The 57,283-nt window shown below is 61.5% G+C and carries 54 protein-coding genes, 1 tRNA gene and 2 riboswitches (2 of these 57 only partly in view); of the genes, 31 read left to right on the top strand and 24 right to left on the bottom strand.

Going from position 1 to position 57,283, the window contains the following annotated elements; genetic code table 11:
- Positions 1-1,066 carry the 5' portion of a M20/M25/M40 family metallo-hydrolase gene (locus VFO29_07100; GenBank protein HET9393266.1) on the bottom strand. 269 nt of this gene lie to the left of the window's left edge, so only the first 1,066 of its 1,335 coding nucleotides appear in the window; its start codon is at positions 1,064-1,066; the stop codon falls past the left edge of the window.
- A gap of 20 nt (positions 1,067-1,086) precedes the next feature.
- On the opposite strand from VFO29_07100, the gene VFO29_07095 reads away from it, so the two are divergent.
- Entirely contained in the window at positions 1,087-1,359 is a 273-nt protein-coding gene (locus VFO29_07095; protein HET9393265.1) for a GIY-YIG nuclease family protein, read from the top strand.
- Positions 1,360-1,854 (top strand): peptidylprolyl isomerase, encoded by a 495-nt coding sequence (locus VFO29_07090; GenBank protein ID HET9393264.1) that lies wholly within the window; start codon positions 1,360-1,362, stop codon positions 1,852-1,854. It abuts the gene before it with no gap.
- A 12-nt stretch (positions 1,855-1,866) separates the two neighbouring features.
- Here the strand turns inward: VFO29_07090 and VFO29_07085 are convergent, their stop codons facing one another.
- Together VFO29_07085 and VFO29_07080 are read right to left on the bottom strand one after the other, a co-directional pair.
- A complete protein-coding gene (locus VFO29_07085) occupies positions 1,867-2,742 on the bottom strand; it encodes a serine hydrolase (protein ID HET9393263.1) in 876 nt (291 codons plus the stop codon).
- On the bottom strand, positions 2,739-3,533 hold the full coding sequence (locus tag VFO29_07080; protein HET9393262.1) for an ABC-2 family transporter protein: 795 nt from the start codon (positions 3,531-3,533) through the stop codon (positions 2,739-2,741). Before VFO29_07080 ends, VFO29_07085 begins: the two co-directional genes overlap by 4 nt.
- On the opposite strand from VFO29_07080, the gene VFO29_07075 reads away from it, so the two are divergent.
- From VFO29_07075 to VFO29_07065, 3 genes are read left to right on the top strand one after another with little or no spacing between them, the layout of a single operon-like run.
- Positions 3,521-4,453: a hypothetical protein gene (locus VFO29_07075; protein HET9393261.1), complete on the top strand. Its 933-nt coding sequence runs from the start codon at positions 3,521-3,523 to the stop codon at positions 4,451-4,453. The genes VFO29_07080 and VFO29_07075 overlap by 13 nt on opposite strands.
- A complete protein-coding gene (locus VFO29_07070; GenBank protein ID HET9393260.1) occupies positions 4,450-5,175 on the top strand; it encodes a pirin family protein in 726 nt (241 codons plus the stop codon). The genes VFO29_07075 and VFO29_07070 overlap by 4 nt, the downstream gene beginning before the upstream one ends.
- Positions 5,172-5,435 (top strand): UBP-type zinc finger domain-containing protein, encoded by a 264-nt coding sequence (locus tag VFO29_07065; protein HET9393259.1) that lies wholly within the window; start codon positions 5,172-5,174, stop codon positions 5,433-5,435. The genes VFO29_07070 and VFO29_07065 overlap by 4 nt, the downstream gene beginning before the upstream one ends.
- Before the next feature lies 1 nt (position 5,436).
- Here the strand turns inward: VFO29_07065 and cydB are convergent, their stop codons facing one another.
- Genes cydB through VFO29_07040 form a run of 5 tightly spaced genes read right to left on the bottom strand, consistent with a single transcriptional unit; the run spans position 5,437 to position 10,288 of the window.
- On the bottom strand, positions 5,437-6,408 hold the full coding sequence (cydB, locus tag VFO29_07060) for a cytochrome d ubiquinol oxidase subunit II (GenBank protein ID HET9393258.1): 972 nt from the start codon (positions 6,406-6,408) through the stop codon (positions 5,437-5,439).
- Positions 6,405-7,736, bottom strand: coding sequence for a cytochrome ubiquinol oxidase subunit I (locus tag VFO29_07055; protein ID HET9393257.1), 1,332 nt, complete (start codon positions 7,734-7,736; stop codon positions 6,405-6,407). Before VFO29_07055 ends, cydB begins: the two co-directional genes overlap by 4 nt.
- Positions 7,729-8,520 carry an ABC-2 family transporter protein gene (locus tag VFO29_07050; protein ID HET9393256.1) on the bottom strand — a complete coding sequence of 264 codons (792 nt, stop codon included), beginning with the start codon at positions 8,518-8,520 and terminating at the stop codon, positions 7,729-7,731. The genes VFO29_07055 and VFO29_07050 overlap by 8 nt, the downstream gene beginning before the upstream one ends.
- Positions 8,517-9,287, bottom strand: a complete 771-nt coding sequence (locus VFO29_07045; protein HET9393255.1) for a hypothetical protein — start codon at positions 9,285-9,287, stop codon at positions 8,517-8,519. Before VFO29_07045 ends, VFO29_07050 begins: the two co-directional genes overlap by 4 nt.
- Positions 9,284-10,288: an ATP-binding cassette domain-containing protein gene (locus VFO29_07040; protein ID HET9393254.1), complete on the bottom strand. Its 1,005-nt coding sequence runs from the start codon at positions 10,286-10,288 to the stop codon at positions 9,284-9,286. The genes VFO29_07045 and VFO29_07040 overlap by 4 nt, the downstream gene beginning before the upstream one ends.
- A gap of 53 nt (positions 10,289-10,341) precedes the next feature.
- Here VFO29_07040 and VFO29_07035 point away from each other — a divergent pair, with 53 nt between their 5' ends.
- Both VFO29_07035 and VFO29_07030 read left to right on the top strand, forming a co-directional pair.
- Positions 10,342-10,944, top strand: coding sequence for a cytidylate kinase-like family protein (locus VFO29_07035; GenBank protein HET9393253.1), 603 nt, complete (start codon positions 10,342-10,344; stop codon positions 10,942-10,944).
- Positions 10,941-12,185 (top strand): MFS transporter, encoded by a 1,245-nt coding sequence (locus tag VFO29_07030; GenBank protein HET9393252.1) that lies wholly within the window; start codon positions 10,941-10,943, stop codon positions 12,183-12,185. The genes VFO29_07035 and VFO29_07030 overlap by 4 nt, the downstream gene beginning before the upstream one ends.
- Here the strand turns inward: VFO29_07030 and VFO29_07025 are convergent.
- Positions 12,182-12,589 (bottom strand): hypothetical protein, encoded by a 408-nt coding sequence (locus tag VFO29_07025; protein ID HET9393251.1) that lies wholly within the window; start codon positions 12,587-12,589, stop codon positions 12,182-12,184. The two genes, VFO29_07030 and VFO29_07025, sit on opposite strands and share 4 nt — an antisense overlap.
- 365 nt (positions 12,590-12,954) lie before the next feature.
- Here VFO29_07025 and VFO29_07020 point away from each other — a divergent pair, with 365 nt between their 5' ends.
- On the top strand, positions 12,955-13,767 hold the full coding sequence (locus tag VFO29_07020; GenBank protein HET9393250.1) for an alpha/beta hydrolase: 813 nt from the start codon (positions 12,955-12,957) through the stop codon (positions 13,765-13,767).
- Here the strand turns inward: VFO29_07020 and VFO29_07015 are convergent.
- Complete coding sequence (locus VFO29_07015) at positions 13,764-13,952, bottom strand: hypothetical protein (GenBank protein ID HET9393249.1); 189 nt, start codon at positions 13,950-13,952, stop codon at positions 13,764-13,766. The two genes, VFO29_07020 and VFO29_07015, sit on opposite strands and share 4 nt — an antisense overlap.
- A 63-nt stretch (positions 13,953-14,015) precedes the next feature.
- Between VFO29_07015 and VFO29_07010 the strand changes: the two genes are divergently transcribed.
- Entirely contained in the window at positions 14,016-14,771 is a 756-nt protein-coding gene (locus tag VFO29_07010) for a hypothetical protein (protein ID HET9393248.1), read from the top strand.
- Between the two features lie 40 nt (positions 14,772-14,811).
- Positions 14,812-18,909 (top strand): DEAD/DEAH box helicase, encoded by a 4,098-nt coding sequence (locus VFO29_07005; GenBank protein HET9393247.1) that lies wholly within the window; start codon positions 14,812-14,814, stop codon positions 18,907-18,909.
- Between the two features lie 43 nt (positions 18,910-18,952).
- Here the strand turns inward: VFO29_07005 and VFO29_07000 are convergent, their stop codons facing one another.
- Complete coding sequence (locus tag VFO29_07000) at positions 18,953-19,513, bottom strand: NUDIX hydrolase (protein HET9393246.1); 561 nt, start codon at positions 19,511-19,513, stop codon at positions 18,953-18,955.
- A 33-nt stretch (positions 19,514-19,546) separates the two neighbouring features.
- On the opposite strand from VFO29_07000, the gene VFO29_06995 reads away from it, so the two are divergent.
- The 4 genes from VFO29_06995 to VFO29_06980 are packed head-to-tail and all read left to right on the top strand — an operon-like array spanning position 19,547 to position 24,188.
- Positions 19,547-21,199 (top strand): 3-hydroxyacyl-CoA dehydrogenase NAD-binding domain-containing protein, encoded by a 1,653-nt coding sequence (locus VFO29_06995; protein ID HET9393245.1) that lies wholly within the window; start codon positions 19,547-19,549, stop codon positions 21,197-21,199.
- A gap of 2 nt (positions 21,200-21,201) precedes the next feature.
- Positions 21,202-22,371, top strand: a complete 1,170-nt coding sequence (locus tag VFO29_06990) for an acetyl-CoA C-acyltransferase (protein HET9393244.1) — start codon at positions 21,202-21,204, stop codon at positions 22,369-22,371.
- Positions 22,371-23,864, top strand: a complete 1,494-nt coding sequence (locus tag VFO29_06985) for an aldehyde dehydrogenase family protein (GenBank protein HET9393243.1) — start codon at positions 22,371-22,373, stop codon at positions 23,862-23,864. Before VFO29_06990 ends, VFO29_06985 begins: the two co-directional genes overlap by 1 nt.
- 51 nt (positions 23,865-23,915) lie before the next feature.
- Entirely contained in the window at positions 23,916-24,188 is a 273-nt protein-coding gene (locus tag VFO29_06980; GenBank protein ID HET9393242.1) for a hypothetical protein, read from the top strand.
- A gap of 115 nt (positions 24,189-24,303) precedes the next feature.
- Here VFO29_06980 and VFO29_06975 read toward each other — a convergent pair.
- Positions 24,304-24,375: transfer RNA gene (locus VFO29_06975), tRNA-Gly, on the bottom strand.
- A gap of 116 nt (positions 24,376-24,491) precedes the next feature.
- On the opposite strand from VFO29_06975, the gene VFO29_06970 reads away from it, so the two are divergent.
- From VFO29_06970 to VFO29_06950, 5 genes are read left to right on the top strand one after another with little or no spacing between them, the layout of a single operon-like run.
- Positions 24,492-25,610, top strand: a complete 1,119-nt coding sequence (locus VFO29_06970) for a Phenylacetic acid catabolic protein (protein ID HET9393241.1) — start codon at positions 24,492-24,494, stop codon at positions 25,608-25,610.
- Positions 25,610-26,470: an enoyl-CoA hydratase/isomerase family protein gene (locus VFO29_06965; GenBank protein HET9393240.1), complete on the top strand. Its 861-nt coding sequence runs from the start codon at positions 25,610-25,612 to the stop codon at positions 26,468-26,470. Before VFO29_06970 ends, VFO29_06965 begins: the two co-directional genes overlap by 1 nt.
- A 37-nt stretch (positions 26,471-26,507) precedes the next feature.
- Complete coding sequence (locus VFO29_06960; protein ID HET9393239.1) at positions 26,508-27,644, top strand: FtsX-like permease family protein; 1,137 nt, start codon at positions 26,508-26,510, stop codon at positions 27,642-27,644.
- Positions 27,645-27,647: 3 nt separating this feature from the next.
- On the top strand, positions 27,648-28,319 hold the full coding sequence (locus VFO29_06955) for an ABC transporter ATP-binding protein (protein ID HET9393238.1): 672 nt from the start codon (positions 27,648-27,650) through the stop codon (positions 28,317-28,319).
- A 4-nt stretch (positions 28,320-28,323) separates the two neighbouring features.
- Positions 28,324-28,791, top strand: coding sequence for a hypothetical protein (locus VFO29_06950; GenBank protein ID HET9393237.1), 468 nt, complete (start codon positions 28,324-28,326; stop codon positions 28,789-28,791).
- Here VFO29_06950 and VFO29_06945 read toward each other — a convergent pair.
- From VFO29_06945 to VFO29_06930, 4 genes are all read right to left on the bottom strand, one after another.
- Positions 28,788-29,270 (bottom strand): hypothetical protein, encoded by a 483-nt coding sequence (locus VFO29_06945; GenBank protein ID HET9393236.1) that lies wholly within the window; start codon positions 29,268-29,270, stop codon positions 28,788-28,790. The genes VFO29_06950 and VFO29_06945 overlap by 4 nt on opposite strands.
- A gap of 29 nt (positions 29,271-29,299) precedes the next feature.
- A complete protein-coding gene (locus VFO29_06940) occupies positions 29,300-30,445 on the bottom strand; it encodes a cation:proton antiporter (protein ID HET9393235.1) in 1,146 nt (381 codons plus the stop codon).
- A gap of 23 nt (positions 30,446-30,468) precedes the next feature.
- A riboswitch (Fluoride riboswitch) is annotated at positions 30,469-30,530 on the bottom strand.
- Between the two features lie 35 nt (positions 30,531-30,565).
- Positions 30,566-31,993: an ATP-dependent DNA ligase gene (locus VFO29_06935; GenBank protein HET9393234.1), complete on the bottom strand. Its 1,428-nt coding sequence runs from the start codon at positions 31,991-31,993 to the stop codon at positions 30,566-30,568.
- Complete coding sequence (locus tag VFO29_06930) at positions 31,935-32,288, bottom strand: hypothetical protein (GenBank protein HET9393233.1); 354 nt, start codon at positions 32,286-32,288, stop codon at positions 31,935-31,937. The genes VFO29_06935 and VFO29_06930 overlap by 59 nt, the downstream gene beginning before the upstream one ends.
- 47 nt (positions 32,289-32,335) lie before the next feature.
- Here VFO29_06930 and cysK point away from each other — a divergent pair, with 47 nt between their 5' ends.
- The 8 genes from cysK (at position 32,336) to VFO29_06890 (ending at position 42,628) form a co-directional block, all read left to right on the top strand.
- The gene (gene cysK, locus VFO29_06925; GenBank protein HET9393232.1) at positions 32,336-33,298 is read left to right on the top strand and encodes a cysteine synthase A; all 963 of its coding nucleotides are present in this window, start codon (positions 32,336-32,338) and stop codon (positions 33,296-33,298) included.
- A complete protein-coding gene (locus VFO29_06920) occupies positions 33,276-34,304 on the top strand; it encodes an asparaginase (GenBank protein HET9393231.1) in 1,029 nt (342 codons plus the stop codon). The genes cysK and VFO29_06920 overlap by 23 nt, the downstream gene beginning before the upstream one ends.
- A gap of 2 nt (positions 34,305-34,306) precedes the next feature.
- The gene (gene metH, locus VFO29_06915) at positions 34,307-37,801 is read left to right on the top strand and encodes a methionine synthase (protein HET9393230.1); all 3,495 of its coding nucleotides are present in this window, start codon (positions 34,307-34,309) and stop codon (positions 37,799-37,801) included.
- Between the two features lie 9 nt (positions 37,802-37,810).
- Positions 37,811-39,058, top strand: a complete 1,248-nt coding sequence (locus VFO29_06910; GenBank protein HET9393229.1) for a branched-chain amino acid ABC transporter substrate-binding protein — start codon at positions 37,811-37,813, stop codon at positions 39,056-39,058.
- Positions 39,059-39,203: 145 nt separating this feature from the next.
- Positions 39,204-40,115 carry a branched-chain amino acid ABC transporter permease gene (locus VFO29_06905; GenBank protein HET9393228.1) on the top strand — a complete coding sequence of 304 codons (912 nt, stop codon included), beginning with the start codon at positions 39,204-39,206 and terminating at the stop codon, positions 40,113-40,115.
- Complete coding sequence (locus VFO29_06900) at positions 40,112-41,170, top strand: hypothetical protein (protein HET9393227.1); 1,059 nt, start codon at positions 40,112-40,114, stop codon at positions 41,168-41,170. Before VFO29_06905 ends, VFO29_06900 begins: the two co-directional genes overlap by 4 nt.
- Entirely contained in the window at positions 41,157-41,915 is a 759-nt protein-coding gene (locus tag VFO29_06895; GenBank protein ID HET9393226.1) for an ABC transporter ATP-binding protein, read from the top strand. The genes VFO29_06900 and VFO29_06895 overlap by 14 nt, the downstream gene beginning before the upstream one ends.
- Positions 41,912-42,628 (top strand): ABC transporter ATP-binding protein, encoded by a 717-nt coding sequence (locus VFO29_06890; protein ID HET9393225.1) that lies wholly within the window; start codon positions 41,912-41,914, stop codon positions 42,626-42,628. Before VFO29_06895 ends, VFO29_06890 begins: the two co-directional genes overlap by 4 nt.
- On the opposite strand, the gene VFO29_06885 is transcribed toward VFO29_06890, so the two are convergent.
- The 8 genes from VFO29_06885 to VFO29_06850 all read right to left on the bottom strand — a co-directional run bounded on the left by VFO29_06885 (position 42,625) and on the right by VFO29_06850 (position 53,237).
- Entirely contained in the window at positions 42,625-43,896 is a 1,272-nt protein-coding gene (locus VFO29_06885) for a TCR/Tet family MFS transporter (GenBank protein ID HET9393224.1), read from the bottom strand. The genes VFO29_06890 and VFO29_06885 overlap by 4 nt on opposite strands.
- Positions 43,880-44,482, bottom strand: coding sequence for a TetR/AcrR family transcriptional regulator (locus tag VFO29_06880; GenBank protein HET9393223.1), 603 nt, complete (start codon positions 44,480-44,482; stop codon positions 43,880-43,882). Before VFO29_06880 ends, VFO29_06885 begins: the two co-directional genes overlap by 17 nt.
- Positions 44,483-45,396: 914 nt before the next feature.
- Positions 45,397-46,560, bottom strand: a complete 1,164-nt coding sequence (locus VFO29_06875; GenBank protein ID HET9393222.1) for an amidohydrolase family protein — start codon at positions 46,558-46,560, stop codon at positions 45,397-45,399.
- Entirely contained in the window at positions 46,557-47,909 is a 1,353-nt protein-coding gene (locus VFO29_06870) for a hypothetical protein (protein HET9393221.1), read from the bottom strand. Before VFO29_06870 ends, VFO29_06875 begins: the two co-directional genes overlap by 4 nt.
- A 110-nt stretch (positions 47,910-48,019) precedes the next feature.
- The gene (glnA, locus tag VFO29_06865; GenBank protein HET9393220.1) at positions 48,020-49,513 is read right to left on the bottom strand and encodes a type I glutamate--ammonia ligase; all 1,494 of its coding nucleotides are present in this window, start codon (positions 49,511-49,513) and stop codon (positions 48,020-48,022) included.
- Between the two features lie 136 nt (positions 49,514-49,649).
- Positions 49,650-50,429, bottom strand: coding sequence for an ABC transporter ATP-binding protein (locus tag VFO29_06860; protein HET9393219.1), 780 nt, complete (start codon positions 50,427-50,429; stop codon positions 49,650-49,652).
- The gene (locus VFO29_06855) at positions 50,426-51,412 is read right to left on the bottom strand and encodes an iron ABC transporter permease (GenBank protein HET9393218.1); all 987 of its coding nucleotides are present in this window, start codon (positions 51,410-51,412) and stop codon (positions 50,426-50,428) included. The genes VFO29_06860 and VFO29_06855 overlap by 4 nt, the downstream gene beginning before the upstream one ends.
- A gap of 1 nt (position 51,413) precedes the next feature.
- Positions 51,414-53,237 carry a TonB-dependent receptor gene (locus VFO29_06850; GenBank protein ID HET9393217.1) on the bottom strand — a complete coding sequence of 608 codons (1,824 nt, stop codon included), beginning with the start codon at positions 53,235-53,237 and terminating at the stop codon, positions 51,414-51,416.
- 23 nt (positions 53,238-53,260) lie between these two features.
- A riboswitch (cobalamin riboswitch) is annotated at positions 53,261-53,434 on the bottom strand.
- Positions 53,435-53,471: 37 nt separating this feature from the next.
- On the opposite strand from VFO29_06850, the gene VFO29_06845 reads away from it, so the two are divergent.
- The 4 genes in view from VFO29_06845 to VFO29_06830 are tightly spaced (at most 2 nt apart) and all read left to right on the top strand, a layout consistent with a single transcriptional unit that may run on beyond the window.
- Positions 53,472-54,776 (top strand): cobyrinate a,c-diamide synthase, encoded by a 1,305-nt coding sequence (locus tag VFO29_06845; GenBank protein ID HET9393216.1) that lies wholly within the window; start codon positions 53,472-53,474, stop codon positions 54,774-54,776.
- A gap of 2 nt (positions 54,777-54,778) precedes the next feature.
- The gene (locus VFO29_06840) at positions 54,779-55,609 is read left to right on the top strand and encodes a helical backbone metal receptor (GenBank protein ID HET9393215.1); all 831 of its coding nucleotides are present in this window, start codon (positions 54,779-54,781) and stop codon (positions 55,607-55,609) included.
- Positions 55,573-56,655: a GTPase HflX gene (gene hflX, locus VFO29_06835; GenBank protein HET9393214.1), complete on the top strand. Its 1,083-nt coding sequence runs from the start codon at positions 55,573-55,575 to the stop codon at positions 56,653-56,655. Before VFO29_06840 ends, hflX begins: the two co-directional genes overlap by 37 nt.
- Positions 56,655-57,283, top strand: partial view of a serine protease gene (locus tag VFO29_06830; GenBank protein HET9393213.1) — the 5' portion only. Its footprint extends 61 nt past the window's final position; the window shows 629 of its 690 coding nt (coding positions 1-629); the start codon lies at positions 56,655-56,657; its stop codon lies beyond the right edge, outside the window. Before hflX ends, VFO29_06830 begins: the two co-directional genes overlap by 1 nt.

Below are 57,283 nucleotides of genomic sequence, written 5' to 3'. Positions count from 1 at the left end.
CGAGCGCCAGCGCGGCGAGCGCCGCAACGTTCATGCGCGTGACCGCTGCCAGATAATTCCAATCGTTGTATTGCGGCAGGTCGCCGTATTGCACGCCGTTCTCGACGCGCACGTTTTGGTGCTGGTGCCGGAAATCTTCGTGTATTTCGACGAAGCGGATTGCGGGGAAGCCCTGGGCCGTGAACGACTCTTGGTCGCCGCCCCGGCGGAAACGGTCGGCGCGAAAGATGAGCGTGGCGTGCATTGGCGCGACGTACTGCTCCGAGATGTTCTTGACGAAGCGTGCGATTTCGCGCGAGGGCGAGTCGTTTTCGGAGCCTGCCACGTTGACCGCACTGATTTTTGCATCGTCGGGAATGCCTTGGCTGAAGACGCGAACCAGGCGGCGATCGGACGAGCCGGCCGGAGCATTCGAAGTGCCGATGATGTCGTTGTTGAGATCGGCAACGACGTCGGTGCCCGCCGCTTTCAATTCACGCGCGAAATGATCCGAGCCCCACAAGTTGAGTTCCTCGCCATCGAAGACTGCAAAAATAATGGTGCCGTGAAACTGTTGCGCCGCCATCACCTTAGCGGCTTCTAACACCGCGCTGGTCCCGGACCCGTTGTCGTCCGCGCCGGGCGCGCGGCCGCGTCCGTCGGTGCAGTCGCCGTCGCAGTCGTCATAGTGGCTGGACATAACGTACGTTGGCCCGGGGGCATCGCCGCGCAGTGTCGCGATGATGCTCGATTCCGTTACGGCGCGCGGCGTCCGGGCTGTCTTGTCTTGCAAGAACGTATCCAAAGAAACAGTCATCCGCCCGCCGCTCCGGAGCGCGGCCGCCTCGAACTGCGATTTGATCCAATCGCGAGCCGCAAAGACACCTTGCGTGGGCGAGTTGAGATCGTCTGAAAAATCATTGCGCGTGTAAAAATCCACCAGGCGCGTATCGTACGCACGCAAATCGGCGGCCGAAACGGCTCGCACCAGAGCGGCAATCCGCGGGTCCAGCGCCGGTTTTGCGGAGGCCGAGGTAATCGTCAGGGCGAGCAGCGCAAGCGCTGAAAGAAAGCGGGAAGAGTGCATGTAACTCAGTTCACGACACTATGTTCGTCTACATCCTGGCCTGTGAAGACGGTTCGCTCTATACCGGCTGGACCGACGACCTGGAGCGTCGCGTGGATCTGCACCAAAAGGGCCGAGGATCGAAATACACCCGGTCGCGCCTCCCCGTTCGGCTGCTTGCCTGGATGCAAGCGGACGATTCGTCGCAGGCAAAAAGCGTTGAGGCTCGCTTTAAGCAGCTGAGCCGAGACGAAAAGCTGACGGCATTGGACGCGGGCAAGGCCTTCGGACTCGAAGTGCACAAAGCTTCCTAGATGGCAACACATACGGCTCCCGTCGGCGAGGAGTTGCGCACCCTTCTCGACCGCGCAAAAACCTCGACGGCGCGCATCACGACGCCCAAGGGCGACATGGTCTTTACTTTTTATGCCGACGACGCGCCGCAGCACTCGGCGGCCTTCGTCAAACTGGCGGAAGCCGGGTTTTATGACGGGCTGGCCTTCCATAGAGTGGAGCCGGGCTTCGTCATCCAAGGCGGCGACCCGAAAGGCGACGGCACCGGCGGCCCCGGCTACAATTTGAAGGCCGAATTCAACGATCGTCCGCACGTGCGCGGCACCGTCGCGATGGCACGCGCCTCGTCTCCCGACTCGGCGGGCTCGCAGTTTTACATCTGCTTAGATGACGCGCGCTTCTTGGATAAGCAATATACGGTTTTTGGACAACTCACCGATGGGTTTGAAACACTCGACGCGATCCGGCGCGGCGACGAGATCACAAAAGTAGTGATCGAGTCTCGGTCATCCTGAGGTATCGAAGGGCTAAAGCATAGTTCCGGCGAGCTTGCGGTACACCAACCGCGAGATGTTCGCAATGCCGTGAGCGGCGACGGTCCAGCCGTTGAGTTGCATCGTATACACGGTGAGGACGTACGGCGAGAGTCCGAACGGATCGACGATTCCGACGTCGGCGCGCGTACCGGTCAGCTCGCCGGTTTTATTCGCAACGGGCACGCCGTGCGGCACGCCTGCCGGAATTTTATCGCGATCCGTTTGCCCCAGCATGATTTGAATCATCGCTCGGCAGGTTTCCGGATCGGCGACCGTGCGAATTCCTTCGCGCGTGCCGCGTTCGATCTCGAAGAGCAGATGAGCCATGTCCCGCGGCGTCGTGCGGTTGTCGTGGTGACGCAAGACCGCCGCCGTATCCAGAAAATGACGCCGGAGTTTGGTGTGCGGCATTCCGGCGTGACGCGCAGTCGCATTGAGTTCATCGAATCCGAAGTGCGTGATTAACAGGTTCGCTGCGGTGTTGTCGCTCACTTGGATCATCGGCACGATCAGCTCGTGCACGCTGAAGCGCTCGCCGCTTGATGCGCGCGACATGAAGTCCGAGCCGCCGATGTAATCGTGGCTATGAAATGTGACGGGCTCACTCATTACCGACGGGTCGCTTTCCGCTAACCGGAACGCCGTCAGCATGATCAGCATCTTGATCGTCGAGGCGCTTGGAAACGAGACATCAGCGTTGTAAGCAACGACGGGCGGGCCATCCGCCATGGTGCGCGCATAGACGCCGACGGTCGCCGGAATTCCCTTGATGGCTTCGTGTAAAAGCGCGCCGAACGATTGCGCCAAGGCCGCCTGCGGCCAGCATGCCGCCGCGGTCACCCCGGCGACGAATGCGCTGCGCTTCACGAGCCAGTTCCCTGGTAGTGCTGCAAACCGAATCGCCAGAAAGCGTAGGACAACGCCAGCCACGCGAATCCGACGAGCGGCGTCAGTAATCCGATCTGCGGCGAAAGGGAGAATCCCGTTTCGGCCTTGTGCAGCAGAAACGTCGCCGGGAAATAGTTCATGAACGCAAACGGGAAGACGAAAGCCAACAAAAAGCGCACGCCGCGCGTATAGATGCTGATGGGATACCGCGTAAACTCTTGCTCCAGCGACATCACGACCCACCGCAGCGTATCCACGCGCACGAACCAAAACGAGATAGTCGCCACGGCCAGCGATATTCCCAAATCGATGAGGGCGCCCCCGACCATGACCAGCGGAACGAACAACACAAAGGCCGCGTCGACGTTCACGCCGCTGTAACGCGTCGCCAGCACGAAGTAGATGAGCGCCAAAATAATGCCGTCGGGGAAGAGCTGCGCGGGAACCGTCAGGGTCTGGAAGAGCGTGTCCTGGGGACGCACCAGGAACCTGTCGAAGCGGCCCTCACGGACGTACTCCGGGACGCTGACGACGTTAAAGAAGAACGCGTTGTGAAACTCGTGTCCCAGCATCCAGAGCGCGTAGAGAAAGGCCATCTGCTTGAAATCCCAGCCGTTCATCGACGGGAACATCCGCAGCGTCACCCAAAGCGCCGCGATCGCGGTTGCGTGGTAGATGATCGTGAAAGCGAACCACATGATGAAATTCGCGCGATACTCGAGCATCGTCAGGAAGTTGATGCGCCAATACTGGTAATATGTCGCGAGCATCCTTAACCGAACGTTTTACTCTTGAAACGACCCTTCCCGTTAAGGCGCCGTACCGTTTAGATCTTACGGCCGAAGCGTTGCGGCGGCTGGCCGCCAACGCCGTGGACCTCGTCGCCGAAGACGGGACCTATCGCCGCATGCTGACCGACGCGGACGGTTCGAATTTGATCGAGGTGCAGCAACGCGACGCCGGCACGCTTGCGCTGAAGATCACCGGAGCGCAGCCCGAGCGCTGGGTGCCGGTCGTGACGGCGATGCTGGGAACGCAAGCGGAACTCGACGAGTGGGAATCGCGCGTACAACCTTTTCCGTGGCTCGCCGAGCTCACCGAGCAACTCCGCGGCATGCATCCGCCGCGTTATCCCACGCTGTGGGAGGCGCTCGCGCACGCCATCGTCTTTCAGCAGATCAGCATTCACGCCGCGACCGCCATCATGCGGCGCACGGTCGAGACGATGAGCGAACCAATCGAACATGGCGGCGTCACCTACTATCCATTCTTCGATCCGTCGCAAGTATTGTTCGCGCCGGACGAACCGCTGCGGGCCGCCGGACTGAGCGCCAATAAGGTCGATCACCTCCGCACGGCTGCCGCCGCGGTCGAAGACGGGGCGCTGTCCGAAGAACTTCTCGCCACGATGGACAGCGCGGAGGCCGCCGAACGGTTGCGCACGTTGCGAGGCATCGGTCCGTGGAGTGCCTCGGTCGTGCTCTTGCGGGGCCTCGGGCGCCTCGACGTCTTTCCGCTCAAAGACTCGGGCGTGGCCCAATCGCTGCGCGCCCTCTCCGGCGATCCGGGCCTCGACGCGGACGCGCTGCTTTCCGCTTTGGGCCCGGTCAAGGGAATGCTCTACTTTCATCTGTTGCTCGGGCGAATGCGCAACCTCGCGGCCGCCCCGGCCGATTCTAGCCTTACATGAACACAATTTCCGAGCCGCCCACCACTTTCGCCGTTCAGCGGGCCGGCGAACGGTTTTTCGCCGATCACGGCTGGCTGAAGACGTATCATTCCTTCAGTTTCGCCGAGTACCACGATCCGCAGAACGTACAGTGGGGCGCGCTGCGGGTATTCAACGACGACTACATCGCAGCGGGCGCCGGTTTTCCGACGCACCCGCACCGCGACATGGAGATCCTGACCTACGTTCTCAGCGGTGAATTGGAGCATCAGGACAGCATGGGAAACAAAGGCGTCGTCAAAGCCGGCGGCGTGCAGTTCATGAGCGCCGGCACGGGCGTGCGGCACTCCGAGAACAACGCGCGCAAAGACTTGGACTTGCATCTCGTGCAGATGTGGGTGCTGCCGGGCCGCCTGGGAACCCCGCCGACCTATGGGCAAGTCGATTTTACGGCCGCCGATCGCCACAATCGCTGGTTAACGGTTGCATCGGGCGAGCCAAACGTCGAGACGCCGATTGTGCTCACGCAAAATGCAACGCTCCGCGTGGCGCGTTTGGAGAATCACACTTTGCGGCACACCTTCCAGCCGCAACGCTACGGGTTCTTGTTCGTCGCTGAAGGGCAGATAAAGGTCAACGACGAGACTTTGCGCGCCGGTGACGCGCTGCGCACCTACGATATCGAACGCATCGAGCTGCAGGGTACGGGTGAAACGGTTCTCTGGGACGTGCCGGCAGCATGAGCGAAACCTGCACGCATCTCGACCACATTCACAAAGTTCAACCGCGTACGCCCGAAGGCTGCGAAGAGTGCCTGAAGATCGGCAGCGACTGGGTGCACCTGCGCGAGTGTTTGGAGTGCGGTCATATCGGCTGCTGTGACAATTCGATTAACAAACATGCCACCAAACATTTCCACGCCACGAAACACCCGATCATCCAATCGTTTCAGCCGGGTGAAAACTGGAAGTGGTGTTACGTCGACGAGCTGATGTGGGAGTAATCTAGGCTTTACGGCTTAGCACGCGGCGCGCAGCCAGCGTTGCGTAAATCAGCACGGCAGGCAAACCAATCGCAACGGCGATAAAGGCGCTCGGCAGCGACTGCGGCGTCGAGGCCGCGGCAATGTCCAATCCGCCCGAGCCGATCGGAAACGCGGGCAACAAGTACGGATAGAGTGTGCCGGCCGCCGAGATCATCAGCGCCAGCAGAAAGATCGATGTCGCGGTTAAGCAAAGCGCGGCTGACTTCACGAAACGCGCAGCGACAAGCGAGGCGACGCCGAGGATCGGGACGAGCCAGAGCACGGCGTTATGCACGGGATGGACGGCCATTGTCGCCGCCGTGACGCCGGCGTAGGCCACGAGCGCGATCGGCCATAGGATAACGAACGCTTTTTGGGCGTGCGCTCCGATCTCCGAGCCGGGATCGGAACGCCAGCGCATGAACGCGGCGCCGTGAAGCGCGAGAACGATCACGCTGAAGACGCCGACGCCGAGCGCGTACGGATTCAGCAAAAATGCGAACGTTCCGGAGAAGAATCCGTTTTGCCCCATCGGAAGCCCGCGCAAGAGATTGCCGATTGTTACGCCCATCAGGAGCGCCAAGAGCGAGCTCGCAATTGAGAACCCGACGTCCCAAAACCCGCGCCACAGCGGGTCGGCGAAGTGTCCGCGCAGTTCGATCGACAACCCGCGAACCATCAACAGCCACAGCGCGACCATGAACGGCAGATAGAACCCGCTGAACGATGCGGCATATGCCTGCGGAAAAAATGCAAAGAGCGTGCCGCCGGCGGCAATGAGCATGACTTCGTTGCCGCTCCAGAACGGACCGATGGTCGCGAACGACGCGGTGCGCTCGCGGTCCGTGCGCGCGACGAAGAGGTGCAGCGCGCCCACGCCAAGATCGAAGCCGTCCAAGAGAACATAGGCGCCCAGCATTCCGGCCAGCACGACAAACGCGGCGGTATTCATTTTGCTACCGCCTCGCTCTCGGGTCCGAGCGCGATTTGGCGCAGGACCAACAGCATGAAGAGCAGTCCGATGATGAAGTACATGCCGGCGAATCCGATCGTGGTGAAGATGACTTCGCCAGCAACGACGTTGGGCGAAGTGGCATCCGCGGTTCGCATGAGTCCGTAGACGATCCACGGCTGCCGGCCTACCTCGGTTGCAGTCCAGCCCGCCTCATTCGCAATATACGGAAACGGCATTGCCAGCATGAGAATCCATAGCATCCAGCGCGCGCGCGGCAAACGCCGCAAAAACAACAACACCGCTGCGATCACCATGATCGCAACGAAGATCGTCCCGAGCCCGACCATCACGTGGTAGGCGTAGTACGTCAGTTCGATCGGCGGTCGCTGGTCGCCGGGGTATTCTTCCAGCCCTTTGACGGTCGCCCGGAAATTACCATAAGCGAGAAAACTCAGCGCATCGGGGACGTAGATCGGATCGATGAGCTTCTGATGAGGAACATCCGGCATGCCGAAGATCGCGATCGGCGCACCCTGCTTGGTGTGAAAAAGGCCCTCCATCGCGGAGAGTTTGATCGGCTGATCGCGGGTGACGTCGACGCTGTTCCGGTCGCCGGTCGGGAAAATGACGATCACGGATGCGATCAGGCCCACGATGACGCCGGCCCGGACGAAGCGTTCGCCGAAGCCGGTTTGCCGGTTGCCGAGCAAATAGTATGCTCCCACGCCCGCTACGATGAAGGATCCGGTCAACAGCGCGCCCGTCATGACGTGCGCGAACTGCCACCAGGCAAACGGCTGCAGCAAAAGAGCCGGCAGCGAGGTCAACGCAATCTTTCCGCCCGAAAGCATCGTGTAACCGACGGGATGCTGCATCCACGCATCGGTCGCGACGATGAAAAATCCCGAAACCCAGGCTCCAATCCAAATCGCTACCGCCGAGAACGCATAGAACCCCGCCGAAACTCGAGTGCGTCCCAAAATAAAGATGCCGATGAACACAGACTCGAGGAAAAACGCGTACACGCCTTCCATCGCGAGCGGTTGGCCGACGGCGCTGCCCGCGCGCGCTGAAAAGATAGCCCAGTTCGTTCCGAACTGGAATTCCATCGGAATTCCGGTCACGACGCCGACGGCAAAGTTGATTGTGAAGATTTTCGCCCAGAAACGCGCCGCGCGAATCGCGTTTTCGTCATTTTGCCGGACGCCCTTCACGGTGTACCACGCGATGAACGGCGCCAGTCCCATCGTCCCGATTGGAAACAAGTAATGGAACATGACCGTAAACGCGAATTGAATGCGATCCGCGAAGACGGCGCTAGCCACCTTGAATCACCACGCGCCGCGCGGCGGCGCGCCAAATGACGAACGAAAGCGCGCTAAAAAACATCAGCCACAAAACTTGTATGGTGAAGTACCGTGCATAGTCCTGCGGCTGAACCACACCGACGTAGATGAGCAGCGGCGTCGAATAGATCGCTGCGAACGGCAGCGCGAAAACGATCCGTCCAAAAATGCCCGGAAAGAACGTCAGCGGGATGATTTGGCCGCTGAGCAGATCCGAAACCCATCGGACGATCAGTTGAATCGCGAACGTCTCCAGCGTCCAGAACGCGATCGCGTTCATCACAAAGTTCACGAAAAAATTCAGCAAGTAGCCGATCGCAAACGAGAAGAGAAAGGCGGCGAAAACAGGAGCGGACGGTACGTCGATGTGCACGAGCAGCAGTGCAAACAGTATCGAGGGGATAACCAGCAGCGCGTGCAGCCCCGTCTGCCCGAACCCGTCGCTGAAGAAGTAGAACGGCACGCTGATGGGTTTCAACAGGTCGGTTGCGATCGTGCCTTCACGAATCTTCTCGCGGATCAGCCGCGTTCCGTCAACTTCTAAGATGAGCGACATCAGCAGCGCGACCGTGGCGTAGGTGATCATGCTGTGGAGCGGCAGGTTCATCGGCGCGAGGTTCTGCGCGTAGAGCGCCGTCCAGACCGAGCGCAGCAGATAGACCCGTACGATAAGCGAGCCGATCTCCGTGAAGACCTCGAGCCGGTACGTCGCTTCACGCGCGAACGCTTTTTTAGCGAACTCGACGTACGGCGCCAAGGTCATTTTTTGGCTTTTTTCTCCCGTTCGATCGCGGCTTCGCGCCGCAGCCGCGCTTCCTCGAGCTCGACGAACATCACGTCCACGACTTTCTCGACTTCGGTGGCCTGCGTCGGCGGCGGTTCTTCAGTGCGCCGCGGCGGCGGTTTGGGCGCGGCCTTCTTGGTCGCTTCAGCTATCACCGCATCTTGCGCATGCGTCTTGCGCAGGAACTTCGCGTAGTTCTCCGCGGCTTTGGCGCGTACGTCGTCCGAGTCGGGCAGGTTGAAGACATCCTGGAAGAAGTGCATCTTGGCGTGCACCTCTTCGGCTTGGCGCGGCGAATAGATGGTGGCGGGATCGCCGTGCGCGATATTGAGCATCGGCACGTGCTGGCCGGACTTGACCCGCGTGTTCACGTGAACGATGCCGCCGATCGCGACGCTGACGCCTTCCTCGACCGTCGCGCCGTTAAAGATACGCGCGCCGGAAGCGATAAAGACGCCCGGTTCGATCGTCGCGCCGACGATGTAGGCCGCCGGGCCGATGAGGCAGCTCTCGCCGATGGTGCACGGAAACTGCATGACCTTTCCGCCGCTCGACTTGACGACGGCGTTCTCCATCACCACACTGTTCGCGCCGACCACGACCGGCGCGCCCTCCGCGCTGACGACGGCGCCGAAGAGCACGGCGCAGCCCTCTTCAATCGTGACGTCGCCGCTGATGGTCGCGGTCGGCGCGACGTAGGCGCTCGCGTGGATGTTGGGTTTCTTCGTTCCGCTCGAAATAATCATGAGTTAACGGGCTCCTGGTCGTAGCCTTCGACGTAGATTCTTCGGATAATGGACTCCAAGTCCGGTTCTTCGATGCTGATGTCGCGCAGTTCGTAGCGTTGCGTCGCTTCACGAATGAGTTGATCGGGGCGCACACGCCGCCGATCGAACCGGTAGCGCACCAAGCCGCGATCGTTCGACTCGATCTCCGCTCCCTCGAGCACCGGATCCGGGTGGGGCTCCGAGAGTGTCAGCACGAGCGTGCGGTGCGTTCCGTACTGTTCCTTAATGCGCTCGACGCCGCCGTCGTAGATGATCGTGCCTTTATCGATTAAGATGATGCGCCGGCAGAGCCGCTCGACGTCGGCCAGATCGTGCGTGGTCAGAATGATGGTCGTTCCGCGATCCTGGTTGATGTGGCGGACGAATTCGCGGATGGCTTCCTTCGCGACGACGTCGAGGCCGATGGTCGGCTCGTCCAAGTACACGATGCGCGGGTCGTGCAGCATCGCCGCCGCGAAGTCACCGCGCATTCGCTGTCCGAGCGAGAGCTGCCGCACCGGCGTCCGCAAAAACGGCTCCATCTCGAGCATTTCTTTGAAGCGCTGCACGTTGCGCTCGTACCGATCGCGCGGAATCGAGTAGATCGCGCGCAAGAGTTCGAACGATTCGACCAGCGGCAAATCCCAATAGAGCTGGCTGCGCTGCCCGAAGACGACGCCGATGTTGCGCGCATTGTCGTTGCGCCGCTCGTAAGGGACGAGGCCCGCGACTTCGATCGTGCCCGACGTCGGCACCAAAATGCCGGTGAGCATCTTGATGGTCGTTGACTTGCCGGCGCCGTTGGGGCCGATGTACCCGACCAACTCCCCCGCTTCCAGCTCCATAGTGACGTCGCGGACGGCGATCTTGTCTTCGTACTCGCGCGAAAAGAGCGTGCGCAGCGCGCCGCCCACGCCGGGCCGCCGTTTTGGCGTGCGAAAGGTCTTGCGAAGATCGCGCGTCCGAATGATCGGGGGCATCAGGAGCCTGCTTAGGCCGAGGCTCGCGCGGGCCCTCGGAGAAAGACGCGAAAGTGGTCATCACGATCTCGAATCGCTACGGCTGCGGAGCGCTGCTGGTCGCGCAGCACGTCGCCGAGACGCTCGGCTACGAGTACGTTGACGAGCAGCTGCCGGTCGTCGTCGCGAAGCGCTTGCAAACCTCGCCGGAGGCTGTCGAGTCCGCCGAAGACATCGGACAGACGATGGGCGAGCGGGTGTTGCGCAGCCTCGAGCTCGGAACGCCCGAAGTCCGCGCGGAACCGGGGCCGACGTTCGATGAAGAGTGTCTGCGCGAAGTGCAAGAAGCGGTGCGCGAGTACGCCGCGCACGGCAACGCGGTGCTCATCGGGCGCGGTGCGCACGCGATTTTGGGGCGCAGGCCGGGCGTGCTGCGCGTTTTCATGCTGGCGCCGCGCGAATGGCGCATCCGCCACGTCATGGACAACGCGAACGTAGACGAAAAGACTGCCACGGCCGAACTCGACCGTATCGATCGCGCGCGGGGCGAATACGTTCGCGCCTATTACGGCATCGATTGGACGGACGCCGCGAATTACGACTTGGCGGTCGATACCTCGACCTTCGGCGTGGAAGGCAGCGCGGCCATCATTATCGCGGCAGCACGCGCGCGGTGAGCGTCGAGCGCGCGCTTCCGCGCCGCCGCATATCGATCTTCTCCGCGCTGAGGTTTCGCGATTTCCGGTTGCTGTGGACGGGCCTGCTCATCTCGAACGTCGGCTCGTGGATGCAACTGACCGCGACGGGCTATTACATCGCGCAGCTCGCGGGCAACGCGCACACCGCGGCGCTGTACCTCGGATTCCAAGGGTTGGCTCGCGCGGTGCCCGTGATCGTGCTCTCGCCGGTCGCCGGCCTTGTCGCCGATATCTGGCCGCGCCGCCGGATACTGTTCATAACGAATTCGGCGATGGCGCTGCTGGCGATGATGCTGGCCGTTTTTACGAGCCTCGGCTGGATGAATATCGTCGGCCTGATTCTGATCAACGCCGCCAGCGCGGCGGCGCTTTCGTTCGATTCTCCGGCTCGGCAGAGCTGGGTGCCGCTGATGGTCGATCGTGAGTACGTCGGCAACGCGATCGGTTTGAACTCCATCGCTTTCAACGCGCCGGCCGTGCTGGGACCCGCCATCGCGGGCCTGCTGATCGTTTCGGTCGGCATCGCCGATTCGTTCTACGTCAACGCTATCGCGACGCTGGCCGTGATCGTTGCCCTGATTTTCATGAAGCCCGCTCCGCCGAGCACGGTTCGGCCCGAGAGCTGGCTGGGGTCGATCGCCTACGGCCTGCGCTTTCTCTTCGAACACGCCATTTTAAAATGGATTATCCTGATTTTCGTCGTTACCGCGATCCTAATTCGGCCATACAGCATACTGCTGCCGGCGTTCGTGGTAAACACGCTGCGCGGCAACGCCTTGGATCTGAGCCTGGCGATCTCGGCGACCGGCGCAGGTGGTTTCTTCGGCGCGTTGCTGGCAGCGTACATGGGCACGCGGGAGCGGCGCGGCGCCATTTTGTTGGGGGCTGCGGCAGTAATGTCGCTCGGCGTTTTCAGTTTGGGATTTATTTGGAGTCTGTGGCTCGCGCTGCCGGTGCTATTCATCATCGGCACCGCCACGATGCTATTGCTCGGCGCCTCGAACATGCTCATCCAAACGCTCTCGCCGGACGACGTGCGGGGGCGTGCGATCTCGGTCTACACGATGGTTGCGCTGGGACTGGTACCGGGCGGCGCGCTGATCGTAGGCGCGATCGGGTCGCTCATCGGTCTGCACTATACGTTCTTGCTCGTCGGAGCGGCGACGGCGCTCTTCACGCTCTGGCCGTGGCTGACGCGCCCAATTCTCCGGACGGTCTAGGGCCATTGCATTGGGACTTTTCTCGACCATGTTGAGCCGTCGTCAAAAGTAACATCTTCGATGACGCATTCCACGCCGCGATAGTCGGCTATGAACTCTCTGCCCACGTAGATCCTGAACCGTAGCTTCGCCGAGCGCTTAGGCAGAATGTGAACGGTGTACTCCTGGTGGTCTGCCCCGCTGTAATAGCCGCTTTCATCACGGGTCGCAAACATGAGGCTCAGGTGGCGGGTCGCACGCTCGGTCGTATCCATAGCATCAAATGACCCGACAACGTGATCGCCGCGCGCCTTCGCGCTGCAATGATTTGTTGTAACGGGCTCTTTTTCGGTAGCGGCACATGCCGTCAGCATCAAGACACCAAAAACCGAGCCTGGAATCCAGCGGCGAAGAGTCGGTGCCATTTATGGGTGATTCAGTCCCTCTAGCCACCGTTCATGCGGCCCTCGACTTCGCTCGGGCGTGGTTCGACAGGCTCACCATGACACGCGGGACGGACGGTATGAAAAAAGCGCGCCGGTGAACGGCGCGCTATAAGGAAAACGCCGAAGCGTTTAGTTAGGCGGCCTTTTTCCGGCGGCGGCGCCGCTTCGTGGCCTTTTTACGTCCCGTTGCTTTACGAGCGGCCTTCTTGCGTCCGCCCTTGCGCGCTGCTTTACGGCGCTTACGGGGAGCTGCTTTTGCAGCTGCCTTTTTCCTTCTACGTTTGACTGCCATTTAAGCTCAGTCATCCTTTCTCTGGCTGGGTAAGCAGCCAGGGGTGTTGCCTATGTTATACAGTATTACGAGCGTCGTGACAAGTTTTCGCGTTGACGACGCCGTGCTCGATGTCGTCAGCGATGGTAACGGCGACGCGATCGTTCTGCTTCACGGCTTTCCGCTGACGCGCGAAATCTGGAACGCGCAGACTTCCGCGCTCGCGCAAACGCATCGTGTTATCACTCCGGATCTGCGCGGCATGGGACGATCCAGCGCGCCCGGCGGACCGTACTTGATGGAAACTTTGGCGGGTGATGTGGCGGCGATACTCGATGCGATGTCGATCGATCGCGCGACGATCGCAGGTCATTCGCTCGGCGGTTTTGTGGCGCTGGCGTTCGCGCGGATGTATACGGAGCGCGTATCGCGTCTAGCGCTGATTTGCAGCCGCCTTGCGGCGGATTCGCCTGAAATAGCGGGCTTTCGCAACGATCTGGCGGATCGGTTGGAACGCGAAAATAGTATCGAACCGGCGCTTGAATCGTACTTGCCGCGGCTTTTTTCGGACGCGACGTTGCGCGACAATCCGAGTGTGATCGAACGCGTGCGTGCAATCGTGCAGACGAATTCGCCGCAAGGAGCTGCCGCAATGCTGCGCGGGATGGCGCAGCGCACGGACTCCTACGACATTGCGGAAGAATTGAAGATGCCGGTGCTGATCGTTGCCGGCGCGGGCGACAAGATTGGGTCGCTGGACGAGGCTCGGGAAACGTGCCGCGCCTTTCCGGCGGCGCAGCTGCAGGTCATGCAGAGCAGCGGGCACCTCCCGATGCTCGAGGAGCCCGCGGCGCTGACGGCGGCGCTCGCCGCATTTGCGGCTTAGGGCCGGTAGCGGGTTATCGGAGCGTCTTTTCGCCGGCGCGCGAGGTTAGTCAGGAACAGAATTCCCAAAACCAAAGCGGCGATGACCGCGGCCACGACGACCACCTTCAAAAGGAAGATGGCGACGAAGAAAGCCACGATCGCCAGCGCGACGATCAAGGTAAGGCGGATGAACGCGTTCAGCATGCCCTCTACTACTGAGGTCGAGGGTGACGGGTTTCGTCCGGGCCGGCTCGAACTTTCCAGCCTATGAACCGCTGCCTTCATCTTACCTGTGCATTTGCTTTACTTTCCGGCTTCGCGGGCACAACGGCCGGCGCTCAGCAGGGCAAACCGATGCGCCAGCTCGCCTATAGCTTCGATATAAGCATCACGCAGGATCGCACCGTGCATAGTTCAGGCGTCGGCGAGGCCGGCGGCGGCACGGGCAGCGGAATGACGCACTACGGCGGCGGCAACAGCGACAAAGGCACGATAACGATCGACGTCCTTATGGTTCAGCCGGATACCGGCTTGGTCGTCTCCGTAGCCGAGCAAGGCCGTGGCGACCGGACCGCGGCGCCGGCAACGTGCGTCGTTTATGGGATCGGCAGCGTTGTTTGCGACCCTGACAAGAAAGTGAACGAAGAAGAGATGTCGCTGCTGCGCGTGCTCGGAAGAAATTTCGTGAACCCCTCGCAGCTGGATCTGAAAAAGCACTGGCAGAACGTGAACGCCATGCCCGGCGGCAAGGAAGTCAACGATTACACGATCTCGAGCGACAATAACAACGGTCTGCTGAGCATCGATTACCAGCGCGCCCTGACCATCGAGGGCGCCAACGGCTATCGTGCGGACACCAGCGGCAACATCTCCTACAATCAGAAGCTGAGCGTGCCGCTCAAGCTGAAGGAGGACACCGTCACCCGCCGGCACGTGGGCCAGGGCCAGGACGACCGAATCGAGCAGCAGCTCACCCTCACCCTGACCACCGACTCCCTCGCGCAAGCCGCGACCATCCCGTAGCAGAGGGCCGGCCTCCCGCCGTCGAACACTTGTTCGCCTCATGAATCCCGTTCTTGACGGTCTGCACTTAGAAGGAAGCAACGGAGCCGCGACTGCCGCATTGAGCGGCTTCCATCCGCTGGTGCGCGAGTGGTTCACGTCCCGGAATTGGACGCCTACCGACCCACAGATTCAAGGCTGGCCGCTGATTCGCGCCGGCCACGACGTTCTGATCTCGGCCCCGACGGGCTCGGGCAAGACGCTGGCTGCCTTCTCGCTTTGCCTCGATGAACTCGTTCGCGCCGCGGTCGACGACGCTCTACCGGACGCCACGCTGGTCGTCTACGTCTCGCCCCTGCGGGCACTCAGCAACGACGTGCACAAGAACCTCGAACTTCCACTTGGCGAGATTCTGGCGCTAGCCAATCAGCGGCTGACTCCGCTTGCACCGATTCGCGCGTTCGTCCGCACCGGCGATACCAGCACGGCCGACCGCCAACGCATGCTGCGTAAACCGCCGCACGTGCTGGTCACCACGCCCGAGTCGCTCTTCATTCTTATGACGTCTGAAAAGTCGCGCGCGCTCTTCACGCGCGTCTCGACGGTTATCGTCGACGAGATCCACGCCATGGCCGCCGACAAACGCGGTTCGCATCTGGCGCTGACGCTGGCACGCCTTGATGCGCTCGTGCAAGCCGGCAGCGGGCGCAAACCGCAGCGCATCGGGTTGTCGGCCACCGTTCATCCGATCGAAAACGTCGCGGCGTTCCTCAGCCCGAACGCACAGATCGTCAATCTGGGTCTCCGGCGCGAGATGCACACCGTCGTCGAGGTGCCTAATGACGAATTGGGACCCGTCGCCAGCACGGAGATGTGGGCGGAGATCTACGACCGCGTCGCCGATCACATTCGCGCGCACCGCACCACGCTGGTCTTCGTAAGCACGCGGCGCATGACCGAACGCGTTGCCTTCGCGCTCACGGAGCGCCTGGGCGAAGGCGTCGTCATGCCGCATCACGGCAGCCTCTCCAAAGAATCGCGCTTTAACGCCGAAAATCGGCTGAAGAACGGCGAGTTGCGCGCGGTCGTCGCCACGGCGTCGCTCGAACTGGGCATCGACATCGGTTCCATCGATCTGGTCGTGCAGCTGGGATCGCCGCGCTCGATCGCGGTCGCGCTGCAGCGCATCGGCAGATCCGGCCACTGGGTCGGCGCAAAACCCGAAGGCCGGCTCTTCGCCACCACGCGCGACGAGCTGCTGGAGTGCGCGGCGCTCGTGCGTTCGATCCGCAGCGGCACTTTGGATGCGCTCGTGATTCCCGCGGCGCCGCTGGACATTCTCGCGCAGCAGATCGTTGCCGCAACCGCGAGCGGCGAGTACGAGGTCGACGCGCTCTTCGACCTGGTGCGCTCCGCGTATCCCTACCGCGATCTGACGCGCAAAGATTTTGACGACGTCCTCGACATGCTGGCCGACGGCGTCGCGCATTCGCGCGGACGCAGCGGCGCGTTTCTGCATTACGACCGCGTGAACCAGCGCGTACGCGCCCGGCGCGGCGCCCGCTTAGCGGCAATCACGTCCGGCGGAGCAATACCGGACACCGCCAACTACAACGTAGTCGCCGAACCCGAAGGGCATGTCGTAGGCACGCTTGACGAGGACTTCGCAGTGGAAAGCTTGGCGGGCGACGTGTTCTTGCTGGGCATCACGTCCTGGCGCATCCGGCGCATCGAGCCGGGCATCGTGCGCGTCGAAGATGCGCACGGCGCCGCGCCGACGATTCCGTTTTGGAACGGCGAAGGCCGCGGCCGTACGATCGAGCTCTCGCATGAAGTTTCGGCGCTGCGCGCCGCGATCGACGAACGCGACGATCCAACCGCGATAGAGCTGCTCGAACGCGAGTGCGGCCTGGATCGCGCGGGCGCGGAGCAAGCCGTCACCTACGTACGCGCCGGCAAGAAAGTGCTGGGCGTCGTCCCGACGGATCGCACCATCGTTGCCGAGCGCTTTTTCGACGAAGGCGGCGGCATGCAGCTGATTCTGCACACGCCCTTCGGCGCGCGCATCAATCGCGCGTGGGGGCTGGCGCTGCGCAAGAAATTCTGCCGGTCGTTCAACCTCGAGTTGCAAGCTGCCGCCACCGACAACGGCATCTGCCTCTCGCTCACCGACCAGCACGCCTTTCCGCTCGATATCGTCTTCGAATACGTGAAGACCGCCAGCGTCGAGTACACGCTGACGCAAGCGCTGCTCGCGGCACCGATGTTTGGTGCGCGTTGGCGCTGGAATGCGACGCGCGCGCTTGCGATTCTGCGCATGCGCGGCGGACGCAAAGTGCCGCCGCAACTGATGCGCATGCGCGCCGACGATCTGCTGGCCTCGGTCTTTCCGGACCAAGCCGCCTGCGCCGAGAATCTGACGGGGCCGATTCGGATTCCGGATCACGTCCTGGTGCGCGAGACGATCGCCAACTGTCTGCACGAAGCCATGGACTTGCCCGGGCTGATGACCATTTTGCAGGCTATCGAAGACGGCAGTATACGAACTGTTGCGGTCGATACGCCCGAGCCCTCGCCGTTTTGTCACGAGATCCTCAATGCAAACCCGTATGCCTACCTGGACGACGCCCCGCTGGAAGAGCGCCGCGCGCGTGCGGTGCAGCTGCGCCGGACGGTTCGCGACGATCTCGACGGCGCCGGCATCCTCGACGCGACCGTCATCGCCGAAGTCGCCGAAGAGTCGTGGCCCGTCGTCCGCGACGCCGACGAACTGCACGACGCCATGCTCACGCTGATCGTACTGGCGCCCGCAGCGCACTGGAACGCTTGGTACGACGAGCTCGCCGCGCAAAATCGCGTCATAACTTTGGACGTCGCCGGCACGCCTTTCTGGGTCGCTGCCGAACGCGCGGATCTCGCCCGGTCCGCCTTGCTGCAGCAGCAAGAAGAATCCGTTGCGGAAGTGCTGCGGGGATGGCTGGAATGCAGCGGTCCGTTGACGGTTGGCGAAATGGCGGAGCGTTTTCGCGTGGATGCCGCGCTAATTGAAGCGGCGTTAATCCGCCTCGAAACACAGGGGCAACTGTTGCGTGGCCGTTTTCGCGGCGGCGAGCAAGAAGAGTGGTGCAATCGCCGCGTGCTCGCGCGGATTCATCGTCGTACGATCGGACAGCTGCGGCGCGAAATCGAGCCGGTTACCTCCGCGGAGTTCGTCCGGTTTCTGCATCGCTGGCAGCACGTCGAGCCGGCGACACGCCTGCACGGCGTCGACGGCACGCTGCAGATCGTCAAGCAGCTCCAAGGATACGAAATTCCGGCGGCGGCGTGGGAAACGCAAATTCTGCCTAAACGCGTCGCGGGATACCGCTCCGAATACTTGGACAAGCTCTGTTACTCGGGCGAAGTGATGTGGGGACGCCTGGCGCCGCATCCCTCACTTGCTATTGAAGAGGGCGAAGTCGCGCGCCGCATCCGTCCGACGAAGATCGCGCCGATTTCACTCTTCACGCGCGAGGACTCCGGCGACCTGATCGTACGGCGTGAGGATGGCGTCAGTGGCCTCTCTCATGCGTCGCGCGAGGTCCTCGAAGTTATACAGAATCTGCGCGCGCCGTTCTTCACCGAGATCGTTCGCGAAACCAAACGCTTACCGGCGGAGGTCGAGGAGGCGCTTTGGCAGCTCGTCGCTGCCGGGCTTGTTACCGCAGATGGATTCGATGCGCTGCGCTCGCTGATCGATGCCAAGCGCAGGCTGGGGGAGAAGGGGCTGCGCGCTCGTCCTCGCTCTTCGAGCGGGCGCTGGACTCTGCTCGCTTCCACGACCGAGCGTATCGATCCAGAAAAATTCGCGCGGCAGCTGCTCGAACGCTGGGGCGTGCTTTTCCGCGACGTGATCGCGCGCGAAAGTCTTGCGCCGCCGTGGCGGGAGCTCTTGCAGGCGCTGCGCCGGCTCGAGGCACGCGGAGAAATTCGAGGCGGCCGTTTCGTTTCGGGCTACGTCGGCGAGCAGTTTGCGTTGCCGGAGGCGATCGAAGCGCTGCGCGCCGTCCACCGCGGCGGCGACGATGGCGAACTCGTGCAGGTTGGCTCTTACGATCCGCTCCAGCTTGCCGGCATCGTTCTTCCGGCTACGCGCCCCGAACTCGCATTGTCATCCTAATTGTCATGGTGAGGTATCGAACCACCCCGAGGTATCGAGGGGATTACGGAACCTTCAGTCGATCCAGCATCAAGTAGATCGATGCGACGTGCGCGACCGAGTCAATTGTGCCGTCGCGAACGAATGCGTGAAGCTCGTCCAGCGTATAGAGCTCCACACTGATGTCCTCGCCGATCCCGAGGTTCTGCTTTCCGGCTAGCCGCACGTCGGGCGCGAAGAACAAATGCGCGACCGTGTTCGCGTTGGTTGCATCGGTAACGAAGCTGCGCACAAACTCCATCGCGCCGGCGTAGCCGGTCTCTTCGGTAAACTCCCTCGTTGCGGTTTGCTGCGGCGTCTCGCCCGGATCGATAGCGCCCGCCGGAAGCTCCAGCAGTACCTTGCCGATTCCGTGCTTATACTGGCGGACTAAAACAACGCGTTTCTCGCTCGTCATCGCGAAGACGATCGCGAACCCGCGGCTCTCCTTCACGTAATAGTCTTCGATAATGCCGCCGTTCGGCAGTTCGACTCTGTCTTTGCGCAGCTTTAAGTGCGGTGAGTCGATGGCATAAGAGGACGTGACGCGCCAGCCGGGTTTCTCCATCGGCGGCGTCTTCGGCATGGTCCCGCGCCGTCCCCGACCAATGAGGGGTTTGTGGCAAACATTGTCGTCGTGGGCGCCGGAACGATGGGGGCGGGCATCGCAGCGGTTGCGGCCCTCGCCGGCGACAGCGTTTCGCTGATCGAGCCCGATGCGGGTGCCCAATCACGAGCACGCGACGTCATCCTTCGACAAGCTCAGGATGACACAGGGGCGCAAGATGACACGATCATGCAGCGCGTTCAGTTCTACGACTCCGTTCCCACTGGACTGGATGCCGAGCTCGCGATCGAAGCCGTGCCCGAGCGGCTCGACTTAAAGCGCACCATTTTTAAAACGCTTGCTGACGCGCTCGGTCCGAAGGCGTTACTGGCCACAAATACGTCGTCGCTCTCCGTAAGCGAGATCGCCGAATCCGTCGAGCATCCCGAGCGCGTTCTCGGGCTGCATTTCTTTAATCCGCCTGTTGTGATGAAACTCGTAGAAATCGTTCGCGGCGATGAGACCTCCGACGAAGCCGTCGCACAAGCTCGCGCGATCGCGGAACGTTTTGGAAAGACGGCGGTCGTTACGGCCGACACGCCCGGCTTCATAGTGAATCGCGTCGCGCGCCCATTTTATCTGCAAGCGATGCACGCGTACGAAGAGGGCGTCGCGCCGATGGAGGATCTCGATCGCTTGGCCCGCGGAGCCGGTTTTCGCATGGGGCCGTTCGAGCTCATGGATCTCATCGGACTGGACGTTAACTTGGCAACATCGCAATCGATTTACGAACGCACCGGCGCCGCGCGGCTCAAGCCGGTTGCGTTGCAGCAAGAACTGGTGGCGGGCGGCAAGCTCGGTCGAAAGACCGGTTCCGGATTCTACGATTACAGCGGCGGCACGCCGCGTCACGACGATTCGCCCCCGCAACCGCCGGGCGAGCTGAACCAGGACGAACGGATTCTCATCGTTGGCATCACGAACGTCGCTATCGAGTTGCGCGAGGCGCTGGACAAGGCGTACGGTCATGTGAACGTCTGCGAGAACGCCGAAGCGATCGACGAGATGCCGCTCGACACGACTACCGTGATCGATGCGGGCGACGGCGTGAGCGATCGCGGCGCGTTTATCGCCGACCTCGATCGGCTTTTTCCACCGGAGACGGTGATTTTCGCTGACGCGTATGCGACCGATCTGACGTCGCTTGCCAAGCGTTTGCGCCACCCCGAACGCGTTGTGGGGTTCGGTTTGCTCGGCTCGCTCGAGCGGCAAAGCGTGATCGAGATCGTGGACGCCGAAAACACGAGCGACGATGCCCTCGAACTCGCGCAAGAGGTCTTCGAAGCGATCGGCAAGCGCGTCGTGCTCGTGGAAGACCGGCCGGGACTCTTTCTCGGGCGCACGATCGGCTCGATCATCAATGAAGCCGTCTACGCGGTGCAAGAAGAAGAAGTCGCGTCGCCGGCCGACGTGGACCTGGCGATGCGTTTGGGGACGAACTACCCGCTCGGGCCAATCGCCTGGGGACGCGAAATCGGCGGCGACCGCGTCGTGCGCATCCTGCAACGCCTGGCCGGAGCCGAAGGCGCAGCTTTTTCGCCGCACCGCGCGTTGTGGGTGCTGGATGTGCAAGATGAAGACAACGCGATGGACGTCGCGGTCGCCGAGGGCGCCGTGGAATCGAAGCCGGGCGGCAGCGTGATCTATCCGGGAATGCCGTTTTGAAAATGCGTGACGTCGTAGTCGTCGACGCGGTCCGTACGCCGATCGGACGATACGGCGGCGTGCTGGCCAACGTACGCCCGGACGATCTCGCCGCGATCGTTATTGAAGCGATCGTCAAACGCACCGGCGTTGCGCCGCAGCAGATCGAAGACGTGTTTCTTGGTGCGGCCAATCAAGCCGGCGAAGACAACCGTAACGTCGCCCGTATGGCTGCACTTCTCGCGGGCCTTCCCGTTGAAGTTGCCGGCGCGACGATGAATCGTTTGTGCGGCAGCAGCCTGCAGGCCATAAACTCGGCCGCCCACGCAATTGCCTATGGCGAAAGCGACGTCGTTATCGCGGGCGGCGTCGAATCGATGACGCGCGCGCCCTTCGTGCAACTCAAAGGCGAGAAGCCGTTCGATCGTGCCATCGAAATGTTCGACACGACGATCGGTTGGCGCATGATAAACCCGCGCATGCAGGAGCTCTATCCGCCGATCTCGCTCGGCGAAACTGCCGAGAACGTCGCCGAGCGTTACAAGATTGGGCGCGAGGAGCAAGACCGCTTCGCGTACCAATCGCAGATGCGCACCAAAGCCGCGGTCGCGCGCGGCACCTTCGCGCAAGAAACGATCGCGGTCGGCGACGTAGGTGCGGATGAACATCCGCGGCCCGACACGACCCTGGAAGCGTTGGCGAAGCTCAAACCGGCTTTTAAAACCGGCGGCACGGTCACGGCCGGTAATTCGTCGGGCATCAACGACGGTGCCGCCGCGCTTTTGCTCTGCGAAGCGGAGACGGCCAAGAAGCTTGGATTCAAACCGATCGCGCGCGTCGTTGCCACGGCGGCGGCCGGCGTGCATCCGGATGTCATGGGCCTCGGGCCGATCCCGGCGACGCGCAAGGCGCTGGCGCACGCGGGCCTGCGCATCGATCAGATGGACCTGGTCGAGATTAACGAGGCGTTCGCAGCGCAATCGATTGCATGCTTGCGTGACCTGGAGATCGACCCGGAGAGGGCGAACGTGAACGGCGGCGCGATTGCGCTCGGCCATCCGTTAGGCGCAAGCGGCGCTCGCATCGCGACGACGCTCCTGCACGAACTGCGGCGGCGCGAGGCGCGGTATGGATTGGCGACGATGTGCATCGGCGTCGGCCAGGGCATCAGTACGATCTTCGAAAGGCTTTAATGGCGGTAACTGCAACGGCGACCAAGACTCAGCTCTTCATCGGAAACCAATGGCTCGACGCGTCGGACGGCGCGACGTGCGACGACACGAATCCGGCCACGGGTGCGGTGATCGCTCAAGTCGCCAACGCCTCCGCCGCCGACGTCGATCGCGCGGTCACCGCCGCACGCGATGCGTTCGAGCGGGGAAAATGGTCGACGATGGCGGCGTCGCGCCGCGCCAAGATCATCTATAAGATGGCGCAGCTGATCGCGGAGCGCGCGGGCGACATCGCCCTGCTCGAGGTGCGCGACAACGGCAAGTCGCTTGGAACCGCCAAGGGCGAACTCGGCGCGATTGTGGATTGCTTCGAATTCTATGCCGGCGCGGCGACCAAGAATTATGGGAACAGTTTGCCCGGCCCGATGCCGAATTATCTCGCGCAGACCGTGCGCGAGCCGGTCGGTGTCGTCGGAGCGATCGTGCCGTGGAATTTTCCGTTGCTGCTAACGTCGTGGAAAGTTGCGCCCGCGTTAGCTGCCGGCTGCACGATTGTCCTCAAGCCGGCGGGACAGACGCCGCTCACTGCACTCGAACTGGCAAAGATTGCGCTCGAGGCCGGTCTGCCGGAAGGCGTGCTCAACGTCATCACGGGCGAGGGCCGCGGTCTCGGACAGGCGATGGTGGAGCATCCGGGTATCGACAAGATCGCGTTCACCGGAAGCACGGCAACAGGTAAACGGGTTGCGGCAACGGCGGCGCAGACCGTAAAGCGCGTAACGCTGGAGCTCGGTGGGAAATCTCCCTCGCTGGTTTTCGACGACGCCGATGTACGGCAAGCCGTCAACGGCGCACTCTATGGCGTATTTTACAACGCCGGCCAATGTTGCGAGGCGCGCTCGCGCATACTCGTGCAAGAGAGCATCGCGGACGAATTCATCGAGATGTTTACCACGAAGGCGCGCAAACTGCGCGTCGGCAATCCGGAGGATCCGCAGACGCAGATCGGCGCGATCACAACCCAAGAACAACTCGATAAGATCAAATCGTATTGTGAGATCGGCGCGAGCGAGGGTGCAAAGCTGCTGCTGGGCGGCGGGCCGGTCAACGCCGGGCCCGGGTTCGAGAATGGGAAGTTCTGGAGCGTCAGCGCCTACGAGACGCAGCCCTCGCACCGGGTCTCGCGCGAGGAAGTCTTCGGCCCGGTCGCCAGCTTCACGCGTTTTAAAGATGAAGCGCAGGCGATCGAGCTGGCCAACGACAGCGAATACGGTCTTTCCGCGAGCATCTGGTCGCAGAACATCGGGCGCGCAAGCCGCGCCGCCAAGGCGCTGCGAACGGGGACGGTGGCCATCAACACGCCGTACGCGGTGTTTCCGGGCGTGCCGTTCGGCGGCTACAAGCAATCCGGCTACGGGCGCGAATTAGGGATGGAGACGATGGCACTCTATTCGGAAATCAAGAGTATCATTACGTACATCGGTGAGAAGCCGATCGATCCGTTCGGAGTATAGACCATAGACGCGTTAAAAATTGGAACGTCCTATCAAACCACATACGGCACGTTGTGGAAGGACGGAACATTCTTTCCGCGCGGAACGCGCGTGCTCGTGGTCGGTTTGCACTTAGTCGAAGGTTTTTGCGTGCAATTTCCGGCCGAAGTCGACCGTCAGCCGCTCGAGACCTGGGAAGATTGGTCCGAGAGCGATTTTCTGGCGGAAGAAGGGGAGATCGAATCCGCGCCGCCGGTCTCTCAATCGATGCTCTCCGAAGCTCAAGAAGTATTGCGAGACGCCGAGGACGGCTGTCATCTACACTTTCACGAAGACGCAGATTAGAAAATAAAAGAGCCGCTCTCATTGAGCGGCCCCTCGCGTAGCGTAAGTTTGCCGTGTCGCCGTAGCAATCTTAGCACGCGAGAGACCTGGGCGGAAGACCCAACCACGTTGGGCCTGGAGCCGGCGGGGATTGAACCCGCACCTCCGAGTTGGCGACACGGCGCGCTACCAATTACGCTACGGCCCCGACCCAATCGAGGACGTTAATGGCCGCTTGTTGCCGGGGGATTTCCGCACGGTTACCTAGGGGAGTTATGCGGGAGGTGGCGAGGCTCGAAGGGCTTGGTGGTATAAGGAGTATTCATGGCACGCATCGCGACCTTTGACGATTGGCTGGACCTGCTCAAGGACTGGCAACAGGACATCGGCTTAAATCAGGAGCTGATCGACCGTTACATGCCGGGCTACCAGTTCGAAGCCAAATACGGCGAGTTGCCGACGAATGAGATTTACTTCGGGGATTTCAAGGGCGAGCGCCGTTGGGACAAAGTCATGGAGGTGCCCGACCAGCGCATGCGCGACGCGCTCTTGAACATGATCGTCTATCAGGGCGACACAGAGTTCGCTTCAAACGAACAGCAGCGCTTTCTCGTGAACAATGCCCCGTCGGAATACGATTTGGCATCGCTCGTGCGCATCATGGTCGAAGAGACGCGCCACGGCTACCAAATGTGTCACGTGCTCATCAAGTATTTCGGCAACGACGGAAAGATCGAAGCACAAAAACTGCTCGAGCGGCGCGCCTACGGCAAGAAAAACCGGCTGCTGCATGCGTTCAACGACGACGTCACGCACTGGCTCGACTTTTTCGCCTACACCAACTTCATGGACCGCGACGGCAAGTTCCAACTGACGATGCTCTCGCATTCGGCTTTCGCTCCGCTCGCACAGTCGATGGGCCCAATGCTACGCGAGGAGTCGTATCACATGGGCACCGGCATCTCCGGCCTGCGGCGCATCGCACAGGCCGGCGTGATTCCGGTCGACCTGCAGCAGAAGTACTACAACAAGTGGATCTCAGGATCGCTGGATCTCTTCGGAACGGATCACTCAGGCTCGGCGCAGTGGGCGTACACGTGGGGCATTAAAGGCCGCGTGGACGAAGACAAGGCCGGCGACTCCGCCGATCGCGAGCACCTGAACGAGCGCGCGCGCGGACAGTTCTACGATGAAATCAGCAAGACGGTCGAGCGCGTCAATGCCGTTAACGCAGCCGATGCGAAGCTCTACGTGCCGGACATCCGCTTCAACCGGAAAATCGGTCAGTATGCGGGCCAGTTTTGGAGCGTGGACGGACGGCAGCTGACCCAGGCCGAATGGGATGCGTACCTGCCCACCATGCTGCCGACCGTGGAAGACGAAGCAAAGGTTCAAGAATACACCAAAGACGCGAGTTGGATCGCACCTAAAGGAAAAGAATAATGGCTACTACCGTGAATGGCCCCGCTGCCGCGCAAACGCCGTTCGGGCGCGAGGCGCGCGGCTTCGACGGCAAACGCGTCATCAATTACAGCAAGGACGGACATGTCGCGATCATCGAGATGGACGATCCGCCCGCCAACACGTACACGCACGAGATGATGCGTCAACTCGACGAAGCGATCTTGGATGCGCGGTTCGATACTGATGTGGAAGTCATCGTTCTGATCGGCAAGGGTGAAAAATTCTTTTCGGCCGGGGCGAACATCGCCATGCTCAACAACGTCACACCCGAGTTCAAGTACAATTTTTGCCTGCACGCCAACGAGACGCTTTCGCGCTTGGAACAGACGCCGAAGCTCGTCATCGCGGCGTTGAACGGGCACACCGTCGGGGGCGGTCTGGAGATCGCGATGGCGGCCGACATACGCATCGCGCGTCAGGACGCCGGCAAGATCGGCTTGCCCGAGGTTGCGCTCGGCGTGTTGCCGGGCACCGGCGGAACGCAGCGGTTGGCGCGGCTGGTCGGAAAGTCTCGCGCGATCGAATTGATGGCGATGGGACGCACTTTCAGCTTCGAGCAAGCGTTGGATTGGGGAATCGTTAACGACGTGTACGAAGGCGACGCGGCGAGCTTCCGCGATCAGGCGCTGACATACGCCAAGCAGTTTACGTCGCCGAACAAAGCGCCGATGGCGGTCGGTCACATCAAGCGCAGCGTTCAGACGGGCATGGAACTGCCGCTTCAGGACGCACTAGCGCTAGAACGCGAGCTCCAGTCGCTGCTCTTCAAGAGCGAAGACGCGAAAGAAGGGCTCGCTTCCTACAACGAAAAGCGCACGGCACGGTTCAAGAACAAATAACATTTTAACGCTGGCGCGCAAGACGCTCTTCGAGGACATGCCGCGGTTCTTCGTGGCGTTGGGCGGGATCGTTTTTGCCGTGACCCTGCTCACGGTGCAGGTCGCGCTGTTCACCGGATTCGTCAACTCAACGGCGCTGCCGATTTCAGAATCTCCGGCCGACATTTGGGTGACGGCGCCAGAAATGTTGTACTTCGAGGGCACGCTGCCGCTTCAGTACGGGGACGTCGCCAAGGTCCGCGCCGTTCCGGGCGTCGCGCAAGTGGAAGCACTTTCGCTTGGAGTTGCGCGTTGGCGGGGTCCGCACGACTTGCTTGCGCTGGGACGCATCGTCGGCTTCGATCCGAACGGAACGCTATTCAACCCGGGTAACGTCGATCGCGCAACCGTTCGGCAGTTGCGCCGGCCCTACGCGGTCGCGATTGATGCAACGCAGCTGCGCCTCCTCGGTTTGCAGCATTCCGGAGAGAGCGGCACAATTGGGACGCTTCCCGCGCATCTTGCCTACGTTACTCATGGCACGCAGCCGATTGTCTCGGCGACGTTTTTTTATACGTCGCTTGAAACGGCAAACGTGTATACGCCGACAGCACTCTCGTTTTTCTCGCCGTCCGGCGCCGCGCCGCCGCCGCTCGAAGAGAGCGACCCGATCATGTACGTCCTTGTGAAGGCCAAGAATCCGGCCGCCGTCGCGCAGCTGGCAGGGGCGATCGAGCGGCGCATTCCACATGTTCGCGCATTGACGCGCGAACAAATGATTCGAACCACGCGCGATTATTGGGTGAAACGAACCGGGATCGGGTTTATCCTCACGCTGATTGCACTGATGGGCGCGATCGTGGGCATCGCCGTCGTCGGCCAGATCCTGTACACGTCGATAAACGAGCATTTTCAAGAGTACGGCACGCTCAAAGCGATTGGCGTAAGCGACGGCTATCTCTACGGAGTAATCGCACTGCAAGCGGCGATCATGGCGGGCATCGGGTACGTGCTGAGTTTGGCGCTAACGTTCGGGCTACGCTCGATAGCGGCGGACCGCGGCGTGGACATTCTGATTACGCCGGCCGGCGCGATCGAGGTGCTCATCCTGGCTCTCGTAATCTGCACGGGCGCAGGCGTCGTCGCCATGCAGCGGGTCACGCGAGCCGATCCCGCGCTGGTCTTCCGGGCATAGCACGTGAACAACGACGTAACGGTTGCCGTGCGCGATCTCCGGATGACCTATCCGGGCCCGAAACCCGTCCACGCGCTCAAAGGTGTTTCGCTCGAGATCAAACGTGGCGAGATGCTTTTGGTGATGGGACCCTCGGGCTCGGGCAAGAGCACGCTGCTCTCGATTATCGGCGGCTTGTTAACGCCAACGAGCGGCAGCGTCGTCACATCAGGAACCGACCTAACGCACCTTGGCCGCAAGGAACTCGCGCGCTTTCGCTTGCGGCATTTCGGCTACGTGTTTCAAGGCTTCAATCTTTTCAATTCGATGACGGGCTCGGAAAACGTCGAGCTGGCTTTTCACGTGCGCGGCGTGCGGGGCCGAGATGCGCGCAAGGCGGCTCGCGATCTGCTGTCCGAACTCGGGCTGCACGAGCAGGCGGACCGGCCGGCGCGAGACCTATCGGGCGGCGAAAAACAGCGGGTGGCCATCGCGCGTGCGCTGGCAGGAAATCCGTGCGCGATTCTGGCCGACGAACCGACGTCGCAGCTCGACGCCGAGAACGGAGCCATCGTCACGAACATCCTTACGGAGTTGGCGCGCAGCCGCGGAACGACGGTGGTGATAACCTCGCACGATTACCGGATCCGCCGCGCCGCCGAGCGGGTTGTTTTGCTGGATGATGGGAAAATCTAGAGCCATGCGTTACGTGTTTGCAATCACCGCTGCGGCGTTCGCGCTTTGCACGTGCGCGATGTCCGCCGAGGCGCGCTGCGGGCGCGGATCGTACAAGACGTTCTTGCACGGCTTCGAGTCGGCGCGGGACGTCATGCGGCGCAAGCCGCAGACCGCCTATAACGCCTTTATTGCGCTGCGCGCTCAGGCGCAAAAGTGTGGGAGCCGGGAAGATCGCGCCGACGTGCGCTACAAACTGCTGCTCTTTGAAACCGGGCTGTCAGCATACATCGGGGCCGCCGACGCGCAGCGCGGTAACGTCGCAACGGGACGCGCTACCGCTGAGGCAGCTATGACGCAAGCGCTCGCCATCGAGCGCGCGCACCGTTCGAACGTTGCGGAGTTACGCCTGGCCGACGAACTGGTCGCCCAGATAAAAACCCCGCTCCAAATTATCGACGAGCTACAAGCGTCGCCCTCGCCTCAACCCTAGCGCTTCGCGCAGACGCTGTGCGTGGCCAGTTTCTTGCCTTGAATGTTTCCGTTTACGTCCACCGTGTATTTCGCGGGCGAAAGCCGCGCGTAGGTTACGGCAAGGGCCAATTTCGGATAAACGGCATGAAAGGCGATGCGCGTCGCACCTGTGCCGGTTCCGTGTAAGATATCGTAGGCTCCGGTCGGGAATGCGTCGAGAACGATCCAGGTGCTGATCGCTTTACTGTATGTGAGCGTGTGCTCGGCCGTCGTGACGCCCTTCACGCTGTCCGTGGCGCGCAGCCACGAGCCGCCGAAAACGGGAGTCCAGTCTTCGTTGAATGTCCCGGAGCTGGTCCCGGTCTGCATGCATACCCAGTGACCTTTCAACTGGGCTTGAACTAGCGGTGAAGCTGCCGGCTTTGCCGCCTGCGCGGCGAGCGCCGCGCCGGCGAAGAGAACGGCGCTGGTCACGGCAGCGGTGAGACCTCGAAACATGGTATGACCTCCTGCTCCCTGCATACCCATCACGGCACCTCGGCTTCCATCTCTTCAGGCTCCTCGGCCGGTTTGAAGAGCGCCTGCGCCACCAGCGTGGGGATGATGGCGGTCAGAATGACGACCGTCACCAGCGTCGTGTATTGGGCTTGAGTGATGTAATGGTGGGTCAATCCGTACAGGCTCGAGATCGTCCCGAACGTCAAGCCCGTAGCCATCATCAGCGTGAGATAGCTCGCGTCGTTTTTCGAGTATTTGAAGGCGTAACGGGCGATTGGCAGGATGGCCGCGATCTTGGCGACCACTTTCACGAAAAACAGCGCGACGATGAGCCAAACGCTGCCCGCGGCTGCAGCAAATGAAATATACGTTCCGGCTTTGATGAAGTAGAACGGTGCGAGCAGCGTCATCGTCATCGTTTGCAGCCGGCGCTTGATGTCGGGATACGTGAACATAAAGCCGGCGCACGCGATTCCAAGGAAGTAGGCTGGAAGAACGCCCTCGCTCTTCGCGTACGTCGCCAAAGCAGCGAGAACGAAAATGATCGCAAACAGTATGCGCAGGCCCGGCTCGCTGACATAACGACGCGTCCGCTCCACAACGATGGGCAATACCTTCGGGACGGCCACCATTGCAACCACGATTCCCACGCCAAGAAGAGCCAGCCACACATTGTAGTTCGCAAACAACAAGCCGAGCGCGGCTACGGTTCCCAAGTCGGTGAAGAAGCATGCCGCCAGAATCAATTGTCCGAATTCCCGGCTGGCCAGGCCCGATTCGACCATAACCGCATACACGACCGCGACCGACGTCGTCGACATTGCGAGCCCGGCGATTTTGGCAGCGTTTGCCGGCCAGTGCGCCAGGAATAATGCGAATCCCATCGCCGCCAAAAACGGCGCAAGGAACGAAGCAGCGCCGAGCACGGTTGAGGGGACGAGTTGTTTGCGAAGAACGGCGGGGTCGATCTCCGCGCCAGCTAAAAACGTGAAAAGAATGGCGCCGAAACCGGCCACGAAATCGATCCATGCATTTGTGCGCAACGCGATTAGGTTGCCGGCCAGCATGCCGATGATGATCTCCGCCAAAGCGGCGGGCATTTTGATGCGAATCGCGATCACGGCGCTTACTGCCGCCAGCGCCATCCAAATCGCCGCAACCGTCCACATATTCATAAAAAAACTCCCGTCTAGCGTTCGCGTTGACAGGAGCCATCAGCCGGAGAGGCGGTTATCGGGGAGCTCCATCCCCATCGGGTTGCCGCGTTCGTCCTTGGTACTCATGCGGTCCTTCCGCTAAGGCTGCAAGCCCTCGCGCGCGAGCATGTCGCTGTAGATTTCTCGAACGCGCTCGATCGTGTCGATTTCTTCGGCCGGCTTGTCGTCCCGGATACGCACGATGCGCGGGAATCGCAGCGAGAATCCGCTTTCGTGCAGATCGCTGGGTTGAATGATGTCGAACGCCACCTCGAGCACGATCTTCGGCTCAACCGCTATTGCATGCGGGAACCGCTTGTCGTTGTCATCGTGAGGTCTGTTGTCATCCTGAGGTATCGAAGGACCCTGAGGTATCGAAGGGTGCGCTAAAAACCATTGCGTGAGTTCCGCGATCTCAACGTCGGTTAGACCCGAATACGCTTTTCCGATCGTCAGCAGCTCGTTATCGTGTCCGCGCACTGCGAACGTGTAATCCGAAAGCACCTTGGCGCGCTTCCCGTGCCCCCATTCGACCGCCACTACGACGACGTCGAGCGTTGACAGCTCGCGTTTGAGTTTGAGCCACCATTTGCCGCGCCGCCCCGGATGGTACGGCGCATCGCTGCGTTTGAGCATGATGCCTTCGTGCCCGCGCGCTCGCGCAGCTTCGAACCGTTCGTGTATCTCCTCGGGAGTCACGCCTTCCGGCAACGGTGCGAAGTCCGCAACGGCCAGATGCGGGCCGCCTACCGCCGTTTCCGCCAACCGTGCGCGCCGTTCAATGAGCGGCTCGTCGATCAGAAACTGCTCGCCCGAAGCAAGAATGTCGAACACAAAGAACTTGACGGGAACGTCTTTCAGCAATTGCGGGTCGACTATCTTGCGCTGCAAGCGTGCTTGCAGGTAGCGAAACGGCAGCACGCTCTCGCCGCGCTGCGCGACGATCTCGCCGTCGAGCATGAAGTCTCCGGAAGTCGCGCGCAGCGCATCCGCCACCTCGGGATAGGATTGTGTTACGTCATTGAGCGTGCGAGAGAATATCCGCACGTTGTCGCCGGTTTTGTGCGCTTGCGCGCGGATGCCGTCGAATTTATCTTCAACCAGCCACTGCTCGCCGCGTAAGTCTTTATACTCTGATCCATACATCACGGGCGTAGCAAGCATGAACCCGATGGGCGAGCCGTACCCGATTCGGACCTCGCTTAGCCGCCCTGCGCGCGCCGCTATCGCGACGGCTCCAATGTCGCCGGCAGCCATGACGGCGCGACGCACCTCGTGCGCGTCGCACGCGAACGCCGCGGCAACCGCGTCCGCCACAAGTCCTTCACGCAAACCGATCCGCAGGTCACCCGTCATGATTTTAATGACGTACGTCGCTTCGGTCGCGCCGGTGCACGCTCGCAAAATGCGTTCGCAAAGAATCTCGCGTTTTCGGCCCGCCGACTTGCCGGAGGCCGCCGCGATCTCTTCAAAAATCAGGAAGAGCGACGCCGGCGTCAGCGTTTCCGAGAAAAGCGCCAGGTCCATAGGCGGCCTCACGAACGGACCTAAGGCCACGCCCAAGTCGCCGCTCGCGGTACATCGAGCCGAGCTGGGCGTCGTCGAATCCCCACGCGTTCCTGGCCGCCGCGACGATCGTTCGGTAACCGATGCCGAGGCTACGCTGATCGCGCGCCGCGAACGGATTGCCGGTGAAGAATCGAGCCGCCGCGCTTAAGTCCGCGTCGCTAAGCGAACGGAGGTACTCCGCGAGCAAGGCAATCTTTTCGAGTTTTCCGGCGCGCGCTGCGATCGCCGCGCAGGTTTGTCCGAAGCGGACCATGGCGTTAGGTTGCAGCTTTTGGCGGCCGAGCCTGGTTCATGGCTGGCATGAGCCGCATATATGAAAATCTCGCCGATTCGTTCGGCAACACCCCGCTCGTAAAACTGCCCCGGCTGGCCAAGGGCCTGCCCGGAATGGTAGCCGTGAAGATGGAGTCGTTCAATCCGGCCGGCTCGGTGAAAGACCGCATCGGCATCTCGATGATCGAAGCCGCCGAGCGTGAGGGCCGTCTGCGTCCCGATTCCGTCATCATCGAACCGACCAGCGGCAATACCGGAATCGCGCTCGCGTTCGTCGCCGCCGCCAAGGGCTATCCGTTGATTCTGGTGATGCCCGACACCATGACGGTCGAACGCCGCAACCTCCTTAAAGCTTACGGCGCGCAAGTGGTGCTGACGCCGGGCGCGGACGGCATGAAGGGCGCCATTGCCAAGGCCAACGAGATTCGCGCGAGCGACCCGCCCAAGTATTTCATGCCGCAGCAGTTCGAGAATCCCGCGAACCCGGAGATTCACCGCCGCACGACCGCCGAGGAGATCTGGCGCGATACGGACGGAACGGTCGACGTCTTCGTCGCCGCGGTTGGAACCGGCGGTACCATTACCGGCGTTGGCGAGGTTCTGCGCGAGCGTAAACCCGGCGTGCGCGTGATCGCGGTCGAGCCCGATGCGTCACCGGTTCTTTCGGGCGGCACTCCGGGACCGCACAAAATTCAAGGCACCGGAGCCGGTTTCGTTCCGAAGGTTCTGAACACGAAGATCTATGAGGAAGTAATCCGCGTCACCGACGCCGACGCGATCGCAACGACGCGCCGGGCCGCGCGAGAAGAAGGCATGCTCGTTGGCATCTCGTCGGGGGCGAACATTTGGGCGGCGTTGCAAGTCGCGGCGCGGCCGGAGTCGAAAGGCAAGCTCATCGTGACTGTCGCCGCCGACACCGGAGAGCGCTACCTCTCGAATCCGGTTTTCGCCGAACAAGAAACGCCGGTTGTCGAAGCCGCAATCGTCTAGCGCGTTACGCGGCGAGCCCTTTGTTGAAGTAACGCGCGGCGGCGTGGTGGAGTCGATCCATCACGTCGCGGCCTGCGCCGTCGACTCTCGTGGCGAGCCGGTCCTTTCAATGGGAGAAGTCCTCGCGGCTCCGGTCTTCTTGCGATCGAGCGCGAAGCCGTTTATCGCCGCAACGGTGCTCGCTGCCGGTGCGCGCGAACGTTTCGGTCTTGAACCGCGCGAGATTGCGGTCATGGCTGGCTCGCATGGCGGGCAATCCTTTCACGTCGAGGCAGTGCGATCGATTCTACGCAAGATTGACATGCCGGAAAGCGCGCTGCAGTGCGGCGTGCATCCGCCATATAACGCAGCCGCGGCGCAGGAACTCCAACGCGCCGGAATCGCACCGACGGAAGTCTACAACAATTGTTCGGGCAAACACGCCGGCATTCTGGCGCTGTGCAAGATCATCGGCGCCGATCCCAAGACGTACCTCGAGGCGAGCAATCCTGCGGAGCAGCGCATTTTAGATTTTTGCGCGCGCGTCTCGGGAACGACGGCTGAGGCAATGCCAATCGGCGTTGACGGATGCGGTATTCCGGTTTACGCGGTGCCGTTGCGGAACGCCGCGCTTTCCTTTCTGCGTTTGGCTGCGCCGGACGGCGTTTCCGATGACGAAGCGGTTGCTTTGCAGACGGTACGCGATGCGATGATCGCTTTTCCCGAATACGTCTCAGGAACCGGCGAATTCGATGCGCGCTTGATGCAAACCGCGGGCGGTTCGATTGCCTCCAAGGCCGGGGCGGAAGGCGTTCACGGCGTGGCCGCGCTGCCGCAAAGCGTTGGCCTGGTCTGCAAGATTCTGGACGGCACGGTACGAGCGCGAGGACCCGCGGTGCTGGCTATGCTGCGGAGCCTGCAGCTACTCTCGGAGGCGCAACTGACCAAACTCGCGGACCTCGAGCGGCCGATAGTATATAATCGAGCTGGGCGCGCCGTGGGCGAAATCAGCGCCCGCAAAGGATAAAATTGGCGGACTATCTGCAACTCTTGGGCGAGCGGGTGCTCGTCTTCGACGGGGCCATGGGCACCCAGATCATGGCGCTCGAACTCACCGCCGAGGATTTCGGCGGTGTTCGCTATCAGGGCTGCAACGAAGCTCTCGTTTTAACGCGCCCCGACATTGTCCGCGATATTCACGAAAAGTATTTGGAAGCCGGCGCCGACGTACTGGAAACGGACACGTTTACCGCCTCGCGCTTGAAGCTCGACGAATACGAACTCGGCAGTAAAGTTGCCGAAGTCAATCGCAATGCGGCCCAGCTGGCGCGCGCCGCCTGCGACAAATATTCAACGCCCGAACGCCCGCGCTTCGTCGCCGGTTCGATGGGACCGACGGGCATGTTGATCTCTTCGTCCGATCCGTCGCTATCGAAGATCACGTTTGACGAACTCGTTGCGATCTACGGCGAACAAGCGCGGCATCTTGTCGAGGGCGGCGCCGACCTGCTGCTGCTCGAGACGATGCAAGATCTATTGGAACTCAAAGCGGCGGTCGCCGGCATTACACGCGAGTTCGCCAAAGGGTTGCGTCGCGTTCCGATTCAGGCGCAGCCGACGCTGATCACGGAAGGCCGCATGCTGCTCGGCACTGACATTCGCGCGATCTGTGCGACCGTCGGTGCGCTGCCGGTGGACGTCATCGGTTTGAACTGTTCGACGGGCCCGTCGCAGATGCGCGATTCGATCCGGTATCTGTGCGAGAATTCCGATCGCTTTGTCAGCGTGATTCCCAACGCGGGCTTACCGCTGATGGGCCCAAAGGGCGAAACGATCTATCCGGAGACGGCGGCCGAACTCTCACGCGAGCTCGCGGAGTTCGTGCGCGACTTCGGCGTGAACGTCGTCGGCGGCTGCTGCGGCACGACGCCGGAGCACATCGCGGCGATTCGTGCCGAAGTGGATGCGCTCGAGGCGCAAGGCAAACGCGGGCGCACGCCGGTCCCACAACCCAAGCAATTTGTCGCCTCGGCCATGACTGCGATCGCGCTCGAACAGGAGCCGCGTCCCTTGCTGGTAGGCGAGCGCATCAACTCGCAAGGCTCGCGCAAGATTAAACGGTTGCTTCTCGAGGACGACTACGATGATATCGCGCTGGTCGCGCGCGAACAGGTCGAAGCCGGAGCCCACGCGCTCGATATCTGCTGCGCGTTGACCGAACGCACCGACGAAGACGTACAAATGCACGACTTGGTGCGCAAGCTCGCGCAATCGGTCGAGTCACCGTTAATGATCGACTCGACAGAGCCGCGCGTCCTTCAAGCCGCGCTCGAGGCATATCCGGGCCGCGCGATCGTCAACTCCGTTCACCTGGAGAGCGGGCGCGCGAAGATCGATGCCGTGCTGCCGCTGGCCATCGAGCACGGTGCGGCCGTCGTAGCGCTGACGATCGACGAAACGGGCATGGCCAAGACCGCGCAGCGTAAGCTCGAGGTCGCCAAACGCATTTACGACATCGTCGTCGATGAATACAAGCTGCCCGCCGGCGCGCTGATCTTCGACGATCTGACCTTTACACTGGCCACCGGCGACGACGAGTACATCAACTCGGCAATCGAGACGATCGAAGGCATTAAAGCCATTAAGAAAGAGCTGCCGGGTGTGCTGACGTCGCTTGGCGTGAGCAATGTGTCGTTCGGCTTAAAGCCGGCCGCGCGCGCGGCACTGAACTCGGTGTTCCTGCATCATTGCGTGCAAGCCGGACTTGACTTAGCCCTCGTCTATGCCAAAGAAATAACGCCGTACGCCGAGCTCGATGCCACGGAGCGCGACTTGTGCGACGACCTCGTGCACAACCGGCGTCCGGACGCGTTACAGCGCCTGATCGAGCACTACGAGTCAAGCGTTACGCAGAGCTCATCGAAGGGCGACGCCGTCGACGAGGACGCAGACGCTCCGCCCGAAGTACGCATTCACAATGCAATCTTGCGCCGCCGCAAAGACGGCATCGAGGCGAAGATCGACGCTGCGCTCGAGACGCGCGACCCCGTCGCGGTTCTCAACGATATTCTATTGCCCGCTATGAAAGAGGTCGGCGATAAGTTCGGCGCGGGCGAGTTGATCTTGCCGTTCGTTTTGCAATCAGCCGAAGTGATGAAGAAAGCCGTCGCGCATCTGGAACAGTTCCTTGAGAAGAAGGAAGGCCAAACCAAAGGTAAGATCGTGCTGGCGACGGTGTTCGGCGATGTCCACGACATCGGCAAGAATCTCGTCCACACGATTTTAGCAAACAACGGCTACACGGTCTTCGATCTCGGCAAGCAAGTGCCGATGAATACGATCTTGGAGAAGGCCGTTGAAGTTGAAGCCGACGCGATTGGGCTTTCCGCGCTGCTCGTCTCGACCAGCAAACAGATGCCGGTCTGCGTCCAGGAGCAAGATACCCGCGGCCTGCAGTTTCCCGTGCTGGTGGGCGGCGCGGCGATCAACCGCGACTTCGGCCGCCGCATCTCCGTGCTCGAAGGCAATCGCTTTTTCGAGCCCGGCCTGTTTTACGCCAAAGACGCATTCGAGGGCTTGCAGGTCATGGAAACGCTCACCGGCGATCCGGCGGCGCGCGAACGGTTCGTCGAGCAGGCCAAGAGCGAAGCGCTGGCGCCGCGCGCCGCGCCGCAAGCGGTGGCCTCCACCAATGGCGCGATTCAGTACTCGGCCGTGAAATCCGATCGCGTGCCGGTGCCCAAGGCGCCATTCTTCGGGCCGCGCGTCGTGCGCGAGATCGATCCAGCGAAGCTGTGGGAGTGTTTCGACCTGCGCAGCTTGTACCGGCTGTCGTGGGGCGCCGCCAATACAAAGGGCGACGCATTCGACAAACTGGTGAAAGAAGAGTTTGAGCCGCGCTTGCAGCGTTATGAAAGCGTGGCGATCAAAGACGAATTGCTCGAGCCGCGCTTCGTCTACGGGTATTTCCCCGCTGCCGGCAGCGGCAACGACGTGATCGTCTACGATCCCAAGGATTCATCGCGCGAGATCGCACGCTTCCCGTTCACGCGCCAGGCCGGCGGCGAACATCTCTCGCTCGCGGATTATCTGCGCGAGCCCGAAGACGGGCGCGGCGTGGACGTCGTCGCGTTGCAGATCGTCACGGTGGGATCGCGCGTCGCGGAGAAAATCGCCGAACTGCATGCTGCCGGAGAGTACAGCGAGTCGTACTTCCTGCACGGGTTCTCGGTGCAAAGCGCAGAAGCGCTGGCGGAATACGCGCACCGGCGCATTCGATCGGAACTCGGCTTGACGAACGAAGAGGGCAAACGCTATTCGTGGGGTTACGGCGCCTGTCCGGATCTCTCGCAGCACGAAATCGCGTTCCGCTTGCTCGACGCGACCAACGCGATCGGCGTACATCTGACCGAGGCCTTCCAAATCGTGCCGGAGCAATCGACCGCCGCGATCATCATGCATCATCCGAAGGCGGCGTACTTTAATGCCGCGGCCGTGAGGGAACTCGAACCCGCTTCAGCGTAACCCGGCGGCATGCGTTTGATTCTTGCGACTGCAGCGCTGGCCGCGCTCACGGCATGTTCCGGCAACAGCTCCGGTACGAAAACAAACACGACCACAACCACGTCCGCGGTGACCGCCGCGCCGAGCCCGGCGACTGCGGGGACCGTCGTGAAAATCGGCATCGACTTGCCGCTTTCGGGTGGAGACGCTTCGGTCGGCATCAGTACAGAGCAAGGCGCGCTCCTTGCGATCGAGCAGATGCAAAAGAGCATGCCTCGCGGTTTCACGCTGCAGGGAGTGGCCGTCGACGATGCCGTGCAGGGAGTGCATAACCCGGAGCAGGGCGCAGCCAATGTGCGCAGCTTTATCAGCGACAACGCAGTGCTCGCGGTTGTGGGTCCGTATAATTCGAACGTAGCGCGCGCGCAGATTCCGGTAACCAACGCAGCGAGTATGGCGCAGATCGGTCCGTCGGTTGTGGCCGATAATCTTACGTTAGGACCCGAAGCAAAGCAGCTGCGGCGTACGAATCCCAATCTCATCACGTTTTTCCGGGTCTGCACGACGGACTCGCGCCAGGGATCGGCGCTCGCGCAATTCGCGCAATCGCTTGGATACAAACGCGCTTACATCATCGACGACAACGAAACGTACGGGCTGGATTTGGCCGATCGTTTTGAAAAAGATTTCACGGCCGACGGCGGCACCGTGCTTGCGCGCGATCATCTCGCCAAGAACACCCAAGACTTCAAGGCGTTGCTGCTCAAGGTCGCGGCCGCGAAGCCGGATGTCGTGTTCTTTGGCGGCGTGACGAGCACCGGAGGCGGCCTGTTGCGCAAGCAAATGTACGGCGTCGGCCTCGGGAAAGTTGCCTATTTCGGTGGCGACGGCATCGCCGATCTTGCGACGGTCGCCGGTGCGCAAGCCGACGGCAGCTATTACACGCTGGCCGCTCCGAACGCCGAGAAACTTCCGGCGGCTCAGGCGTTCGTTAAAGCGTACCGAGCGCGTTATAGCTCTGACATCGGGCCGTACAGCGCGAACGCGTATGCGGCTGCGCAAGTCGCCGCTAACGCAGTTATTCGAGCAATTGGAAAGGGAGGCGGCGTGCCTTCACGCGCGGATGTCGTGGCGCGCGTCGCGACGACCAAGATCGAGACGCCCATCGGAAGCATAAGCTTCGACAAGAACGGCGACGTGACGAATCCGGTACTGAGCCTGTACGGCTTTAAGAACGGACAGTCGTACTTCATTCGGCAGATCCAGTTGAAGCTGTAGTGTAGTGTCATCCTGAGGTATCGAAGGACCCCGAGGAGCGCGCCCAGGGCGCGTGACGAGGGGCGCTCGCGAGAGTGTCATGGTGAGCTTGTCGAACCATCCCCGAGCAGCGTGCCAAAGGCACGCGTGACGAGGGGCGCACGAAATGCATGAATTCCTAGCGCAACTCGTCAACGGGATTTCACTAGGCGGCATCTACGCGCTGATCGCGCTCGGCTATACGATGGTGTATGGCATCATCGGGCTCATAAACTTCGCCCACGGCGATGTGTACACACTCGGCTCGTTTTTCGCACTCACAATCTTGACCGCGCTGGGCGTTTCGGGCGAACTGCATGGCGTCGCGCTCGTTGTGGACGTAGCGATCGCGCTGATCGGCGCGGCGCTACTCTGCGGCATCGTAGGCGTGCTGATCGAGCGGCTCGCATATCGCCGTTTACGGAACGCACCGCGCCTGGCGCCGCTTATCACGGCGATCGGCGTCTCATTCATCCTCGAAAACATCATGCAAGTCTGGAAGGGTCCGTCGCCGGTGTCGTTTCCGGCGGTCGTCCCGAATCCGTCGATCGCGGTCGCCGGCGTGGCAATCGGCGCGCAGCAGATTCTTCTGGTCGGGTTGGCGGTCGTGATGATGGTCGGGCTCCAGCTCTTCATTCATAACACGCGATTAGGCCGCGCAATGCGCGCCACGGCGCAAGATCGCGACGCCGCGCAGCTGATGGGCATCAACATCAACAAAACGATCATGCTGACATTCCTGATCGGCAGCGCGCTGGCCGGCGTAGCCGGCTTCGTGTCGGGCGTCTACTACCAATCGACGTGGTTCTTCAACGGTTTCGGCGCCGGTCTCAAAGCCTTCACAGCGGCCGTGCTGGGTGGGATTGGCAACATCGGCGGCGCGATGCTCGGCGGTTTCCTGATCGGCATCATCGAGTCGTTTGCGACCTGGAAATTCGGCGGCCAGTGGAGCAACGTCACGGTATTCGCAATCTTGATTCTCGTGCTGGTCTTTCGCCCGTCCGGACTTTTGGGTGAAGCGGTGTTCGAGCGCGCATGATTTACGTCTATTTCTTGGTCGCGATCGCGATTGTCGTCGCTGCGCAGCGCGTCGGCAACCTGCGCGCCAAGCGCGGCTTGTACTTTGCGCTCGGCGTGGCTCTTTTGTGCGCGCCGATCTTCGATCGCAATGACGCAACCTTCAATGTGCTCGCCGACGCCGGCATCTTCGTGATTCTGGCGCTTGGCCTGAATATCGTCGTCGGCTACGCCGGTCTGCTGGACCTCGGCTACGCCGCGTTCTTTGCAATTGGCGCGTATACGTACGCTATGATGGCCAGCCCACAGTTCAATTTGCATCTGCCGTTTTGGCTGCTGCTGTTCTTGGCCGCGGCATTTGCGGCGCTCTTCGGAATCATCTTGGGGGCGCCGACGCTGCGCTTGCGCGGCGACTATTTGGCGATTGTCACGCTCGGCTTCGGTGAAATCGTTCCGCAGATCTTTCAAAACCTGACGAAATATACCGGCGGCCCGAACGGCATTGGAGCGTTGGATTTCCCGTCTTTCTTCGGCCGGTCGTTCGGACAGAATACGATTCCGTACTATTACGTGGTGCTTGGCTTGATTGCGCTCGTGCTGCTCTTCGCGAACAATCTGCGCGACAGCCGGCTGGGACGCGCGTGGATGGCGATCCGTGAGGACGAGCTCGCCGCGCGGCACATGGGAATCAACACCACCGCCGTGAAGCTCGCAGCGTTCGCGCTTGGCGCATCGTTCAGCGGCCTAGCCGGCGTCGTCTTTGCCGCCAAGCTGAGCTTGGTGTCACCGGACCTGTTCCAGTTTCAAGTCAGCGTGCTGATTGTGTCGATGCTGGTGTTGGGAGGCATGGGCAATGTGCCGGGAGTCGTCGTGGGTGCGCTGGTGCTCGTGCTCGTCAACAACGTTGTGCTGCCCCAGGCGAACGTCATTGCTGCAAATGTGGGCCTGCACGTGGATTTCGGCAACTACCATTTCTTCATTTACGGGGCGATCTTGGTGGCGATCATGCTCTTCAGACCGGAAGGCCTGTTGCCGAGCCGTCAGCGCAAGGAGGAACTGCATCATGCTGCGGCTTGAGCGCATTTCCAAGCGCTTCGGCGAGCTGGTTGCAGTTGATGACGTCTCTTTGCTCGTGAAAGGCGGAGCGATCGCCGCGATCATTGGCCCGAACGGCGCAGGCAAGTCCACGCTGTTCAATACGATCACGGGAATATATCCGCCGAGTTCGGGCGAGATTCTTTTTGAAGGCAAACGAATCGATGGCTGGCCGACTCACCGGATTGCAGCCGCCGGCATCGCGCGCACTTTTCAGAATATCCGGCTTTTTTCTTTCATGGCGGCAATCGATAACGTAATGGCCGGCGAAGACGTGCACCTCAACGCGCAGTTGTGGGATTCGCTTCTCCACACTCCGCGTCAGCGCCGCGAGGAACGGGAAGCTAGACAGCGAGCGCGCGGCCTGCTGCAGTTCGTCGGTTTGGAAGGCGTCTCTGAAACCTACGCGTGCAACTTGCCGTACGGCTCGCAACGGCGATTGGAAATTGCCCGCGCTCTGGCGAGCCGGCCGAAGCTCCTGTTGTTGGACGAGCCCGCCGCCGGCATGAACCCGAAGGAGAAGCACGAGCTCAGCGAGCTGGTGCACGCGATCCGGGAGCGTGGCGTGACCGTTCTGCTAATCGAGCACGACATGGGGCTCGTCATGAACGTGAGCGAGGAGATCACTGTTCTCGATCACGGAGAACGGATCGCGCACGGTACGCCCGCAGAAGTGCGCAACGATCCTCGCGTGATTGCCGCGTATCTCGGAACAGCCGTGGCGTGACACTTCTCGAGGTTACCGGCCTCAGCGTCTCATATGGCGGAATCCGCGCGCTGCGCGACGTTTCGCTGCGCGTCGAGGAAGGCGAAATAGTCGCACTCCTCGGCTCCAACGGCGCCGGAAAAACGACGATGCTGCGCGCGATCTCAGGACTCGTGCCATATTCGGGCACGATATCATTCGACGGCAAAGATTTGCGCAAGCGTTCGCCCGACGAGATCGTGCGGCTCGGCCTTGGGCACGCGCCCGAGGGCAGGCGAGTCTTTGCGCGCATGACCGTAAGCGAGAATCTTGCGCTTGGCGCGTACACGGTGCGCTCCAAAAGTGAGATCGAGGAGCGGCTGGCATTCGTCCTCGCTACGTTCCCTCGACTGGAAGAGCGGCTCGACCAGGCGGCGGGCACCCTGTCCGGCGGCGAGCAGCAGATGCTTGCGATTGGGCGGGCGCTTATGAGTGCGCCGCGGCTGCTCATGCTCGATGAGCCGTCGTTAGGCCTGGCGCCAATCATCGTTCAAACGATCTTCGGCGTCATCAGAGACATCAACAAACGGGGCACGACGATTCTGCTGGTCGAGCAAAATGCGCAACAAGCGCTGCGGATCGCAAACCGCGGCTATGTGCTGGAAACCGGCTCGATGCGGTTCGAAGACAGCGGCGCGGCGTTGTTACAAAATCCCGCAGTTGCCGAAGCGTACTTAGGAGCGGCCCAGGTTTAGAATTCGACTTCTTCCAGTGCGGGCTGCGTTTGCAAAACCGCATGCAGCTCCGGCTCGCCGCGCGTCGCGTACCATCCGATGGCGCATGTGCCGATGAGAAGGAGACCCCCGAGATACCACGCCGCACCGATGACGTGCAATGATGCGAGACTGCCGATGAACAGATAGAACGTTATCGGGAAAAGGCTGGAACCGACGATGGTCGCAATGCCGCGAATGCTGCCAAGCGCACCTTGCAACTCGCCTTGTTCGGATGCCGTCACGTGTCGCGCCGCAATCGCTTGGAGTCCCGGCGTCGCGATGGCCCAAAGCGCGAGAATGGGAATGCCGGCGTAAAAGTAGCCGCTCGACGGAGCCGTCCCCCAAATGATGTAGGCGACGGCTCCAAATGCATATCCCGCTACCATCGCGTACCGGTCTCCCAGCCATTTCACTGCCGGCCCGACAAATTTTGCGGAAACGACGATTTGGCAGAGTCCGACCATCGCAACGGACAATCCAATCGTCCTGGAGTCCCAATGATAGCGCGTGATCCCGTAAATCGCCCAGATGGTCGGGAGCGCATCGTGCGCGACCATCGCAAGAAAATACGCTATCGAAATGCCGAAGAGCTCACCGTGAGAACGCAAGAGTTTTAGCGCCGCGAGCGGGTTCGCGCGTTTTAGTTCAAAGCGGTTGCGCAAGTTTTCCGGCAACGACTCAGGCAGTACGAAGTATCCGTAGAGAAAGTTGAGCAAGCTTAAACCCGCGCTCACCCAAAATGGAAGCCGCAGATCCCCGTGCGCCGACAGCAAGCCGCCCACCGTGGGGCCGAGGACGAATCCGATCCCGAACGCTGCCCCAATCATGCCGAATCCGGCGGCGCGCTTTTCGGGCGGCGTCACGTCGGTGATGTAGGCGTAGACGACCGAAATATTTGACGAACTGACGCCGGAGATCACGCGCCCGACCAGCAGCCAGCCAACGCTCGGGGCGATTGCCATGATGATGTAGTCCAAGCCCAGTCCGAGGTTGGATAGCAAAATGATCGGACGCCGGCCGAACCGGTCGGAGAGCACGCCCAGCAACGGCGAAAAGATAAATTGCATCAAGGCGAAGATCGTGGAGAAGATGCCGATCCACTCGGTCGCGCTGACGTTCGTGTGCGTAAAGCTCTTGATCAGCGGCGTGAGAACAGGCACGATCACGCCTAACGCCATCATGTCCAGCAGGACCGAGATGAGTACAAACGTTAGCGCATTTTTTCGAATTTCAGGCTGTGGCTGCATGGCGTTTCTTCCTCGGAAGATGATAGTGCAATGTTTCCAGCCACTCGCTCACCGCTGAGTCGACGCGCTCACGGTCCCCGGTGGCGCACAAATCCATGATGAAGCCGCGAAAGCCGGCAAGGACAATCGTCGCGTAGCGGCGCGCTTGTTGCGCATCAGCGCCGGCCTCAAGCGCGGGCGCTTCGATGAATTCTAGCCAGTCCTCGATCGCGTGCCGTAGAAACGGGCCGTGATCTTTGCGATTGCGCAGCGCATAGGCGTACGTTTCGAAGAAGAGCATGTAGAGCGGCAAGAATTGCTTTGAGCTCATCATCGTCCATCCGGCGCGGCAGGCATCGGTCGGATGCACGTACGTTTGCTCGTTAAGTCGCGCGACGGCGGCGTGCTGCTGCTTCCTGATGTGCGCGAAAATCTGTGCTACTAGCGATTCTTTGGAGCCAAAATAATAGAGCAAAACGCGCGGGCTCGACCCGATTGCTTTAGCCAATGGCCGCAGCGACAGGCCGGTCAGCCCGTGTTCAAGGACGTACTCGATGATCTTCTCGAGCAGTTCGCTAGGGCGCTCGGGGTCCGCGGTCCGGGTCACCCGCCCAGAATATCATACTTGAAACAGTCGTTTCAAGTATGGGTAAGCGGCGATTGCGGCCACGGCTCGGAAGTGTCCTGTTGTGAAGATCGGGTCCGTTGCGCTTTTCGCCGTCTTGCTGAGTGCGTGTGCGCCCAAGCCTTCAATTCCGAATCAGGCCCTTCTGGAGCAGCTATCCGATCGTCTGAAGTACCAATATCATGAGTGCGTCCCGTTGGGATGGGCGCCGGTTAAGACCGGCGCCACGTACTATCCCGGTTACACCGCAACATTGGCGACGTATGTCGAGTTTCTCGATGCTATTTGGCGAGGCAGAATCGAGAAAAGTGACCTGAATAAGCCGGAGGCTCTCGCTGTCTATAATGTCTTAAATCACTTGGTGCAGGCCGGCATGTTGGTGCGAACACCCAGGGCTGCTGGGTTCGACTACTATCTGACATGGAACTCCATCCCATATTTCTATGCAACGAATAGCTACAACGATAATCACGGCAACCTCCCCTATTTTTGTTATTCGACGATCGTGCCCAAGCGAATTCTATGGGTCGAGCCGATACTGCCAACGAAAAATGAACGCATACGGCGAGGGCACTTGTACCGCATAGCCTTTTCGTGGAAGCCTAGCGAGCCGGCGAGTTGGGCCGACGACGGGTTCATTCGGTCGCACAGTGTGGTATTGGCACCGACGCACAACGCGATAACGGCGAAGCTATTTTATTTTAGCGGAGAATGGTGGCTCTTAAATCTATACGATGGGAGCTGGATGTTTCCGACGCTTGCCGACGCATCGGTATGGCCAAGTGCACGACGGTAGGTTTGGCCCTTCGCCAGGCTCAGGGGCCCTTCGACTGGGCGTTCGCTTCGCGAACGCCGCTCAGGATGACACTGCTGCGCGTTCGCTACGCGAACACCGCTCAGGATGACACGGCTTGAGCGGCGGCGGGCGTGAACATCTCGCCGAAAACGGTAACGCCGCCGACCATCGTACCGATGACGTTGTGCTTGCTATCCCAGAACGAAAGATCCGCACGTGCGCCGGGCGCAATGCGTCCCATTTCACGGTCGAGTGACAGGAGTTTTGCGGGCGTGTGTGTCGCAGCGACGACTGCTTTGGCGAACGGCAATTCCGTGTAGCTCATGTAATTGCGAACCGCTTCATCCATGCGAATCGCGCTGCCCGCAATCGTTCCGTCCTCAGCGCGCATGACGCCGCCCGAGATGTGATAGCCGGGGCCGGCTGAGGGCATGTTGTCCGTTGCCAAAATCAGCCGCTCGTGCACCGTACGGCGCAGAAGATCGACCATAACGGGCGCGACGTGAATGCCGTCGCAGATGACCTGAACAGTCGTCCTGCCGTCCTGGATGAATGCCGCCAGAATCGAGGGATCGCGATGGTCGAGCGGCGGCATCGCATTAAATGCGTGCGTGAGCGAGCGGAACCCCAGCCCGATCGCGAGCATTCCTTCGCGGTATCGCGCGGCGGTATGGCCTGCCGAACAGACGATGCCGTGCTCCAGGAAATATCGTGCTGCGTCAGAGACGCCGTCCACTTCCGGCGCCATCGTCACCATCAAACACGCGCCCCGGCACGCGTCGACTAATGCGCGCGTGCGTTCGCGTGTCGCGGGAACGATCCACTGCTGTTGATGAACGCGCCGGAATTTCGGATTGATGAACGGCCCCTCGAAGTGAATACCCAAGCAGCGCGCGCCGCGCGGCGAGTCTTCCTCGAGCTGGTGCGCGGCTTCGACGACTTCGCCGGCGGCATGCAGCATCGATTCCCACGGCGCCGTCATGATGCCGGCCACAAAACCGGTAACGCCCTGGCGCGCATAGTCGACCGCCGCCACCGGGACGGCGTAGCCTTGATCGCGATTGAAAAGAAACTCGCCCGCACCGTTGGTGTGAATGTCGATTAATCCGGGCGCGATATGCGTTCCCGCCGGCAAAGGATGATCGGCCGGGCCATCGCTCGGGAGTAGCTCGGCGATGCGCCCGTTTTCAATCGCGATGCGTCCTTCGGCCGACGAACCGTCGCCTAAAGCTATCGAAGCCGGGCCGATGACGAAACGGTTCATGAGCGAATCACCGCCAGCGCCTCGTCGCGATGCCGTTCCATAAGTTCGCGCGTGTCGCCCTCAACGTTCAAACGCAAAAGCGGCTCGGTATTTGAAGGCCGTACATTCAGCCACCAGTCCGGATAGGAAATGGTCACGCCATCCAAATGGTCGACGTCGGCGCCTTTGTAATGCTCTTCGATCTCGCGCATCTTCGCCTGCACGTCTTTGACGGTCGTGTTGATTTCCCCCGAGCGGAAGCGCGTGTCGATAGGCGTGATGAACTCGCTGACCGGCTTATCGGTTTCGCTGAAGAGTTCGAGGCATTCCATCAGGGCGATCATTCCCGAATCGGCGTACCAGTTATCGCGGAAGTAGAAGTGGCCGCTGTGTTCTCCTCCAAAAATAATGTCCTCGCTGCGCATGCGCTGCTTGATAAGCGAGTGCCCCACCTGTGACCGGACCGGGATGCCGCCGTTTTTCTTTATCAATTCAGGTACGCTTCGGCTGCAGATAAGGTTGTAAAGAATCTTGCTGCCGGGGCGGCGCTTGAGAGTGTTGAGGGCGACCAGCGCGGTCACCGTGCTTCCGTCGATCAAGCCGGCCTTTTCGTCGACGATGAACATACGGTCGGCGTCGCCATCGAATGCCACGCCCAGGTCGCATTTATGCTTGCGCACGGCGGCCTGCAGGTCGATCATATTTTCGGGTTCGATCGGGCTGGCCGGATGGTTCGGAAAACTGCCGTCGAGCTCAAAGTAGAGCGGCACCACCTCGCAGGGCAAATGTTTGAAGACGTGCGGAATGGTTTCGCCGGCCATGCCGTTGCCGGCATCGATCGCTATCTTGAACGGCTTGATCTTCTTCGGTTCGATGAATGAGAGGCAATGTGCCGCAAATTCATCTAAGATAAACTTTTGCGTAACCTGCCCCGGCGTGCCCGTCGTCTTTGGCGGAAGATTCGCTGAGGCGATCTGGTCGCGAATTTGAGCGAGGCCGGTATCTAACGAAATAGCCTGCGCCTGATCGCGTGTAAACTTCATGCCGTTGTAGTTGGCGGGATTATGCGATGCGGTGATCATCACGCCGCCATCCAGCTTGTACTTGCCGACCGCGAAGTACAGCGCATCGGTCGAAACCCGGCCGACATCCATGACGTTGCCGCCCGCTTCGGTCGCTCCCCGGGCAAACGCCTCGAAAAGATGTTCGCCCGATTCCCGCATGTCGCGTCCGACTGCCACGTTCTTCGCGTTGAGCAGCGGCACGAAGCAGCGCCCGATTTGATAGGCTAAATCATCGTTGAGTTCGTCGGGATAGATTCCGCGGACGTCATAGCTTTTGAAAATGGCCGCAAGCGACCGCGTCTGCATGGCAGCTCGCTTCGCAGCCCCTTTGAGGTTTGCCTATCTCAAGTCAAGTGAAGATGGTCTCGGCCCCAACCGCTAACCATACCCGCGGTTGGGGACGAGACCGTCAAACGCTACGCGTCGTAGTAGAGGTAGAACTCGTACGGATGCGGCCGGATCTCCACCGGTTTGAGCTCGCGTTCCGTTTTGTAGGCGATCCACAGGTCGATGAAGTCGTCGGTAAAGACGCCGTTTTCCGTCAGATATGCATGATCGTCGCGCAGCGCATCGAGCGACTGGCGCAGCGAACCCGGAACCGAGCGGATCTTTGCGGCTTTCTCCGGCGGCAGGTCGTAGATGTTTTCCTCGAGCGGTCCGAAGCCGGCCGCAACCGGATCGATCTTCCGTTTGATGCCGTCGAGTCCAGCGCAGAGGAGTGCGGAGAACGCGAGGTACGGATTCGCGGTCGGATCGGGCGGGCGGAACTCGAGACGCTTGGCTTTGGGGTTACCTTGGAAGAACATCGGAATGCGAATCGCGGCCGAGCGATTGCGCGCCGAGAAAGCCACGTTGACCGGCGCTTCGTAGTGCGGCACCAACCGTTTATACGAGTTGGTCGTCGGTGCGCAAAAGGCCATCAGCGAATCGATGTGCGTCAGTAACCCGCCGATGTAATAGAGCATCGTCTGCGAACACTCAGCGTAGCCGTCTTTATCGTAGAAGAGTGGGTCGCCCTCATTCCAGAGCGATTGATGCACGTGCATGCCGCTACCGTTGTCGCCAAAAACCGGCTTCGGCATGAACGTCACCGACTTGCCGTGACGCGCCGCAACGCTACGCACGACGTACTTGAACGTCATGAGGTTGTCGGCCGTCTTCAGCAGCGAGTCGAAACGGAAATCGATCTCGGCTTGACCCGGCGCGCCGACTTCGTGGTGCTGCATCTCGACGTCGATGCCCCACTCTTTCAAGACGAGCGCAGTTGCCGCTCGCACGTCGGCGGTCGTATCCGCCGGGCCCGCCGGGAAATATCCCTCCTTCGGGCGCAGCGTGTAGCCGAGCGATCCTTGCTCGCGTCCGCTGTTCCAGTGCGCTTCGTTCGAATCGATCTCGTAGTACGCGCGGTTCGGCGAGTTCTCGTACGAGACCCGATCGAAATAATGGAACTCCGCTTCCGGGCCAAAGTACGCGGTCGTGGCGATTCCGCTCGAACGCAGATACGCCTCGGCCTTACGCGCGATGTTGCGCGGATCGCGGTGATACAGTTTTTGCGCGATCGGATCGAAGACGTCGCAGATCACCGACAGCGTCGGAACGCCGCAGAACGTATCGACGTGAGCCGAATCTACGTCGGGCTTGAGGATCATGTCGGATTCGTGGATTGCTTGGAATCCGCGAATCGACGATCCGTCGAAACCGATGCCTGCCAGGAGCGTGTCCTCGTCAACTTGATCCGCCGGCACGCTGGTATGCTGCCACGTTCCGGGAACGTCGGTGAACTTGAAGTCCACCATCTTTAGGCCGGTTTTCTTGATGAACTCGACGAGCTGTTTCGGCGAGCGTTTGCCATGCACGCCGTTGCCGTTCGACGAGACCTTCGCCTTCAGCTCCCCCGCTGTCATTGCCATCTCTCGTCTCCTCTTATGAGAAGAACCCCCGCGCTTGGGCGCGGTGGGCCTTCGGTTTTGACTATCATCCCATGCGCGGGGCCCGGGCGCCTTAGCCACCCGGTAAAAGGTTTGGGGCGCGCGTTATGCGGGGTGTCTAGAGACCGGAGGTCGCGGCCGGAAATACCCGGGGCGCACCCGAGGCGGTCCGCAGCGACTCCATTTTCACGCCATAGGCGCGGCCGAGAAGGTCCGGGGAAAGCGCGCGCTCCCGCTCGTCGAACGCCAGAACGCCGCCGGGCTCCAGAAGCAAGACGCGATCGGCATACGCCGCCGCCTCGTTCGGGTCGTGTAGGACGGATACCACGGTCTTCCCCGCTGCGACTTGCGCGCGTAAGAGCGTCAGAATATTTTGCGCGACGCGTACGTCGAGATGGCTGGTCGGCTCGTCTAAAAGAAGCAGCGTGGCTTCTTGCGCCAGCGCGAGCGCTATCCACACGCGTTGTCGCTCGCCGCTCGAAAGCGTTTCGAACTCGCGGTGCGCGAGCGGCTCCAACTCGACCGCGCGTAGCGCTGCGGAGATTGCTTCCGTGTCGTGCGGCTCTTCGTTCCATTGCCACCAGTGGTGGTGCGGATAGCGTCCGGCGGCGACGACTTCGCGCACCGTAAGCCGATCGGTGAACACGTCGTCGCTGGTAACAAAAGCTATCGCGCGGCTGCGCTCGGTGGGCGAGAACGAGTCAAGTTTCCGCGAATCCATCACCACTTCGCCGGTTTCGACGCGGCGAAGCCCGGCGAGCGTGCGAAGCAGCGTTGTCTTTCCGACGCCGTTGGGCCCGAGCATCGCGACGAATTCGCCTTGGCGAATCTCGAACGACATCCGTTCAAGCAGCGTGCGCCCGGCGACGAACAGCGCAAGGTCGCGAACCGCTATCATGCCGCCGCCGTCCGTTTGTCGCGCAGATACAAGTAGAGAAATGTTGGAACGCCGATGAACGCAAGCAGCACGCCAATCGGGATCTCCGCGGGTGCGACCAGCGTGCGGCTCAACGCATCCGCCACAATAGTGAGCGCCGCGCCGAGCAGCGCCGAAGCCGCGAGCACGTAACGCGCATCCGAGCCGACCATGCGGCGCGCCACATGCGGTACGATTAAACCAACGAATCCAATCGTTCCGGACAGCGTGACTGCCGATGCGGCAAGTAGCGAAGAAGAAGCGAGGATCGTCCATTGCGCGCGCCCGACGTGCACGCCCACCGCGGCTGCGCGCACGTCACCCAATCGCAGTGCGTTGAGTGCCGGTGCACTCAAGAATGCAAGGATCGCGCCGAGCGCTGCATAGGGTGCCGCAAACGCGAGATCGTTCCAACTGCGTCCGGAAAGCGTGCCCGCCAACCAGCTGACGATGGCCGGCGCGCCGCCTCCGCCCTGAACGCGCGTCAACACCAGTGCGATGATCGCGGCGAACAGCGACGAGAGCGAGATGCCGGCGAGGATTAAACGCGTCGCGTCCAGGCTTGCGCCGCGTCGTGCCAAGGCCGCAACGAGTACCGCTGTCCCTAAGCCTGCACCGAAACCGAGCGCAGGAACGGCGGCGGCGGTTACGCCCGCCGCAATCGACAGCACGATCGCTACAGCCGCTCCGGCGCTTACGCCGGTCAAGTACGGATCGACCAGCGGATTGCGCAGCAAGCCTTGCAGCAATGCTCCGGCGATCGCGAGCGCCGCGCCGACCAACGCACCGATCACGATACGCGGCAGCCGGAGCTGCCACACGATCGTAGCAATTTCGCCGCTGCCGTACGGGTGGGTGATCGCCGTGACGATCGCGCCCGGCGCGAGCGGCGTGCCGCCGACAAGCAGCGCGCCGCCCGCTATCGCGAGCAGGCCGGCGATCAGCGCCGCAAAGCGCCAGCTCATGTTAGTAGCTGGACAACTCGAACGCGAAGGTGCGTCCCGGCATCGGAAAGCTGTTGACCGCGCCATAGCGTTCGTTGCCTAAGTCGAACCCTCGCAGCGTGAACAGGACGTGCGGCGCCGCGCGCAGCGAAAGATACGCATCGGTGTTCGTATACGCCACGGGCTGATCGAAGATTGGCTGCAGAAGGTTCACCAAACCGCGCCGCCCTGCCGAATGGATCGCCGCGCCGAAACCGTGAACGAATCCGCTGCCGGCGTAGTCCAAGCGCAGGTTGGCCGTGAACACCGGATCGTCGGGCAGCCTGCTCTGCGCGTCGAGATCTGCCGCACGAAACAGGTCGGTGATGTTCAACGCTGCTGTGAAACCATGCAGCGGTGCAGTCTTTACGTCGAGCGTTAGTCCTTCGATCAGCGCGTGGTCGACGTTTTCCGGCGCGAATATAAAGTTCACCGGATCGATCAGCTCCGTGACGATCAACTCATTCGTGCGATTCTCAAACCAGGTCAGCGAGGCGCCGCCTAGCACGTGCGAATCCACGATCGTCAAGTCCGCAACCTTGGCACGTTCGGGCTTAAGGTCGGGATTTCCGAAGAACGGAAAGTACAGCTCGGTCGCGTTCGGCGCGCGAAACGCCGTCGCGACGTTGCCTTTGAGCGAGGCTTCGTTCGAGAGGTGAATATCGAACCCGGCCGAGGGAGAGAGCTCTCCACCCAACGCGCCGTCGCGTTCGGCGCGCAGTCCGGCGTAGGCGCTTCCCCAGCGACCGGAGACCGTTTGCTGCACGTACGCAGCGGCTTGCGCCAGGGAGTTCGTTGAGAAAAGGCCGCCCGCATCGGAACGCACGGAACCGCGCGAGAGATCTATTCCGTAGAGCAGCTGTTCGTCCGCGCCGCTCACGACGTTTCTCGCGCCGAAATCGACGCGCCCTTCGGTGTTCAAAGATTCAACGGATTGAAAGCAGTTCGGATCGTTTGTGTTGCAGGCAAACGTAATGCGCTGTGTCGTGCCGCCGAACTGAAATGTCGTTTGGGCTTGAGCACTCTTGCGCGTCAAAGTCAGGTTCGCGCCTGAGTTTAAGTCGGTTTCGCGCGACGTCGTGGAAAGAAAAGCATCCGGCCCTGGGGCGCCGACGCGATCGCTTGAAATGCCCGCTCGCAAGGCGGCATCAAAGCTTCCAACGGGAAAATCAAAATTCGCGTGCAGTGCGGAAGCTTCATAGTCACTGTCGGGCCTGGTCGTCCCGTCCGGCAGCGTGAAGTCGTTGCGCGCAACGATCCGTGAGAATTGGATGTGGTCGCTGCGGATTTCGGCCGAACGGTCGCCGAACGATCCGGCGCGCAGCGTCGCACCGTATCCCGAGCTGCGCTGGGTGATGACATTCACTATTCCGCCGATTGCGCCGGTACCGTACAGCGTGGAGCCGCCGCCTTCAACCACCTCGATGCGATCGACGCCGGTGGTGGGCATCGTTTGAATCTCTACACTATTTGCAAACGATCCGGGCGCCGGCAAGCCGTCGACCAGCACGAGAATCTGCGCGCTGTTGCTGCCGCGGATCCCGTATTGTGCCGACGACCCGATCGCGCCGTACGGTGAAAGCTCGAAGGCCGGCAGGCTTTGAAGCGCCTGACCGACGGTGCGATAGCCGTTGCGATCGATATCCGCTCGCGTGACGATGTACGTCGTGCGAGCTGCATTTTTCAGCGTTTCATCGGTGCGATCGCTCGTATACACGTGGGCGATCTCCGGAAGCGCCGATGGCGACGGCGATGGTGAAGGCTGACCGGCGCTGCCGATCGTGATGACAAGGAAAAACCAGAACATGGCAACCCCTTCCTTTTCGCGAGGTGGTTGTGCGGCATTTGCGCTGGTATCCTGACTCGCGGATCGTAGCCTGGTGCCCGGGCCTTCCCCCAAAATGGAGTGACGCCGGGCGGCTCCCCGCCTACAGTGGCGCGACCGTGCCGGTTTTTGACCGGCTTCCCGCGCACAAATGCGATACGCACTTGATACGCGCTGCAGGCGAGCCTTCCTGGTCTTTTGAAAGCTGTGCATTCCTTGAAAGACAAACTAGTCGTCGCGGCGGCCGGCACCGGTGAGGGGAAAACCCTCGTAGGTTTGGCTCTTGCCGCGCTGCTCGCGCGCCGCGGAATTCCGGTGCAGCCGTTCAAGATCGGGCCTGATTACATCGACGCGCGGCTCTATGAGAACGTCTGCGGCCGGGCGGCCCGCAATGTCGATCTCTGGCTGGACGGAGCAGAACGCGTCCGCTCGCACGTCGGCGCAACCGCGGGATCCGTGGCGTTGCTCGAAGGCATGATGGGACTTTTCGATGGCGACACCATGGGCGACACATCGACCGCGCACGTGGCCGCATTGCTGGACGCACCCGTTTTACTCGTTATCGATCTGTGGCGCATGTCGCAAAGCGCTGCCGCGATCGCACTTGGCTGCTCGCAGATGCTGCCACGAGTACACATCGCGGGCGTTATTTTGAATCGCGTAGGCGGAGCCGCGCATGAGAGCGCGGTACGCCGCGCCTTTACAGCGATCGGTGTTCCGGTAGTCGCCGTGCTTCCGAATCGCATTGAGTGGAAGATACCGGAGCGCCATCTCGGGCTCGATCTCGAACGCGTGCAAGGTGTTGCAACGATCGCGGAGGACGTAGCGGATGTTTTGGCAGATCAGATCGATCCAGTGTTCTTTCCCCAACCGCGCGAGCAGGTGCCCGGCCCGGGCGAACGATTGACAACACGTCGCGGTCCGTCGCCGCGCATCGCCGTCGCGGACGATTCGGCGCTCTGGTTCACCTATCCCGAGACGATCGAAGCGCTCGAGCACGCGGGCGCGCAGATCGCGCGCTTCTCCGTGTTACGAGACAGCAATCTCCCAGCCGGCGCCCATGGACTATGGCTGGGCGGCGGTTATCCCGAGTCCCACGTTGGGGAGCTTGCCGCAAACGAAGCGATGCGCCGCAGCATAGCATCAGCGATTGATGCGGGCTTGCCCGTCTATGCCGAATGCGGCGGCATGATGTATCTCGCCGGCGAGTTGGAGACGCACGACGGCGTCTTTCCGATGTGCGGCGCCTTGCGAGGGCGTACGAGCATCGCGCAGCCTCGTTTGCACATCGGCTACCGGCGCGCGCAGGCGCTGCACGATTCTGTTTGCGACGAACGGGGCGACGATCTGAAGGCCTATGAATTTCATTACGCGAGCGAATCTCTTTCGGAAGAGGCGGCCTACTCGCTGGAGGATTCGCGTACCGGCGCGTGGCGTCCGCACGTGCTGGCAAGCTTCTTGCACCGCCACTTCCTAGCCGGGGACGCCGCAGTCGAGCGGTTTGTGGCGCAATGCGCTTGAGCTTGCGCGCGAGTATGCTTGTGGTGGCCGTCGTGCTGTCGGCGTGCTCGCCGTCGAATGCCGCGCGTCCGCCGGAAGTGCCGGCGCGCATTATCTCGCTGATTCCGTCGCTTACGGAGGATCTCTGCGCGATCGGCGCGGCCAAGCAGCTTGTCGGCGTCTCGCAGTTCAGCTCGGATATACCGTGCGCCAAAGGTTTGCCGGCGGTCGACGATGCGGCGACGATCGATGCCGAAAAAATCGTCGCGCTGCACCCGGATCTCGTCGTCGGGATTCCGTCGCAGCGCAGAGCTGCCGGTCCTCTCGTGCGCGCGGGAATTTCGGTGCAGCTCCTGCCCGATGACAGCTATGCCGATCTCTTTAACGACATCGCGAAGCTCGGGGCGCTGAGCGGACACGCCGCCGAAGCAAATACGCTTATCGCAAAATTACGGGCCGAAACGCAGCGGCTGCGCGAGACCGAGCATTTCAAGCGGCGGCCGGCCGTTTTCGTCGTCATTCAAACGACACCGGTTTGGACCGTCGGGCCGCAATCGTACATCTCGACGCTAATTTGGTTGGCGGGCGGACGCAACGCCGTTGCATCCTTGCCGCAGGCGTACGCGCAATATAGCCCTGAAGCGCTGCTTCGGCTGCAGCCCGACGCGCTGCTTGCCACGCGCGATGCGCAACTCGAGCAAAGTCTCGCTCGTGAGCCGTGGCGCTCGCTGCGAGCTGTCGGGGCGAAGCGCGTGCTTATCGCGCCGGATGCGAACGCTCTCTATCGCCCAGGGCCGCGATATATCCAGGCCCTTTCATGGCTCATCGATCAGCTTCGCCCAATCGCGCGGTAGGGCCGCGAGCACTCGTCGTCGCTGTAGATACGGACGACCCCGCGCGGCCAATCGAACCGGAACTGGCTGAACTGGAAGCGCTGGCGGCTGCGTCGGGCGCGAAAATTGTGGGGCGTATGGTGCAGCGGCGCGCGCGTGTCGACGCGGCTACGCTGGTTGGCAGCGGCAAAGCTGTCGAAATTGCGGAGCTTGCGAAAACTGCAAAAGCGAATCTCATCTTGGTACTCAACGATCTGCGCCCGCGGCAACGCAAGAATCTGGAAAAAGTTATCCCGGTGCCGATCGTCGACCGCACGATGTTGATTCTCGACGTGTTTGCGCGTCACGCACGCAGCCGCGAAGGCAAGCTGCAAGTCGAGCTCGCGCAACTGCGCTACCGCCAGTCGAATCTGATCGGCATCGGCGCCGATCTTTCACGTTTGGGCGGCGGCATCGGCACGCGCGGCCCCGGTGAAACGAAACTCGAAGTCGATCGGCGGCGCATTCAAGAACGAATCAGCGTGCTCAACCGGCAGCTGTCCGATGTTCGCCGCCAGCGCAAGACGCGTCGCGCCTCGCCCGGGCGCGAGCCGCTCGCCGCGTTGGTCGGTTACACGAATGCCGGCAAAACGTCGCTGCTGAACCGTCTGGCGCGCTCGAACGCGTTCGTCGCCGACCAGCCGTTCGCGACGCTCGATCCCACGGTGCGGCGCGTCTGGCTGAAGGACCGGGAATACGTCAGCGTTGTCGATACGGTTGGTTTTATCACGGAATTGCCAAAAGATTTGCTCGCCGCGTTTCGCGCGACTCTCGAAGAATTAGAGCAAGCCGAGTTGCTCGTGCATGTCGTGGACGCCGCGAATCCGGATTGGCCGCGCCAAATGGCGGCAGTCGACAAAACGCTGGCTGACCTGCAATTGGGAACGAAGCCGCAGCTCCTGGTCTTCAACAAATGCGATGTCGTTAGCGCAATGCCGCACCGCGCCGGCGCGATCAGCGTAAGCGCGCGGACGGGCAGCGGAATCGCCGAACTAAAATCCGCGATGGAAACGGCGGTCGCGCGTTGATGCGGCGTCTTATCGCGCTGTCCGCATTCGTACTTCTGGCGGCGTGCGCTGCGCCGAAATCGGCGGACGACGCATTCGTGGCAGCCGCGGACAAACTCCGGCCGTCGATCGTCTTGCTCACGATGGATGTGCCCGGTGCGACCAAGCGGAGCGGTCCCGACACCGAGTATGCGACCGGAATCGTGATCGCGAGCGGAAGTTGGGGCAGCGACATTCTCACGGTTGAGCACGCGCTCGAGCACGCCTGGAACTTCCGCGCGACGATCGGCAACAAACGCAAAGTGCCATTCAGTGTTGTCGCGCGCGACAGCGATCTCGATGTCGCGCTTGTGCGGACGACGGCAAGAGATCTTCCGGTTGCGCCGCTCGGTTCGAGTGGCGACGCGCTTCCCGGACGATCCGTGGGACTTTTGGGCTATCCGATACCCGATGAATTCGAAAACGAGGGGTTAGGTTTGGCAACATCTCTGAACACGGGGCGCATCTCCGCGCTGCGCCGCGATGCGATCGAGGTAACGCTCCCAATTGTTCCGGGAGAGAGTGGCGGGCCGGTGTTCCTGGCCGACAACGGCGAGATCGTCGGCTTAGCCGAATCGCGCTTCGAGGACGAACGATCGATTGGCTTTGC

The organism is Candidatus Rubrimentiphilum sp. (assembly GCA_035710515.1).
Lineage (GTDB): Bacteria > Vulcanimicrobiota > Vulcanimicrobiia > Vulcanimicrobiales > Vulcanimicrobiaceae > Rubrimentiphilum.
This window is presented reverse-complemented; position numbering and strand designations above follow the sequence as displayed.

Coding starts and splice junctions, on each gene's coding strand:
- VFO29_07095 (HET9393265.1), top strand. CDS start 1,087: ATGTTCGTCTACATCCTGGCCTGTGAAGACGGTTCGCTCTATACCGGC.
- VFO29_07090 (HET9393264.1), top strand. CDS start 1,360: ATGGCAACACATACGGCTCCCGTCGGCGAGGAGTTGCGCACCCTTCTC.
- VFO29_07075 (HET9393261.1), top strand. CDS start 3,521: ATGTCGCGAGCATCCTTAACCGAACGTTTTACTCTTGAAACGACCCTT.
- VFO29_07080 (HET9393262.1), bottom strand. CDS start 3,533: ATGCTCGCGACATATTACCAGTATTGGCGCATCAACTTCCTGACGATG.
- VFO29_07070 (HET9393260.1), top strand. CDS start 4,450: ATGAACACAATTTCCGAGCCGCCCACCACTTTCGCCGTTCAGCGGGCC.
- VFO29_07065 (HET9393259.1), top strand. CDS start 5,172: ATGAGCGAAACCTGCACGCATCTCGACCACATTCACAAAGTTCAACCG.
- cydB (HET9393258.1), bottom strand. CDS start 6,408: ATGAATACCGCCGCGTTTGTCGTGCTGGCCGGAATGCTGGGCGCCTAT.
- VFO29_07050 (HET9393256.1), bottom strand. CDS start 8,520: ATGACCTTGGCGCCGTACGTCGAGTTCGCTAAAAAAGCGTTCGCGCGT.
- VFO29_07045 (HET9393255.1), bottom strand. CDS start 9,287: ATGATTATTTCGAGCGGAACGAAGAAACCCAACATCCACGCGAGCGCC.
- VFO29_07040 (HET9393254.1), bottom strand. CDS start 10,288: ATGCCCCCGATCATTCGGACGCGCGATCTTCGCAAGACCTTTCGCACG.
- VFO29_07025 (HET9393251.1), bottom strand. CDS start 12,589: ATGGCACCGACTCTTCGCCGCTGGATTCCAGGCTCGGTTTTTGGTGTC.
- VFO29_07020 (HET9393250.1), top strand. CDS start 12,955: ATGTTATACAGTATTACGAGCGTCGTGACAAGTTTTCGCGTTGACGAC.
- VFO29_07015 (HET9393249.1), bottom strand. CDS start 13,952: ATGCTGAACGCGTTCATCCGCCTTACCTTGATCGTCGCGCTGGCGATC.
- VFO29_07010 (HET9393248.1), top strand. CDS start 14,016: ATGAACCGCTGCCTTCATCTTACCTGTGCATTTGCTTTACTTTCCGGC.
- VFO29_07005 (HET9393247.1), top strand. CDS start 14,812: ATGAATCCCGTTCTTGACGGTCTGCACTTAGAAGGAAGCAACGGAGCC.
- VFO29_07000 (HET9393246.1), bottom strand. CDS start 19,513: ATGCCGAAGACGCCGCCGATGGAGAAACCCGGCTGGCGCGTCACGTCC.
- VFO29_06990 (HET9393244.1), top strand. CDS start 21,202: ATGCGTGACGTCGTAGTCGTCGACGCGGTCCGTACGCCGATCGGACGA.
- VFO29_06985 (HET9393243.1), top strand. CDS start 22,371: ATGGCGGTAACTGCAACGGCGACCAAGACTCAGCTCTTCATCGGAAAC.
- VFO29_06970 (HET9393241.1), top strand. CDS start 24,492: ATGGCACGCATCGCGACCTTTGACGATTGGCTGGACCTGCTCAAGGAC.
- VFO29_06965 (HET9393240.1), top strand. CDS start 25,610: ATGGCTACTACCGTGAATGGCCCCGCTGCCGCGCAAACGCCGTTCGGG.
- VFO29_06960 (HET9393239.1), top strand. CDS start 26,508: ATGCCGCGGTTCTTCGTGGCGTTGGGCGGGATCGTTTTTGCCGTGACC.
- VFO29_06950 (HET9393237.1), top strand. CDS start 28,324: ATGCGTTACGTGTTTGCAATCACCGCTGCGGCGTTCGCGCTTTGCACG.
- VFO29_06945 (HET9393236.1), bottom strand. CDS start 29,270: ATGTTTCGAGGTCTCACCGCTGCCGTGACCAGCGCCGTTCTCTTCGCC.
- VFO29_06940 (HET9393235.1), bottom strand. CDS start 30,445: ATGAATATGTGGACGGTTGCGGCGATTTGGATGGCGCTGGCGGCAGTA.
- VFO29_06935 (HET9393234.1), bottom strand. CDS start 31,993: ATGGACCTGGCGCTTTTCTCGGAAACGCTGACGCCGGCGTCGCTCTTC.
- VFO29_06930 (HET9393233.1), bottom strand. CDS start 32,288: ATGGTCCGCTTCGGACAAACCTGCGCGGCGATCGCAGCGCGCGCCGGA.
- cysK (HET9393232.1), top strand. CDS start 32,336: ATGAGCCGCATATATGAAAATCTCGCCGATTCGTTCGGCAACACCCCG.
- VFO29_06910 (HET9393229.1), top strand. CDS start 37,811: ATGCGTTTGATTCTTGCGACTGCAGCGCTGGCCGCGCTCACGGCATGT.
- VFO29_06905 (HET9393228.1), top strand. CDS start 39,204: ATGCATGAATTCCTAGCGCAACTCGTCAACGGGATTTCACTAGGCGGC.
- VFO29_06900 (HET9393227.1), top strand. CDS start 40,112: ATGATTTACGTCTATTTCTTGGTCGCGATCGCGATTGTCGTCGCTGCG.
- VFO29_06895 (HET9393226.1), top strand. CDS start 41,157: ATGCTGCGGCTTGAGCGCATTTCCAAGCGCTTCGGCGAGCTGGTTGCA.
- VFO29_06885 (HET9393224.1), bottom strand. CDS start 43,896: ATGCAGCCACAGCCTGAAATTCGAAAAAATGCGCTAACGTTTGTACTC.
- VFO29_06875 (HET9393222.1), bottom strand. CDS start 46,560: ATGAACCGTTTCGTCATCGGCCCGGCTTCGATAGCTTTAGGCGACGGT.
- VFO29_06870 (HET9393221.1), bottom strand. CDS start 47,909: ATGCAGACGCGGTCGCTTGCGGCCATTTTCAAAAGCTATGACGTCCGC.
- glnA (HET9393220.1), bottom strand. CDS start 49,513: ATGGCAATGACAGCGGGGGAGCTGAAGGCGAAGGTCTCGTCGAACGGC.
- VFO29_06860 (HET9393219.1), bottom strand. CDS start 50,429: ATGATAGCGGTTCGCGACCTTGCGCTGTTCGTCGCCGGGCGCACGCTG.
- VFO29_06855 (HET9393218.1), bottom strand. CDS start 51,412: ATGAGCTGGCGCTTTGCGGCGCTGATCGCCGGCCTGCTCGCGATAGCG.
- VFO29_06850 (HET9393217.1), bottom strand. CDS start 53,237: ATGTTCTGGTTTTTCCTTGTCATCACGATCGGCAGCGCCGGTCAGCCT.
- hflX (HET9393214.1), top strand. CDS start 55,573: ATGGCTCATCGATCAGCTTCGCCCAATCGCGCGGTAGGGCCGCGAGCA.